50 protein-coding genes, 2 tRNA genes, 1 pseudogene and 1 riboswitch (1 of these 54 running past the window's edge) are annotated in these 56,104 nt (G+C 63.9%); of the genes and pseudogenes, 21 read left to right on the forward strand and 32 right to left on the reverse strand.

All coding sequences use genetic code 11. The features are described from left to right. The first annotated feature begins 68 nt into the window (after window positions 1-68). The 4 genes from IAE40_RS07965 (at window position 69) to IAE40_RS07980 (ending at window position 2,346) form a co-directional block, all read left to right on the forward strand. On the forward strand, window positions 69-506 hold the full coding sequence (locus IAE40_RS07965; protein ID WP_200602968.1) for a hypothetical protein: 438 nt from the start codon (window positions 69-71) through the stop codon (window positions 504-506). 158 nt (window positions 507-664) lie between these two features. Next, on the forward strand, window positions 665-1,273 hold the full coding sequence (locus IAE40_RS07970; RefSeq protein WP_200602969.1) for a hypothetical protein: 609 nt from the start codon (window positions 665-667) through the stop codon (window positions 1,271-1,273). Window positions 1,274-1,331: 58 nt separating this feature from the next. Further along, window positions 1,332-1,787: a hypothetical protein gene (locus tag IAE40_RS07975; RefSeq protein ID WP_200602970.1), complete on the forward strand. Its 456-nt coding sequence runs from the start codon at window positions 1,332-1,334 to the stop codon at window positions 1,785-1,787. Window positions 1,788-1,848: 61 nt separating this feature from the next. Then, window positions 1,849-2,346: an Imm42 family immunity protein gene (locus tag IAE40_RS07980; RefSeq protein WP_197890698.1), complete on the forward strand. Its 498-nt coding sequence runs from the start codon at window positions 1,849-1,851 to the stop codon at window positions 2,344-2,346. Between the two features lie 561 nt (window positions 2,347-2,907). On the opposite strand, the gene nirD is transcribed toward IAE40_RS07980, so the two are convergent. From nirD to IAE40_RS07995, 3 genes are all read right to left on the reverse strand, one after another. Further along, window positions 2,908-3,270: a nitrite reductase small subunit NirD gene (gene nirD, locus IAE40_RS07985; protein WP_200602971.1), complete on the reverse strand. Its 363-nt coding sequence runs from the start codon at window positions 3,268-3,270 to the stop codon at window positions 2,908-2,910. After that, window positions 3,270-5,822: a nitrite reductase large subunit NirB gene (nirB, locus tag IAE40_RS07990; RefSeq protein WP_197890694.1), complete on the reverse strand. Its 2,553-nt coding sequence runs from the start codon at window positions 5,820-5,822 to the stop codon at window positions 3,270-3,272. Before nirB ends, nirD begins: the two co-directional genes overlap by 1 nt. A 320-nt stretch (window positions 5,823-6,142) precedes the next feature. Further along, window positions 6,143-10,171 carry a bifunctional nitrate reductase/sulfite reductase flavoprotein subunit alpha gene (locus IAE40_RS07995; RefSeq protein ID WP_200602972.1) on the reverse strand — a complete coding sequence of 1,343 codons (4,029 nt, stop codon included), beginning with the start codon at window positions 10,169-10,171 and terminating at the stop codon, window positions 6,143-6,145. A gap of 335 nt (window positions 10,172-10,506) precedes the next feature. Here IAE40_RS07995 and IAE40_RS08000 point away from each other — a divergent pair, with 335 nt between their 5' ends. The 4 genes from IAE40_RS08000 to IAE40_RS08015 all read left to right on the forward strand — a co-directional run bounded on the left by IAE40_RS08000 (window position 10,507) and on the right by IAE40_RS08015 (window position 14,920). Beyond that, window positions 10,507-10,710, forward strand: a complete 204-nt coding sequence (locus IAE40_RS08000) for a ParD-like family protein (RefSeq protein ID WP_054890915.1) — start codon at window positions 10,507-10,509, stop codon at window positions 10,708-10,710. Then, a complete protein-coding gene (gene map / locus IAE40_RS08005) occupies window positions 10,707-11,483 on the forward strand; it encodes a type I methionyl aminopeptidase (protein ID WP_200602973.1) in 777 nt (258 codons plus the stop codon). Before IAE40_RS08000 ends, map begins: the two co-directional genes overlap by 4 nt. 69 nt (window positions 11,484-11,552) lie before the next feature. Continuing rightward, window positions 11,553-12,245 (forward strand): DUF1266 domain-containing protein, encoded by a 693-nt coding sequence (locus IAE40_RS08010; RefSeq protein ID WP_063545825.1) that lies wholly within the window; start codon window positions 11,553-11,555, stop codon window positions 12,243-12,245. Next, window positions 12,242-14,920, forward strand: coding sequence for a DUF805 domain-containing protein (locus IAE40_RS08015; RefSeq protein ID WP_200602974.1), 2,679 nt, complete (start codon window positions 12,242-12,244; stop codon window positions 14,918-14,920). Before IAE40_RS08010 ends, IAE40_RS08015 begins: the two co-directional genes overlap by 4 nt. On the opposite strand, the gene IAE40_RS08020 is transcribed toward IAE40_RS08015, so the two are convergent. Next, on the reverse strand, window positions 14,921-16,627 hold the full coding sequence (locus IAE40_RS08020) for a molecular chaperone HscC (protein WP_200602975.1): 1,707 nt from the start codon (window positions 16,625-16,627) through the stop codon (window positions 14,921-14,923). 266 nt (window positions 16,628-16,893) lie between these two features. Here IAE40_RS08020 and IAE40_RS08025 point away from each other — a divergent pair, with 266 nt between their 5' ends. Then, window positions 16,894-17,274, forward strand: coding sequence for a COG4315 family predicted lipoprotein (locus IAE40_RS08025; RefSeq protein WP_200602976.1), 381 nt, complete (start codon window positions 16,894-16,896; stop codon window positions 17,272-17,274). Window positions 17,275-17,406: 132 nt separating this feature from the next. On the opposite strand, the gene IAE40_RS08030 is transcribed toward IAE40_RS08025, so the two are convergent. Both IAE40_RS08030 and IAE40_RS08035 read right to left on the reverse strand, forming a co-directional pair. Next, window positions 17,407-17,483: transfer RNA gene (locus IAE40_RS08030), tRNA-Asp, on the reverse strand. Between the two features lie 13 nt (window positions 17,484-17,496). Then, a tRNA-Val gene (locus tag IAE40_RS08035) sits at window positions 17,497-17,572 on the reverse strand. Between the two features lie 185 nt (window positions 17,573-17,757). On the opposite strand from IAE40_RS08035, the gene rdgC reads away from it, so the two are divergent. The 3 genes from rdgC to sugE all read left to right on the forward strand — a co-directional run bounded on the left by rdgC (window position 17,758) and on the right by sugE (window position 20,328). Next, window positions 17,758-18,678 carry a recombination-associated protein RdgC gene (gene rdgC, locus IAE40_RS08040; RefSeq protein ID WP_054890921.1) on the forward strand — a complete coding sequence of 307 codons (921 nt, stop codon included), beginning with the start codon at window positions 17,758-17,760 and terminating at the stop codon, window positions 18,676-18,678. 138 nt (window positions 18,679-18,816) lie between these two features. After that, window positions 18,817-19,782 (forward strand): bile acid:sodium symporter family protein, encoded by a 966-nt coding sequence (locus IAE40_RS08045; protein WP_063545828.1) that lies wholly within the window; start codon window positions 18,817-18,819, stop codon window positions 19,780-19,782. 228 nt (window positions 19,783-20,010) lie between these two features. Continuing rightward, window positions 20,011-20,328, forward strand: a complete 318-nt coding sequence (sugE, locus tag IAE40_RS08050) for a quaternary ammonium compound efflux SMR transporter SugE (RefSeq protein WP_063545829.1) — start codon at window positions 20,011-20,013, stop codon at window positions 20,326-20,328. 15 nt (window positions 20,329-20,343) lie between these two features. On the opposite strand, the gene IAE40_RS08055 is transcribed toward sugE, so the two are convergent. Next, window positions 20,344-22,218, reverse strand: a complete 1,875-nt coding sequence (locus IAE40_RS08055) for an MFS transporter (protein ID WP_112898963.1) — start codon at window positions 22,216-22,218, stop codon at window positions 20,344-20,346. A gap of 268 nt (window positions 22,219-22,486) precedes the next feature. Between IAE40_RS08055 and IAE40_RS26035 the strand changes: the two are divergent. Together IAE40_RS26035 and IAE40_RS26040 are read left to right on the forward strand one after the other, a co-directional pair. Next, window positions 22,487-23,551: pseudogene (locus tag IAE40_RS26035) on the forward strand (methyl-accepting chemotaxis protein); the annotation flags it as partial. Further along, window positions 23,543-24,406, forward strand: coding sequence for a methyl-accepting chemotaxis protein (locus IAE40_RS26040; protein WP_370671074.1), 864 nt, complete (start codon window positions 23,543-23,545; stop codon window positions 24,404-24,406). The pseudogene IAE40_RS26035 and the gene IAE40_RS26040, both read left to right, overlap by 9 nt. A 257-nt stretch (window positions 24,407-24,663) precedes the next feature. On the opposite strand, the gene IAE40_RS08065 is transcribed toward IAE40_RS26040, so the two are convergent. From IAE40_RS08065 to IAE40_RS08080, 4 genes are all read right to left on the reverse strand, one after another. After that, the gene (locus tag IAE40_RS08065; protein ID WP_442797453.1) at window positions 24,664-25,506 is read right to left on the reverse strand and encodes an amidohydrolase family protein; all 843 of its coding nucleotides are present in this window, start codon (window positions 25,504-25,506) and stop codon (window positions 24,664-24,666) included. Window positions 25,507-25,522: 16 nt separating this feature from the next. Next, window positions 25,523-26,797: an MFS transporter gene (locus IAE40_RS08070; RefSeq protein WP_153772812.1), complete on the reverse strand. Its 1,275-nt coding sequence runs from the start codon at window positions 26,795-26,797 to the stop codon at window positions 25,523-25,525. 128 nt (window positions 26,798-26,925) lie between these two features. After that, window positions 26,926-27,657, reverse strand: coding sequence for a GntR family transcriptional regulator (locus IAE40_RS08075; RefSeq protein WP_200602979.1), 732 nt, complete (start codon window positions 27,655-27,657; stop codon window positions 26,926-26,928). Between the two features lie 209 nt (window positions 27,658-27,866). Further along, on the reverse strand, window positions 27,867-29,006 hold the full coding sequence (locus tag IAE40_RS08080) for a TDT family transporter (RefSeq protein ID WP_200602980.1): 1,140 nt from the start codon (window positions 29,004-29,006) through the stop codon (window positions 27,867-27,869). Window positions 29,007-29,169: 163 nt separating this feature from the next. Here IAE40_RS08080 and IAE40_RS08085 point away from each other — a divergent pair, with 163 nt between their 5' ends. Both IAE40_RS08085 and IAE40_RS08090 read left to right on the forward strand, forming a co-directional pair. Further along, complete coding sequence (locus IAE40_RS08085) at window positions 29,170-30,354, forward strand: MFS transporter (RefSeq protein ID WP_153772870.1); 1,185 nt, start codon at window positions 29,170-29,172, stop codon at window positions 30,352-30,354. A 113-nt stretch (window positions 30,355-30,467) separates the two neighbouring features. Continuing rightward, window positions 30,468-33,944, forward strand: a complete 3,477-nt coding sequence (locus IAE40_RS08090) for a hybrid sensor histidine kinase/response regulator (protein WP_153772809.1) — start codon at window positions 30,468-30,470, stop codon at window positions 33,942-33,944. On the opposite strand, the gene rmuC is transcribed toward IAE40_RS08090, so the two are convergent. Beyond that, window positions 33,916-35,289: a DNA recombination protein RmuC gene (rmuC, locus tag IAE40_RS08095; RefSeq protein WP_200603015.1), complete on the reverse strand. Its 1,374-nt coding sequence runs from the start codon at window positions 35,287-35,289 to the stop codon at window positions 33,916-33,918. The two genes, IAE40_RS08090 and rmuC, sit on opposite strands and share 29 nt — an antisense overlap. Before the next feature lie 168 nt (window positions 35,290-35,457). Continuing rightward, window positions 35,458-35,880: a tetratricopeptide repeat protein gene (locus IAE40_RS08100; RefSeq protein ID WP_153772807.1), complete on the reverse strand. Its 423-nt coding sequence runs from the start codon at window positions 35,878-35,880 to the stop codon at window positions 35,458-35,460. A gap of 955 nt (window positions 35,881-36,835) precedes the next feature. On the opposite strand from IAE40_RS08100, the gene IAE40_RS08105 reads away from it, so the two are divergent. The 3 genes from IAE40_RS08105 to IAE40_RS08115 all read left to right on the forward strand — a co-directional run bounded on the left by IAE40_RS08105 (window position 36,836) and on the right by IAE40_RS08115 (window position 39,197). Continuing rightward, on the forward strand, window positions 36,836-37,060 hold the full coding sequence (locus tag IAE40_RS08105) for a hypothetical protein (protein WP_054890933.1): 225 nt from the start codon (window positions 36,836-36,838) through the stop codon (window positions 37,058-37,060). Between the two features lie 246 nt (window positions 37,061-37,306). Continuing rightward, entirely contained in the window at window positions 37,307-37,789 is a 483-nt protein-coding gene (locus tag IAE40_RS08110) for a hypothetical protein (RefSeq protein ID WP_197890668.1), read from the forward strand. A 145-nt stretch (window positions 37,790-37,934) separates the two neighbouring features. Then, entirely contained in the window at window positions 37,935-39,197 is a 1,263-nt protein-coding gene (locus IAE40_RS08115) for an OmpP1/FadL family transporter (RefSeq protein ID WP_065862202.1), read from the forward strand. A 42-nt stretch (window positions 39,198-39,239) separates the two neighbouring features. Here IAE40_RS08115 and IAE40_RS08120 read toward each other — a convergent pair whose 3' ends face one another. Beyond that, window positions 39,240-40,169: a LysR family transcriptional regulator gene (locus tag IAE40_RS08120; protein WP_054890936.1), complete on the reverse strand. Its 930-nt coding sequence runs from the start codon at window positions 40,167-40,169 to the stop codon at window positions 39,240-39,242. A gap of 118 nt (window positions 40,170-40,287) precedes the next feature. Here IAE40_RS08120 and IAE40_RS08125 point away from each other — a divergent pair, with 118 nt between their 5' ends. After that, window positions 40,288-40,545, forward strand: a complete 258-nt coding sequence (locus IAE40_RS08125) for a DUF2798 domain-containing protein (protein ID WP_200602981.1) — start codon at window positions 40,288-40,290, stop codon at window positions 40,543-40,545. A gap of 24 nt (window positions 40,546-40,569) precedes the next feature. On the opposite strand, the gene IAE40_RS08130 is transcribed toward IAE40_RS08125, so the two are convergent. The 15 genes from IAE40_RS08130 to cobO all read right to left on the reverse strand — a co-directional run bounded on the left by IAE40_RS08130 (window position 40,570) and on the right by cobO (window position 53,060). After that, window positions 40,570-41,121, reverse strand: coding sequence for a glutathione peroxidase (locus IAE40_RS08130; RefSeq protein ID WP_153772804.1), 552 nt, complete (start codon window positions 41,119-41,121; stop codon window positions 40,570-40,572). Window positions 41,122-41,162: 41 nt separating this feature from the next. Further along, window positions 41,163-41,285 carry a hypothetical protein gene (locus IAE40_RS25830; RefSeq protein WP_256093865.1) on the reverse strand — a complete coding sequence of 41 codons (123 nt, stop codon included), beginning with the start codon at window positions 41,283-41,285 and terminating at the stop codon, window positions 41,163-41,165. Further along, window positions 41,282-42,484, reverse strand: coding sequence for an MFS transporter (locus IAE40_RS08135; RefSeq protein ID WP_151926334.1), 1,203 nt, complete (start codon window positions 42,482-42,484; stop codon window positions 41,282-41,284). Before IAE40_RS08135 ends, IAE40_RS25830 begins: the two co-directional genes overlap by 4 nt. A 63-nt stretch (window positions 42,485-42,547) precedes the next feature. Beyond that, window positions 42,548-42,952 (reverse strand): MarR family winged helix-turn-helix transcriptional regulator, encoded by a 405-nt coding sequence (locus IAE40_RS08140; RefSeq protein WP_200602982.1) that lies wholly within the window; start codon window positions 42,950-42,952, stop codon window positions 42,548-42,550. Window positions 42,953-43,005: 53 nt separating this feature from the next. Continuing rightward, on the reverse strand, window positions 43,006-44,184 hold the full coding sequence (locus IAE40_RS08145) for a glycoside hydrolase family 5 protein (protein ID WP_200602983.1): 1,179 nt from the start codon (window positions 44,182-44,184) through the stop codon (window positions 43,006-43,008). 106 nt (window positions 44,185-44,290) lie between these two features. Continuing rightward, window positions 44,291-45,025, reverse strand: coding sequence for an adenosylcobinamide-GDP ribazoletransferase (locus IAE40_RS08150; RefSeq protein ID WP_200602984.1), 735 nt, complete (start codon window positions 45,023-45,025; stop codon window positions 44,291-44,293). After that, window positions 45,025-45,594 carry an alpha-ribazole phosphatase family protein gene (cobC, locus tag IAE40_RS08155; protein WP_112898973.1) on the reverse strand — a complete coding sequence of 190 codons (570 nt, stop codon included), beginning with the start codon at window positions 45,592-45,594 and terminating at the stop codon, window positions 45,025-45,027. Before cobC ends, IAE40_RS08150 begins: the two co-directional genes overlap by 1 nt. Then, window positions 45,591-46,646 carry a nicotinate-nucleotide--dimethylbenzimidazole phosphoribosyltransferase gene (gene cobT / locus IAE40_RS08160; protein ID WP_200602985.1) on the reverse strand — a complete coding sequence of 352 codons (1,056 nt, stop codon included), beginning with the start codon at window positions 46,644-46,646 and terminating at the stop codon, window positions 45,591-45,593. Before cobT ends, cobC begins: the two co-directional genes overlap by 4 nt. Further along, a complete protein-coding gene (gene cobU / locus IAE40_RS08165; protein WP_197890652.1) occupies window positions 46,643-47,164 on the reverse strand; it encodes a bifunctional adenosylcobinamide kinase/adenosylcobinamide-phosphate guanylyltransferase in 522 nt (173 codons plus the stop codon). Before cobU ends, cobT begins: the two co-directional genes overlap by 4 nt. Before the next feature lies 1 nt (window position 47,165). Next, on the reverse strand, window positions 47,166-48,620 hold the full coding sequence (locus IAE40_RS08170) for a cobyric acid synthase (RefSeq protein WP_200602986.1): 1,455 nt from the start codon (window positions 48,618-48,620) through the stop codon (window positions 47,166-47,168). Then, window positions 48,617-49,609, reverse strand: a complete 993-nt coding sequence (gene cobD, locus IAE40_RS08175) for a threonine-phosphate decarboxylase CobD (protein WP_200602987.1) — start codon at window positions 49,607-49,609, stop codon at window positions 48,617-48,619. The genes IAE40_RS08170 and cobD overlap by 4 nt, the downstream gene beginning before the upstream one ends. Further along, window positions 49,602-50,510 (reverse strand): adenosylcobinamide-phosphate synthase CbiB, encoded by a 909-nt coding sequence (cbiB, locus tag IAE40_RS08180; protein ID WP_151925055.1) that lies wholly within the window; start codon window positions 50,508-50,510, stop codon window positions 49,602-49,604. The genes cobD and cbiB overlap by 8 nt, the downstream gene beginning before the upstream one ends. After that, window positions 50,507-51,157, reverse strand: a complete 651-nt coding sequence (bluB, locus tag IAE40_RS08185; protein WP_200602988.1) for a 5,6-dimethylbenzimidazole synthase — start codon at window positions 51,155-51,157, stop codon at window positions 50,507-50,509. Before bluB ends, cbiB begins: the two co-directional genes overlap by 4 nt. Then, window positions 51,154-52,452, reverse strand: a complete 1,299-nt coding sequence (locus tag IAE40_RS08190) for a cobyrinate a,c-diamide synthase (RefSeq protein WP_200602989.1) — start codon at window positions 52,450-52,452, stop codon at window positions 51,154-51,156. Before IAE40_RS08190 ends, bluB begins: the two co-directional genes overlap by 4 nt. Beyond that, window positions 52,449-53,060, reverse strand: a complete 612-nt coding sequence (cobO, locus tag IAE40_RS08195) for a cob(I)yrinic acid a,c-diamide adenosyltransferase (RefSeq protein ID WP_125931596.1) — start codon at window positions 53,058-53,060, stop codon at window positions 52,449-52,451. The genes IAE40_RS08190 and cobO overlap by 4 nt, the downstream gene beginning before the upstream one ends. A gap of 145 nt (window positions 53,061-53,205) precedes the next feature. Continuing rightward, window positions 53,206-53,425, reverse strand: a riboswitch (cobalamin riboswitch). Window positions 53,426-53,561: 136 nt separating this feature from the next. On the opposite strand from cobO, the gene IAE40_RS08200 reads away from it, so the two are divergent. Continuing rightward, window positions 53,562-54,140, forward strand: a complete 579-nt coding sequence (locus IAE40_RS08200; RefSeq protein ID WP_063545852.1) for a hypothetical protein — start codon at window positions 53,562-53,564, stop codon at window positions 54,138-54,140. Window positions 54,141-54,175: 35 nt separating this feature from the next. Here IAE40_RS08200 and IAE40_RS08205 read toward each other — a convergent pair whose 3' ends face one another. From IAE40_RS08205 to hda, 3 genes are all read right to left on the reverse strand, one after another. Continuing rightward, complete coding sequence (locus tag IAE40_RS08205) at window positions 54,176-54,712, reverse strand: C40 family peptidase (protein ID WP_063545853.1); 537 nt, start codon at window positions 54,710-54,712, stop codon at window positions 54,176-54,178. Window positions 54,713-54,847: 135 nt separating this feature from the next. Further along, window positions 54,848-55,489, reverse strand: coding sequence for a C40 family peptidase (locus tag IAE40_RS08210; RefSeq protein ID WP_054890952.1), 642 nt, complete (start codon window positions 55,487-55,489; stop codon window positions 54,848-54,850). A 125-nt stretch (window positions 55,490-55,614) separates the two neighbouring features. Continuing rightward, window positions 55,615-56,104, reverse strand: the 3' portion of a protein-coding gene (gene hda, locus IAE40_RS08215; RefSeq protein WP_054890953.1) for a DnaA regulatory inactivator Hda. It continues 215 nt past the right edge of the window; 490 of the gene's 705 nt are visible here — the last part of the coding sequence; its start codon lies off the right edge, out of view; its stop codon occupies window positions 55,615-55,617.

A 56,104-nucleotide genomic window follows, 5' to 3' on the forward strand; every position in this document is an offset into this window, starting at 1 on the left:
CAAAAAATACTTCGGAGCTTAGGGCGATCCTCATCATTGAGTCTCTTAGACTTTTTTGGACGTGATCGATGATAAAGCTCGCCCCTCAGAAAATTGATTTTGTCATCAACACCACACAGTTCAACGCAAATTACGACGAAACAGGTGCCGTATCGATTCAGGTTGAGGCTCAGCGACTCGAACACATCGAGAAGAATACCTACGCCATGGCGACGCTTGTTTTTGAACGCGTCGCTGAACTGCGCTGTATAACACTCAATTTTTTCGAGCATGAGTATCAAAACTACGAAATCTTGGGCAGTCAAGACGATGAAGTAAAAACCTGGCGTGAGACCGGGCTTCATCCTGACCCAAAATTCTATGAGGTCGTCGATTCAGCGCTGTTGGCGGAAAAGAATTCGCTTTATGACCCCGCCAACTTTCTTTCATTGAAGCATTACATCGTCGCGGGGTACGACAGCTACGTCGAGATCATCGCCGGCAGCTATCAATACGCTCTTGAGTAATTTTCCATGCAGAAAGACATCGCAGCGGAAGCGGATTTGTCAGAGATAAGTGCATGGCGTATGCCTTTAAAGCCGCACCTGCGCAAGGTAGGCGGTGCAATTGTAGGTGGACGGCCATTCACGCCAGGCGCCAGAGGCTTTAAAGGAGGGTGTTCATTGTGAAAGATATCAGCAGAGATGCTCAGGAAACACTCCTATCACTGTACCGTGAGCGCGAAGCTGTCAACAACCTCTGGCACGACAAGCAATTCTTTTCAGAAATCCTGACCTTTGCACTTTCGGCCCAAGCCAACCGACCGGCGGGCACCGAAGTCAACGCCTGCGCTAACTACTTCATCAATCACACACTTGTCTTTCTTATCGACTCATCTGAAACTCTAATTACATTATTGAAATCAATAGCACAAAAACCATTGCGCGCCACGCTGATCAGTCAATGGATTTCGAATGAGCTTGTAGCACTCTCACGAATTTCAGATTTCGCGCAGTACGAATACATGAGTGCTCTAGCAAAAATCTCAGACACCGATACTGAGATAATTGCCAAACTCAGTGCACGCCACCTGATAAGACAGGCCGAGCCCAACAGCTTATCACTTTCAAACCTCACGCCCGCACATTTAAACTTGAGCAGGCACCTGCAGGAATATCTAATCTCTTGGGCATACGAAGAAGAAAAACTTGACGAATGCTCCGTGAGCACCTTTGAGCGCGAACACCCTAAGAAGTACAGCATGCTAAAGAAAATAAAAACGCAAAATCCTTGAGCCACCAAAAAAAACACAACAAACACCTGCAACCAATCAAGAACGCCCGCACATAAAAATGGATCGCATCCTGAGTAACAAACAGCTGACCCTCAGAGCACAAAAATATGCTTCACACCTTCTTGGGATTCAGTCTTATAAACTTAAACATTTGCGACCAGACGATTTCTCTTGGCATAGAGAAACGATCAATTCCATGCACACTCTCGCTGAGAAGGCAGATGGACGCTTACTGCCTCACCCAACGAAAGCAAATGAAGTCATATCGGCCATAACTGATGCCTCGAACATATACAAAGAATTTGAATGCTGGATGTTCTTCGAAAACAGAATAGGCCTAAATTTTTACGGGTACGATTTTGGTGCATTCCTAGGAAGTTTATTCAGACTCGACAAAAGCTACGACGCTCAATTGGCCTTCACTGATCCGGATTTCATCATATCGCTGCGCGACGATGAGCACGCCATCGAAATGCACATCGTCAGGTCGGCTCTGCCATCAAAAGGTATTTGAATCGTGGCGATGGTTCGCACTCTGCTCTGTCCACTCATCGATGCGAAGAAAGGCCGGCAGCATGAGCTACTATAACGCGGGCAACATGGAGTTGTTTTCAGTCTGTTGCTCGACTTGCGCGCCAAACTTCAAGTCGGGTTGGATGGCCGTGAACCTATCTTTAGACAATCATCTCATTGGTGCAACTGAAGAGATCACGCAGATCGATACCTTTCTGAACATGATCAATGTCAAATTCGATAATTATGATCTCGATTACGCTGACTCCCTAAGAAATCTGGACAAATCAGCCGTGATTTCCCAGATCGAGCAAGGGTACGAGCACTCTCAAGACTGGATTGATTCCAGCAAAATTGGTGCGCTGTTCCTGTCGCTGAACCTGACGCCCTGCCTTGATGGCGATGTCGTGGTTCTGCTCATGCTTGAAACAACGGACCGGGTCATTTGGAGAGCTCATGACGATGACGTGGTGCGAGAAATTTTCCTGCCTCCTGGATACGTAAAAAACACACTGAACGATGTGATAAATTTTTTCAGCCCGCCCAAAAACCATGATTGATTCTTTCGAAACCACATTGCTCGAGGTGCTCGGGCTCGTCGCAGATTTCGACTCAGAGTATGCACAATGGAGTTGCAAGCTCGGCACAGGCCCCCTCCGATTGGAGTTGGTCTACTCACTGGACGGTACTGTTTCGACATCGCTGTATCTTGACGATAGGCTTCTGGCGTTCAATTACGCCAGCGGGCTGCATTGCCTTTCGATTGACGAGGACGAGATCTCATGCGACATCATGTCCGGATCACTTAGGCGAACACTCACCATCAATATCAATTCGCTAAGCGTGAGGTGGCAGGACTTATGATTCAGGACAGCCGTTGAAACCAACGCTCCCGCGAGTGCCCCTCAAGCCAAATGTGCGCGCAGCGGTAGTTGAAAGCCGTGGAGCCACGTTTATCCAAGGACCTGCAAAAGTGAGCCAGACCCGAGGTCTACGCGGTACCTGTGGGAGCGGGTTTACCCGCGAAGCAAACACTGCGGTAGATGGCACCGGCTTTGCCGGTGTTCGCGGGCAAGCCCGCTCCCACAGGTACTGCACAGGCCGGGCAGGAGCCATACCTGCTAGAAACAGCGAATCTCGACCTGCCCCCGTTCCATCCTCACCGGCCACACCCGCAACCGCTGCCCCGCATCCTCCAGGCAACGCCCATCACGCAAGCTGAAATGCTGCTTGTACAACGGCGCCGCCACCACCAGCTCGCCTTGCAGGCTGCCAATCAATCCCCGCCCGATAACATTGGCGCCTGAACGCGGGTCGCGGTTGTCCACGGCATACAGTGTCTGCTCCTGCCCGGGCAGGTAGAACAGCGCGACCTGCTCGCCGTCGAGCCAGACCACCACCCCCGAGTCGGCAATCAGATCATCGACCCGGCACACCGACTGCCAGATATCCTGTGGTGCAACGACAGCATTGGACAGGTTCATCAAACGAGCTCCTCGACAGTAGGGATCAACTCCAGCGGCGTAGCCGGTCGACGCTGTTCGCGCTCACGCACGAAATGCACATCCGGGTCGGGCCGCTGGTCGTTGACGAAGGTGCGGAAGCGCTTGAGCTTCTCCGGGTCTTTCAGGGCGTTGGCCCATTCGCATTCGTAGCGGTCGACCACATGCTGCATCTGCGCTTCCAGCTCGTCGGCAAGGCCCAGGCTATCGTCAAGGATCACCGCCTTGAGATAGTCCAGCCCGCCGTCCAGCCCTTCGCGCCACACCGAGGTGCGCTGCAGTTTGTCGGCGGTGCGGATGTAGAACATCAGCACGCGGTCGATCAGGCGGATCAGGGTGTCGTCGTCCAGATCGGTCGCGAACAGTTCGGCATGGCGCGGGCGCATGCCACCGTTGCCACAAACGTACAGGTTCCAACCCTTGTCGGTGGCGATCACACCGATATCCTTGCTCTGCGCCTCGGCGCATTCACGGGTGCAGCCGGACACCGCGAACTTGAGCTTGTGCGGCGAGCGCAGGCCCTTGTAGCGGTCCTCGATGCGCAGGGCCATGGCGACGCTGTCCTGCACGCCGTAGCGGCACCAGGTGCTGCCCACGCACGATTTCACCGTGCGGGTCGACTTGCCGTAGGCATGGCCGGTCTCGAAGCCCGCCTCGATCAGCTCGCCCCAGATCAGCGGCAATTCGTGCAACTGCGCGCCGAACAGGTCGATGCGCTGGCCGCCGGTGATCTTGGTGTATAGGTCGTATTTCTTCGCCACCTGGCCGATCACGATCAACTTGTCGGGGGTGATTTCACCCCCCGGAATGCGCGGCACCACCGAGTAAGTGCCATTCTTCTGCATGTTGGCCATGAAGGTGTCGTTGGTGTCCTGCAGCGGTACCAGCGAGGGATCCATGATCGGCTGGTTCCAGCACGAGGCGAGGATCGAGCCCACGGTCGGCTTGCAGATGTCGCAACCGACATGCCCCTTGCCGTGGCGCTCAAGCAGCTCGTTGAAGGTACGAATTCCCTCGACCCGCACCAGCGCATACAGCTCCTGGCGGGTGTAGGCAAAGTGCTCGCACAGGCTCTTGTCGACGGTCACACCGCGCGCGGTCAGTTCGTGCTCGAACACCTGCTTGAGCAGCCCCGCACAACCACCACAGCCGCTGGCCGCCTTGGTGCAGCCCTTGACCGCCGCCAGGTCCGCGCAGCCACTGTCGATGGCCGCGCAGATCGCACCCTTGCTGACGTTGTGGCACGAGCAGATGGTCGCGCTGTCGGGCAGGGCATCGGCACCGAGCGTGGGCGCGCCGCCACTCTGCGGCAGGATCAGCGCCGCCGGATCCTGCGGCAGGGCGATGCCGTTCTGTACGTACTGCAGCAGGGTGTCGTAATAGCTGTTGTCGCCGACCAGTACCGCGCCGATCACCCGCTTGCCGCTGGCGTCGACCACCAGGCGGCGGTAGCTGGCGTTGGCCTCGTCGATATAGCGGTAGCTGCGCGCGCCTGGAGTGGCGCCGTGGGCGTCACCGATGGAGCCGACATCGACCCCCAGCAGCTTGAGCTTGGTCGACATGTCGGCACCGGTGAACTCGGCACTGGCCTCGCCGACCAGCAGCGCAGCAAGGTTGCGGGCCATGCTGTAGCCTGGAGCAACCAGGCCGAACACGCTGCCGTTCCACGACGCGCACTCGCCGATGGCAAAGATCCGTGGATCGCTGGAGCGGCAGTTGCCGTCGATGACCACACCGCCGCGCGGCGCGATCTCCAGCTCGCAGGCACGCCCCAGGGCGTCACGCGGACGGATACCGGCAGAGAACACGATCAGGTCGGTTTCCAGGTACTCGCCACCATCGAAATTCATGCGGTGGCGATACTCTTCGCCCGGGTCGATCGACTGGGTGGCGCGAGACAGATGCACGCCGACCCCCAACGCTTCGATCTGCGCACGCAAGGCCGCGCCCCCTTCATGATCGAGCTGCACCGGCATCAGCCGTGGCGCGAACTCCACGACATGAGCCTCCAGCCCCAGCGACTTGAGCGCATTGGCGGCCTCGAGGCCCAGCAACCCGCCACCGACCACCACGCCACGCCGGGCGCCGGCGGCCGAGGCGCGGATGTCGTCAAGATCGTCGAGGGTGCGGTAGACCAGGCAGGCGGTACCGGTGGAGCCTTCGATCGGCGGTACGAACGGGTAGGAGCCGGTGGCGAGGATCAGTCGGTCGTAACCGTAGCGGCCCTGGGCAGTGACCACTTCGCCCAGCGTGCGGTCGATCTCCAGCACCGCTTCGTGCAAGTGCAGATGCACGCCGTGCTGACCGTAGAATTCGGGCTCGCACATCGCCAGTGCCTCGGCGCTGCTGCCGGCGAAGTATTCCGACAGGTGCACACGGTCGTAGGCGCGCTGGCGCTCCTCGCCGAACACGCGCAGCTCGAAGCGCGCCAGGGCGCCGCGCTCGATCAGTTGCTCGACCAGGTGATGACCGACCATGCCGTTGCCGACAATGACCAGTCGCTCTCGTTGTCCGCCGTTCGCTGTTGCCTTCATAGCCGATCCTCGATCACGGTGTGCGGGGCTTGCCCGACGCAAAGACAAAAAAAGGCGCCTGGAGCCGAAGCTCCAGGCGCCTTTGCCTGTACTCATCAGTGTGAGGCCCCTGTTGATCGCCGTTGATCAGTGGGGCTGTGTTGTAAATCGTTAAAAGCAGGGAGCGTGCCAAGGTGCAATCGGTGCTGGCGCTATGGCGGGACAAGCCCGCGCCAACAGGGGATGCAGCGTTGCGCGACCTGCAGGAGCGGGCCTGCCGCGCGAGAGCGCCGCACGCTGCACCGCCTCAAGCCGGTGCACCGCTCCCCATCCCGGTGCACTCAATACACATCGCGTCGATAACGCTTGCTCTTGCTCAAACCCTCGACATAAACCGCCGCCGCCTCGGCGCTCATCCGCCCGTGCTCGGCCACGACCTGGCGCAGCGCGGCATCGACATCCTTGGCCATGCGCTGGGCATCGCCGCAGATATAGAAGTAAGCCCCCGCCTCCAGCCACTGCCACAGCTCGGCACCCTGTTCGAGCATGCGCTGCTGCACGTACAGCTTCTCGGCCTGGTCACGCGAGAACGCCGTGCTCAGGCGCAGATGACCGCTGGCCTCCCAGGCCTGCAACTGCTCGCGGTAATAGAAATCGAAGGCAGCATGCTGCTCACCGAAGAACAGCCAGTTGCCGCCGGTCGCACCGCGGGCTTCGCGTTCTTCGAGAAAGGCACGAAACGGCGCGATACCGGTGCCAGGGCCAACCATGATGAGCGGCGTGGCATCGTCGTCCGGCAGTCGGAAATGCCGCGCGACCTGCGGGAAGATCGCCACCTCCAGCGCTTCGGCGCGGTCGGCGAGAAAGCTCGAGCTCACGCCCTTTCGCTGGCCATAGCGCACGGTTGAAACAGTCAGGTGCACCTGCTGTGGATGGGCCTTGGGGCTGGAGCTGATCGAGTACATGCGTGGCTGCAAGGGCTTGAGCAGGGTCAGCCAGTGCTCCAGTGACAGTTGCGGCGCGAAGGCAGCGAGCACATCGGCCAACTGCCGCCCCCACAGCCAGTCCGTGAGTTCGGCCTTGTGCTCGGGCAGCAGCAACCGACGCAGTTCACCGGCCTGCGGCGCCTGGCTGAAGGCTGCAAGCTGTTGCGAAGTGACCCGGGCGATCTCCAGGTGCCGCTCCATCGCCTCGGCCAACGGCATCGCCGGCAAGTCGGGCAGTTGCACGCACGTCTGGCCATCGAGCCCCATCAGCTCGAGCAGCTCCTGGACCAGCGCCGGGCAGTTGCGCGGCCAGACACCCAGCGCATCGCCTGCCTCGTAGACCAGCCCGGTGCCTTGCAGGTCGAACACCACCTGGCGCGTTTCCTTGGTCGCTCCGGGCGCATTGAGCACACGGTTCTCGATGATGGGAGCCAGGCAGGGCTGCTGCCTGCCGAACACTGGCGCCGGCTTGGCTGTGACCTGCGCAGCGGCCGTCGGCCCCAGCAGCGGCAACAACGCCTGCAGCCATGTGACGAACGATGGATCGAAATCCGGTTCGCAATCGACCCGATCGAGCAGACGTCGGCCGCCCAGTTCAGCCAGACGCTGGTCGAGCTTGCGGCCAAAACCGCAGAACTGGTCGTAGCTGGAATCACCCAACGCCAGCACGGCGAAGGGCAGTGCCGCACACTGTGCCCCCTCCTCGCCCTGCAACGCCTGCCAGAACGCCGAAGCGCAGTCAGGCGCATCGCCGTCACCAAAGGTACTGGTGATCAGCAGCACGCTGGCGGCGCCACGCAACTGGCTGGGGCTGACTGCATCCATGCAGCTCAGCTCGACGGCCAGGCCCGCTTCGCGCAGATGCGCCGCACAGCGCTCGGCCAGCGCCTCGCCATTGCCGGTCTGCGAGGCCCACAGCACCCGATGCCTGGCAACCTCGGCCATGGCGACCGGCGCCACCACCGGCTGGGCGAACAGGCCGGCGATCAAGCCATCGACGAACAAACGACTGGCGGGTGCGAGCGGCGCACCGGGCGGCAGGCTGGGCACCCCCGGTGCGCGCGCCTGCCCAAGGCCGAGCAGAAAGCCCTGCAGGTAGAGACGCTCCTCGTCCGCCAGGACGGGGGCCGGCAGGCTGTCCAGGCCCAGCAGGCGAGACAGGGTGTCGGTGGGCATGAGGGCAGACTCCGTAGGGATCGCGCTGGGCAGCTCGAGTGCCTCGATGCGTTCGCCTGCAACCCGCTCCAGGGTCACGGCGCAATGCTTGAAGGCCGGTTGCAGGGAGGTTGGATCGACGGCATCGCAGGTCACGGCGTTGATCGCCAGTTGCTCGCCATACAGGTCGTTCCAGTGAAAAGGGGCAAAGCAGTTGCCGACCAGCACCCGCTCGCTGATGCGTGCCGGCAGCACGGCCTGGCCGCGGCGCGAGCGGATCGCCACCTGATCCTTGTCGGCGATGCCCAGGCGTCGGGCGTCCTCGGGATTGATCTCGACGAAGGGGCCGGGCTCGAGCTTGTTCAGGCTCGGCACCTTGCCGGTCTTGGTCAGGGTGTGCCACTGGTGCTGCACGCGGCCGGTGTTGAGCACCAGCGGAAAGTCGGCATCCGGCAGCTCGGCCGGCGCCAGCCAGGGCCGAGCGAAGAACCGCGCCTTGCCACTGGGCGTGGGAAAGGCCAGTGCGGGGCGCTCGCCCTGGGTATCGTGCAGCAGCGCCTGGCTGCTGCCGTCGTTGAGATAGCGCAGCGGGCTGCGGTCGTCCACGCGCCCGGGCGCACTTGGCCACTGTCGCGGTTTGTCGCGTAGCTCGGCATAGCCGATGCCACGCAGGTCATAGCCGGTGGCGGGGTTCCAGAAACGGCGGATCTCGTCGTACACCGCTTCGGCATCGGCATAGCTGAACGCCTCGGCATAGCCCATGGCACAGGCGATGCGGGCGATGATGCGCCAATCCTCAAGGCTTTCGCCGGGCGCTGCGACCGCACGCGGCATCAGGGTGAGGTTGCGCTCGCTGTTGATCATCACACCCTCGCCCTCGGCCCACAACGCGGCCGGCAGCAGGATGTCGGCATGGCGGTTGGTCTCGGTGTCGAGGAAGGCGTCCTGGGCGATCACCAACTGCGCCTCGTGCAGGCCGTCGATCACCTGCTGGCGGTTGGCGACACTGGCCACCGGGTTGCTGCAGATGATCCAGCAGGCCTTCACTTGCCCGGCCTTCATCTGCTCGAACAGCGCCACCGTGCCTTCACCGCCTTCGCTGCGCAGCGCGCCCGGCGCCAGGCCCCACTGCCGCTCGACGAAATCGCGGTCACCCGCCACCTGCGCCGAACGTTGGCCCGGCAGGCCCGGGCCCATGTAGCCCATCTCACGGCCGCCCATGGCGTTGGGCTGGCCGGTCAGCGAGAACGGTCCGCTGCCAGGTCGGCAAATCGCGCCGGTGGCCAGGTGCAGGTTGCACAGCGCGTTGCTGTGCCAGGTGCCATGGATGCTCTGGTTGAGGCCCATGGTCCAGCAGCTCATCCACTCCGACGCCCCGCCGATCCAGGCAGCCGCCTGACGGATATCGGCCTCGGCAAGGCCGGTCAGGGCCGCGACCCGTTCGGGGGGGTAGTCGGCGAGAAACGCAGGCATCTCGTCCCAGCCCTCGGTGTGGCGGGCGATGAAGTCGATGTCTGTATGGCCGTTCTCGTGCAACAGGTAGAGCAAGCCGTTGAGCAGAGCCAGATCGCTGCCCGGGCGCACTTGCAGGAACAGGTCGGCCTTGTCGGCGGTGGCACTGCGACGCGGGTCGACGACGATCAGCCGAGCCCCGGCCTTCACTCGGTCGAGCAGGCGCAGGAACAGGATCGGATGACAGTCGGCCATGTTGGCGCCAATGACGAAGAACACCTCGGCACGCTCGAAATCCTGGTAGCTGCCCGGTGGACCGTCGGCGCCCAGCGACTGCTTGTAGCCGCTGCCGGCACTGGCCATGCACAGCCGCGAGTTGGATTCGATATGGCGGGTGCGGATAAAGCCTTTGGCCAGTTTGTTGGCCAGGTACTGAGCCTCCAGCGACATCTGCCCGGACACATAGAGCGCCACGGCATCCGGCCCATGATCGTCGATGATCGCGCGCAGGCGCGCGGCCGATTGCGCAATGGCGTCGTCCATGCCGGTGCGCACCGGCTGCTGGCTGCGCTGCTGGCGCACGAAGGCGTGCTCCATGCGTCCGGCAGCGGACAGTGGCAGGTGTGCGGTGAGGCCTTTGGTGCACAGGCGTCCGAAGTTGCTCGGATGCTGTTTGTCACCGCTGATCTTGACCACCTTGCCCTCGGCCACGGTCATGACAATGCCGCACCCGACCCCGCAATACGGGCAAACGCTGCGCACCTCGCTGCTGCTCATGGGCGGTCTCCCTGAAAACGCAAAAGGCGCCGGCTACCCGGCCTGCAGGGCAAGCGGGGTAACACGGCGCCTTTGTCGTGAAGATGTAGGGCCCCTCGGCGTTGAGGGGTCCGGATGCTGCTGAATCAGCAATTTGCGGGCCAGTTGCGCAATGGCGGTGGCCTTGGCGCGGGCAACCCGCACCCGCAGGCCTGCGCAGCCCAGAGGGCGGGTCGCCCCGCGAAAACATCGACGCGATATCCGCCCCGTCTTGATACCCCCGCGCACCAGAAGATGACACGACGCCCAACCGACTATATGATCCGTATACGTTTCATATACCAGGAAGATTCCCCATGGGCATCGTCAAGATCTGCGACGACCTCCACGAAGACCTGCGCATCGCCAGCGCCGCGATGTCGCGCTCGATCAACGCCCAGGCCGAACACTGGATCCGCATCGGCATGCTCGCCGAACTGCACCCCCAGGCCACCTACCAGGAACTGCTGCGTCAACTGCTGCGCCAGGAACAAGCGAATCTCAAGGAGCTGCTGCAATGAGCGAGGTGATACTCAAGAACCCCGAGCAACTGGCACTGATGCGCAGGGCCGGGCAGTTGCTGGCACAGGTGTTCGCCGACCTTGACGGTTTCATCCGCACCGGGGTGACCACGATGCAGATCAATGACCGCGCCGAAGCCTTCATCGTCGAGACGCTCAAGGCGCGCCCGGCGAGCAAGGGCCAGTACGGGTTCCCCTATTCGCTGAACACCTCGGTGGACCAGGTCGTCTGCCACGGCATGCCCAAGGTTGACGAGGTGCTGCAGGAAGGCTCGATCATCAACGTCGACATCACCCTGGAACAGGGCGGCTATATCGCCGACTCGTCGAAGATGTACCGCATCGGCGCAATCAGCGAGGAGGCCCGGCGCCTGGTCGACACCACCTACGAGGCGCTGTGGAAAGGCATCGAACAGGTGCGCCCCGGCGCCACCCTGGGCGATATCGGCCACGCCATCCAGCAGTTCGCCGAGGCGGCGGGCTACAGCGTGGTACGCGAGTACTGCGGCCACGGCATCGGCCGGCAGATGCACGAAGCGCCGCAGGTGCTGCACTACGGCCAGCGCGGCATGGGCCTGAAACTCAAGCCCGGGATGGTGTTCACCATCGAGCCGATGATCAACCAGGACGCCCGCGGCACGCGCACGCTGAAAGATGGCTGGACGGTGATCACCCGCGATGGCGGGCTGTCGGCGCAGTGGGAGCACACCGTCGCGGTGACCGAGCAGGGCTATGAAGTGCTGACGCTGCGAGCGGAAGAAGGCCGGCGTTGAGGCCTGCGTAGACGGCCCCCTTGCTGCCTCTCTACAATCGCGCCACACCCCTCGCCCCGGACACTCTTCATGGACGAATCCGCACAGCATTGGCTGCATGCCCTCTCCGCCCCGATGGCCGCACTCAACGGTGCCAGCTACACCGCCGCCGAATACTTCGAAGGCGAAGACCAGACCGACCTGGAAAGCGGCTGGGGCATCAGCACCCGTGCCCAGTTGCTCGACGTGCTCGGCATGGCCGACAACGGCCACGCCAGCGAGATGAGCAACGCCTACTGGCAGTTCCAGCGCTGCCTGCCAAGCCAGTGGCAGGCACTGCTCGCTACGCTGACACCACGGGACCAGGTCAAGTACAACTACGCCGCCCGCACCTTTCCCGACTGCGGCCCGGGCGGAACCCGCGCCTGGGACATCGGACGCATGAGCTTTCTGCTGCGCGCCGGGGTGAAAAAGGGCCATATCAGCCGCGACGAAAGCCTCTACCTGCACTATCGCCTGGCCTTGCGCGCTCGCCATTACTACAACCGCTGGGACAGCTACATCGCCGGGTACCTGTTCGGCAAGGCGCTGTGGAATGTCTCCGACAGCAGCGACGAAACGTTCGCCGCCAACCTGGAGCGTCAGGGCAACGAACACTGGAATCGCTGCATTGCCCTGAACCTGAGGATCGGCGCCAACGCGCTGCTCGCCGACCTGCCCTGGGAGCTGCCGTTGCCTGAGCCGGAACGCCCGGCATCACTGGAAGAGGACTGCTGGTCATGAGTTGCTGGATTCGCCTGGGCATCGAGCCGACCCAGGACCTCGACACCATCCGCCAGGCCTACCGCGGCCGCCTGCCGACGCACCATCCGGAAACCGATCCCGAAGGCTTCCAGGCCCTGCGCGCCGCCTACGAGGAAGCACAGCGCCTGGCCCGCGAACACGCCGAAACCGGCGCGGCGCCCGAGCAGCAAGCAGCCGAAGGGCAGACCGAAGCGTCCACCAGCGAAGCCTTCGAGGCGTTCCATGCACTGCTCGAAGACTCCACTCGCCGTTACGAACCTCAAGCCTGGCAGGACTACATCGCCCAACTCGACGAACTGCCCCTGGAGCAACTGGAAGACCTCAGCTGGCGACTGCTGCACAACCTGCGCAACTGCGGACCGATCTCGTACCAGTGCGCACGCCTGCTGGCCCAGCGCATGGGCTGGGCCGAGCAGTTGCTGCGCCTGGCGCCGGAAGATGCCCAGGAGATAGAGGCCTTCCTGCAGCGCATCGAGGAACCCGATCCCTTCGACACCCGCCTGATGCAAAGCTGGTCCCCCGCCGCGCAACTGGAAACCCTTTGGTACTTCCGCAGCCTCGGCTACTACCATCAGGAGCGCCCGCTGTTCGAGTACGCACAGTTCGCCGGGTGCCACACCTGCGTGGCGTTCCCCGACGACGAGCATCTGGTTCAGCGTCTGACCGAACAGTTCAGCCAGGTGGGCATCGGCAGCCTCACCCTGCATGCACGCCTGCAGCTCCAGCACCAGCAGGCGCCGGACGATGTCGACCTGCTGTTCTTGCTGGCCCGCCAGGCCGACGCCCTGGGCGCCGAGCAGCAAGCCCTGGACTGCTGGCTACGGCTGTGGCGCGAACACCGCCACCCGCAGGCCGAACGCTGGCTGCTCGACCTCTGCGCGCGCTACCAGCCGCAACGCCTGCCACTGCTGATCCAGGCCCTCGACCAGCAGAGCACGCCCGACACCTGGCCCGCCGACCTGGCCGATCCGGCACAGGTCCTGGGCAGCCCGGCACAGTCGCCGCAGACACTGGCGCGCTGGTCCGAAGCCTCGCGCCTGGGCCTTGAGGGCATCGCCGCCACCTACATCGACTGGCGCCTGGACGGCGACGACGAACTGCCGCTGCTCGCCTGGCTGCTGCCCAACCAGGACGATCGCGAATTGCACCGCCGCTACTGGCAGGCCTGGGCCCTGCAACGCGGTGAAGCCGGCTTGCTGCGCACCATTGTCGATGAGCGCCTGGGCAACGACCCGCTCGATGCCTTGATCCTCGAAGGCTTCCAGCGCCAGGCGGCGCAGCAACTGCATTGGCTCGAACACTCACCGGTGGCGCGTGCACTGGTGGAGTATTGCGCACATGACGAGGGGCCGGTGGAACTGCCAGAGGCGCTCAAGGCCGATGCACTGCACCCGGCCTGCCGCGAGTGGCTGCGGCGCATGCGGGTTTATTCGCCGCGAGCGCTGGGCGAGCTGAACGAGCATTTCGACATGCGCCGCATGTTCACCGTGCCATTCGGCCTGGTGCTGATGGAAGAACTGGCACTGAACGGCATCGAGCTGCCGCCGATGGTCGAGGGCGAAGCACTGTGGAACTGGCATCGCCAGCAGTTGTTCATGCTGGCCACGGCGCAACAGCCGCAACGCTGGCTGGACCTGGCGCCACCGCAACTGGCCGCCCAGCTCACCTACCCGAGCGACCATCCGTTCGCCCCCCTGCACAAGGTGCTGATCGCCCGTCAGGCTCAGTTCAACGAACACAATGCCCTGCTCGGCTGGATGGACGACCGCGACCCGCTGCAGGCCCTGGTCGCCAGCCGCCTGCACACACTGGGTTACGTGTTCGGCAGCACTCGCCTGCCCAGCGCGGTACGTCTGCTCGAATGCCTGGAAGAAGACGTCGGTACCCTCGACGGCCACCCACTGGGCTACATGCTGCTATGCGCAGTGCTGTACCACGACCCAGAGCTCGATGCTCAACAGCGCGCCCGCTTGCGCGATCGCCTCGAGGCGATGAACAACGACAGCCCCTGGTTCGCCCCGCTGCGCGATGGCCTGATCGCCGGCAAGGTCAAACGTCCGCCGCGCCAAGCGGTAGAGCAGGAAGAGAAGGTCGACGGCAAGCTGCTCAACGAGATCCTCGATGCCTTCAATCACCTGGTCAAATCCGCATCCCCGCCAGGCACCCGCAGCCTGATGCGCCTGCAGAAAGCCAAGGATGACCCGGACCAGGACACCGGCCTGCGCTGCGCCAGCATGGCGATACTGGCTCGCGCCGAACGCTTGCTGATGGCCCGTGTCAGCCAGACCCCGGTACCCTCCTGGGCATTCTGGCGCCTGGACAGCCGCCTCAATCGCAGCGACCTCATCGCCCACGTGATCGTGATGCTGCTGGCGGGCACGGCGCTGACCACCGCGACCAAGAGCCCGATGCTCTGGACCCTTGTCGTGTTGCTGCTGTTGACATCCTTCCTGCGGCGCTTGCGCGACTTGGGCCAGGGCGTCTGGGCACTGGTGGGGTTGCTGGCCGTCAGCCGCCTGCTGCCATTCGCACCGCTGCTTCTGGTGGGGCTACCCGGCGACAAGCTGGCCAACCGCTATGGCCCTTCACCGGACGACCCCGACCAGTTGCAACTGGGCCTGCAAGTGGCCCTGCGGCGCCTGAATCATCCCTGATCAGTAGCGCAGCTCGTCCAGCGCCTGGCTCAACTGCTGGCGCTGGCGACTGATCTCGGTGGCCTGCTGGCCAGCGAGCACGGCATTGAAGGCGTCCAGCCAACTGCCGATGAGGTCGCGCTCATCTCCCAGGCTCTGCATCCAGGCGCGCTCCAGGCGGGCCAGCAGGGTGCGATTGGGCAAGGCGTCGCGCGGGTGGATCTTCAATCTCGCCAGACGCTCGTGGCTGGCCTGGCGGGCGTCGCTGTCCAGCCCGGTCGGGCTGCGGTCGATGCTGTGGCTGTGCTTGTGTCCGGTTTCGAGGAACGTCACGTCCACTTCGAGCAGGCCATTGATGTCGTAGCTGAAGCGCACATCCAGCGACTGCACCTGGCCGGTCGGCTGCAACGGAATCTCGAAACTGTCGACCAGAATGTTGTCGCGCACCCAGGGCCGCTCGCCCTGGTACACGGCGATGCGCACCACTTTCTGCTCCGGATGGCTGCTGTAGAAGCGCTGCACACGCGAGGTGGGTATCACCGTGTTGCGCTCGATGATCGGGGTAAAGGCCCCGGACACGTCCTCGCCACGGGACGAGGCGACCCCCAGGGTGTAAGGACAGACATCGGTCAGGATCAACTCGTCGATCGCCGAATCCCGCGCCTTGCAGGCTGCCTGGCTGGCGGCGCCAAGAGCGACGATGGTGTCCGGATCGAGGTGGCGGTACGGCAGGCGGCCGAACAGCTTGGCCACCAGTTGCTGGATCTGCGGCATGCGCGTGGCCCCGCCGACCAGCACCAGGCTGTCCAGTTCGCGCGGGCTCAGGCGCGCATCACGCAGGGCCTGCTCGATGGGGGTCCGTACCCGTGCCAGCAACGGCGCCCAGATCGACTGCAGCCGGGCCTGGTCAAGCACCCATTCGCGGGCCTGGCCATCGCCGCTCCAGTGCAGGGTGCGACTGCCCTCGCCCACCTCGCGTTTCAGCTGCTCGATCGCATCATGCAGGCTCGACAGCGCCTGGGGCTCAAGGGTTTCGGCACTGAGGTTCCAGTCACGCAGGCAGGCATTGAGCAAGGCCTCGGTGAAGTCTTCGCCCCCCAGATAGTTGTCACCGGTTGAGGCATGCACCTCGATCAGCGGCAAGGCGTATTCCAGCACAGTGACATCGAAGGTCCCGCCGCCCAGGTCGAACACCAGGGTGCGCTCGAACTTCTGCTCGTGCAGCCCGTAGGCCATGGCGGCCGCGGTCGGCTCGTTGATCAGGCGCTGCACCTTCAGCCCCGCCAGCTCCGCAGCGAAGACCGTGCGCTTGCGCTGCTCGTCGCTGAAATAGGCCGGCACCGAAATCACCGCTTCACTGACCGCACACCCCAGATACGCCTCGGCATCCTGCTTCAACGCACCCAGCACCAGAGCCGAGAGCTCTTCCGGGGTGAAGCGGTGCTCGCCGAGCTCGAAGCGCTTGTCACTGCCCATGAAGCGCTTGAAGGCCGCAGCGGTGCGATGGGGGTGGGTGGTCAGGCGGGCGCGGGCGGCGCTGCCCACCAGGATGCTGCCGTCGTCGTCGACGCTGACCACCGACGGCGTCAGCACCTCGCCCACGGCATTGGCGATCAACTGCGCCTTGCCGTCCTGCCAGACCGCGATAAGGCTGTTGGTGGTCCCCAGGTCGATACCCAGCAGTGGGGTCGACGGCGTGGGCGTTGGAGAGGTGCTGGCATCCTGCATGGTCGGTCTCTGCTTGCAAGGTAGAGCCGGCGCGCGGCCTGCTGGCTGCATCCGGCGTGTAGGGGGATTCTGACGCAATGAGCCAGCGAGTTGAAGGCGTAGATGCGAACCCGGCGTGCCTGCTGACCCAGGGCGGCACCAGGGACGGAAAAATATTCATCGAACACGGGAATAGAAGCCGACACCGGGGCGTTGTCCCTGCATGGCCGATGCATAAGGCCATCATTCCCCCGAACGGATTCGGATAACCGCCAGAGGTATCTCTCATGTTGAAGAAAAGCGCACTCGTTCTTTCATTGGCTCTGACCTGCGTGTCTGGCCTGGTCTTGGCTGATGCCCCCGCGAAGGTCGGCGACAGCGCCCTGGGCAAGGTCCTGGTCGACAGCAGAGGCCTGACCCTCTACACCTTCACCAAGGACAGCGCTGGCAAGTCGGCGTGCAACGGTCAATGTGCGCAGAACTGGCCGCCGCTGGCCGCCGGCCCCTACGCCAAGGCCGCCGATGGCTACAGCGTGATTACCCGCGACGATGGCAGCAAGCAGTGGGCTTACAAAGACCAGCCGCTGTACGGCTGGGTCAAGGACCAGAAACCGGGCGATACCACCGGCGAAGGCGTCGGCCAGGTCTGGCACGTGGCCAAACCCTGAAGCTGAAACACCACGGGGGCTGTCGATGGACAGCCCCCGTGGTGTTTGTGCAAGACAGAAACAAAAAAAGCGACCCTAAGGTCGCTTTCTTTGTGGCTTCCGGGTGTTCAGTGGGCCCTGGAAGCTGGAATATGGCGCAGCGGACGGGACTCGAACCCGCGACCCCCGGCGTGACAGGCCGGTATTCTAACCGACTGAACTACCGCTGCGCTATACATCGAGTGGTGGGTGATGACGGGATCGAACCGCCGACCCTCTGCTTGTAAGGCAGATGCTCTCCCGGCTGAGCTAATCACCCTTCGTCTCGGTGTGGCGCGCATTCTACGGAGGAGCCTGTACCCTGGCAAGCACTTTTTTCAAATTTTTTATCTGATCTTTCAAAGACCTATGAATAAGTCACTGCTGGCCCTCTGACAGGGTTGGCCTGCAACCACTGCTCGGAGAATAATGCCCGCCTTATGCATTAAGGAGAGATTCCCCCTCATGTGGTTCAAGAACCTGCTGACCTACCGCCTGACCCAGGATGTCCCGTTCGAGCCTGAAGCGCTGGAGACCGCCTTGGCCAGCAAGCCGGCCCGCCCCTGCGCCAGCCAGGAGCTGACCACTTACGGCTTTGTCGCTCCGTTCGGCAAGGGCGAAGACGCTCCCCTGGTACACGTCAGCGGTGAATTCCTGTTGATTGCCGCACGCAAGGAAGAACGCATCCTGCCCAGCAGCGTGGTCAACGACGCGGTCAAGGAGAAGGTCGAAGAGATCGAGACCGAGCAGATGCGCAAGGTCTACAAGAAGGAACGCGACCAGATCAAGGACGAGATCATCCAGGCCTTCCTGCCGCGTGCTTTCATCCGCCGTTCGATGATCTTCGCTGCCATCGCTCCGCGCCAGGGCCTGATCCTGGTCAACTCGGCCAGCGCCAAGCGCGCCGAAGACCTGCTCTCCACGCTACGTGAAGTCATGGGTTCGCTGCCGGTGCGCCCGGCCACCGTGAAGATCGCCCCGACCGCGACCATGACCGACTGGGTCAAGTCGCAGCAGCCTGCCGAAGGCTTCTATCCACTGGATGAATGCGAGCTGCGCGACACCGCCGAAGACGGTGGCATCGTGCGCTGCAAGCGCCAGGACCTGGCCAGCGAGGAAATCCAGTTGCACCTGAGCACCGGCAAGCTGGTCACGCAACTGGCCCTGGCCTGGCAAGACAAACTGTCGTTCGTGCTCGACGACAAGATGGTGATCAAGCGCCTGAAGTTCGAGGAATTGCTGCAGGAGCAGGCCGAGCAGGATGGTGGCGACGAAGCCGCGCAACAGTTCGACGCAAGCTTCCTGTTGATGATGATGACCCTCAACGAATTCCTGCCGGTGCTGTTCGAAGCCCTGGGTGGGGAAGAGATTCCGCAGGGGGTCTGATTCAGGTTGAAAGGCCGGTGCTGGGTGGTTGTGTGGTCGCCAGCACCGACCTCTTCGCGGGACAAGTCGGGGCGCCGAACCGCCGCTCCCACAGGGCCAGTGAATTTCACAAAGCTATAAATAGAAAAGGAATCCCCCATGCGCGCCCTCGCCGCCTTCAGCCGTTTCGTCGGTAACACCTTCGCCCTCTGGGTGCTGGTGTTCGCCTGCCTGGCCTTCCTGCAACCGCAATGGTTCATCGCCCTGAAGGTAGCCATCGTGCCACTGCTGGGGTTGGTGATGTTCGGCATGGGCCTTACGCTCAAGCTCGACGACTTCGCCGCCCTCGCCCGTCAACCCTGGCGCGTGGCGCTGGGAGTGGTGGCGCATTTCGTGATCATGCCGGGCGTTGCGTGGCTGCTATGCCAACTGTTTCACCTGCCACCGGAAATCGCCGTGGGCGTGATCCTGGTCGGCTGCTGCCCGAGCGGCACCGCCTCGAACGTGATGGTCTGGCTGTCGAAGGGCGACCTGGCACTGGCCGTGGCCATCGCCGCAGTCACCACCCTGCTCGCGCCCTTGCTGACCCCGGCGCTGATCTGGTTCCTGGCCTCGGCCTGGCTGCCGGTCTCGTTCATGGACATGTTCTGGTCGATCCTGCAATTGGTGATGCTGCCGATCGTGCTCGGCGTGCTGGCGCAGAAGCTGCTCGGTGCGCGGGTGCAACTGGCGGTGCAGGTGCTGCCACTGGTGTCGGTGGTGAGCATCGTGATGATCGTCTGCGCGGTGGTCGCGGCCAGCCAGGCGAAGATCGCCGAGTCCGGCCTGCTGATCATGGCGGTGGTGATCCTGCACAACAGCTTCGGCTTCCTGCTGGGCTATCTGACCGGCAAGCTGTGCAAGCTGCCCCTGGCCCAGCGCAAGTCGCTGGCGCTGGAGGTGGGAATGCAGAACTCAGGCTTGGGCGCGGCCCTGGCAGCGGCACATTTCTCACCGCTGGCGGCGGTGCCCAGCGCGCTATTCAGCGTCTGGCACAACATCTCCGGGGCCTTGCTCTCGACCTGGTTCAGGCGCATGGAAGAGCCCCGCGGTGCCGGGGAGGAACAGGCGCAGGTCGGGCACTGAGCGGGCGGGCCTCTTCACGGGCAAGCCTGCTCCCACAAGGTATACAGCTGTCTTGGGTTTGGGAGCGGCGGTTCGCCGCCGCGACTTGCCCGCGAAGAGGCCCGGACAGGCGCCACTTGCTTGTCACCCGGCAGATGTGCAATATAGTGCGCACTGTGAGGACGGCCTCACGACGCAAGGCGTGACCAATCCGGGGACGGCCCCATCTTTCAACGATGGAGAATCATCATGTCCTGGATCATCCTGTTCTTCGCCGGCCTGTTCGAAGTCGGCTGGGCTATCGGCCTCAAATACACCGATGGCTTCACTCGCCCACTCCCAACCGCACTGACCGTCGCCGCCATGGCCGTGAGCCTGGGCCTGCTGGGCCTGGCCATGAAGGAATTGCCGCTGGGCACTGCCTACGCCATCTGGACCGGCGTCGGCGCAGTCGGCACGGTAATCGCCGGCATCATCCTGTTCGGCGAATCCATGGCATTGGTGCGCCTGATCAGCGTTGCGCTGATCGTCGCCGGCCTGATCGGCCTGAAGGTCAGCGCCAGCTGACCTTCCACCCTCCCCTCAACGCAAGTCGCCGCGCAAGGCACTGACTTCCTCGCGCAGCGCTTCAGGCTGGGCCGCCTCCACCGGGATGGCGGCACCCGCCACCAGGGTCACCCGCGACCACAGTCGACGCAGGAAGCCCTTGGCCGGATCACGGCTGAAGAAACTCCCCCACAACCCCTGCAACGCCAGCGGAATCACCGGCACCGGCGTCTCCTGGAGAATCCGGCTTACGCCACCCTTGAACACATCGATCTCACCATCGGCGGTCAGCTTGCCTTCCGGGAAGATGCACACCACCTCACCGGCCTGCAGGTACTCGGCAATGCGCGCAAAGGCCCGCTCGTACGTCGCCTCGTCCTCGCTGCGCCCGGCAATCGGGATGGCCCCGGCAGTGCGGAACACGAAGTTGAGCACCGGCAGGTTGTAGATCTTGTAGTACATGACGAAACGGATCGGTCGACGGATCGCACCGCCGATCAGCAGCGCATCGACGAACGACACATGGTTGCACACCAACAGCGCCGCCCCCTCGTCAGGGATACGATCGAGATCGCGATGCTCGACGCGGTACATCGAATGGCTGAGCAACCAGATCAGGAAGCGCATGGTGAATTCAGGAACAATGCGGAAGATGTAGGCGTTGACCGCAATGTTGAGCAGCGACACCACCAGGAACAGCTGCGGGATGCTGAGGTCGGCCAGGCTCAAGAGGACGATGGTGACGATCGCCGAGACCACCATGAACAGGGCATTGAGGATGTTGTTCGCGGCGATCACCCGGGCGCGCTGGTCTTCAGGCGTACGCGCCTGGATCAGGGCGTAGAGCGGCACGATGTAGAAACCGCCGAACACACCAAGCCCGACGATCGAGACCATGATCCACCAGGCCTGGCTCATGCCCAACAGGCTCAGCCAATCGTGCGGCGCAGCAGCGGCCGGCACGTCACCCGAATGCCACCACCAGAGCAGACCGAACAGGGTCAGGCCGAACGACCCGAACGGTACCAGGCCGATTTCCACCTTGCGCCCGCTCAGGCGTTCGCACAGCAGCGAACCAACGGCAATGCCCACCGAGAACAGCGTCAGCACCAGCGTGACCACGGTCTCGTCGCCGTGCAGCCAGTCCTTGGCATAGGCCGGGATCTGCGTGAGGTAGATCGCCCCGACGAACCAGAACCACGAGTTGCCGACGATCGAGCGCGACACCGCCGGGGTTTGCCCCAGGCCCAGGCGCAGGGTGGCCCAGGACTGCTTGAAGATATTCCAATCCAGCTTCATCTGCGGCGCCACCGCCGCCGCCCGCGGGATCCAGCGGCTGGCCAGGTAGCCGAGCACCGCAGTGCCGACGATGCCTCCGGCCACCACCGTGGCGTAGTTGCCCGAGGACATCATCACCCCGGCACCGATGGTGCCGGCCAGGATCGCCAGGAAGGTGCCCATTTCCACCAGCCCGTTGCCGCCGACCAGTTCGTCCTCGCGCAAGGCCTGGGGCAGGATCGAGTACTTCACCGGCCCGAACAGCGCCGAATGAGTGCCCATGGCGAACAATGTCAGCAGCATCAGCTCCAGGTGATCACTGAGAAAGCCCACCGCGCCGATCAACATGATCACCACTTCAGCCAGCTTGATCGCACGGATCAACGCATCCTTGGCGAACTTCTCGCCAAACTGCCCGGCCAGCGCCGAAAACAGGAAGAACGGCAGGATGAACAGCAGCGCGCAAAGGTTGACCCAGATCGAACGGTCGCCCTCCAGGCTGAGCTTGTAGAGGATCGCCAGGATCAGTGACTGCTTGAACAGGTTGTCGTTGAAGGCACCCAGCGACTGGGTGATGAAGAACGGCAGGAAGCGCCGCTTGCCGAGCAAGGTGAATTGCGAGGAATGACTCATCGTCCTTGTTCCTGAGAGGGCGTTGTCAATTGGAGGTCCGCTCATCGCGAGAAGCCACAAATCTGCACGCGATTGCCCACCTCTGGCAACAGGCCTGCGAAGCGCATCACGCCGACGAACCAATTAATGGCTATATGCCATTATTTTTTCTGCAACCCCTTTTCAGAATGTTGCAAGGCTGCCGATAATTCATATAGATGACTACATCCGGTAACAGGATCAGCCTTCGGCTCTCCTCCAACGCACAAGAAAAGGAGCACAGCAGCAGATGTTCACCTGGTTCGGCGATCTGAAGATCGCACACAAACTCGGGCTCGGTTTTGGCCTGGTCCTCGTGCTGACCCTGGCCCAGTCGCTGATCGGCTGGGACGCTTTGGGCAGCCTGGTGCGGCGCAGCGAAGTGGTCAGCGACGTCTCCGCACTCAACGATGCCCTGGGCGATCTGCGCGAGGCGCGCTTGCGCCACGCCATGTCCAATGGTGACGAAGAACAAGGCAAGGCGTTGCAGCAGACACTGGCGGCCTTCCAGGCACCCCTGGCGAAACTCCACGGCATCCTGCGCAACGCGACCAACCTGCAGACCCTCGACAAGGCCGAGCAGGCCCTGCAGGCCTATGCCCGCAACCAGGAACAGAGCCTGCAGTCGTACCGCACCATGCGCGCGGCGCAAAAGGAGATGGGTGGGCTTGCCACCCAGTCGTTCGCCACGATCGACAGCATCCGCAAGCAGGTCCGCGCGTTGCCCGATGCCGAACAGCGCTACGTGCGCAGCGAAGCGATCAACCAGATTCGCGAGAACCTGATCCTGCTGCGCTACCAGGTGCGTGGCTACACCGGCAACACCAACACCGACACCGAGCAGGCGATGAATGCGCAGATCGCCACCACGGTGAACGACTTGCCAGCCCTGACCGCGGCATTCAATGGCCAGTTCGCCGAGCAATTCCGCCAACTGAACGAACAGGTGCGCGCCTACGCCGCCGCCGTCGAGGCCTTCCGCGGCGAAACCCGCAAACTGATGGACTACCGCGCCAACATGGGCAATGACGTCGCGACCCTCAACACCCTGATCGGGCAATTGCTCGACAGTCAGGCAGTGGCCGTGGTCAATGACAGTCAGTTCGCCAAGACGCTGCAGTTCGCCACCACCGCCCTCGCCCTGCTGCTCGGTGCCCTGCTGGCGATACTGATCGCCCGGCAGATCAGCCAGCCGCTGCAAAGGGTGCTGCGCGCCATGGAGCAGGTGGCCGACGGCAACCTGGGCGAACAACCCAGCAGCAATCGCCGCGATGAACTCGGCCAGTTGCAGAACAGCCTGCATGGCATGACTGCCAAGCTGCGCCAGCTGATCGGCGGCGTGCGCGACGGCATCTCGCAGATTGCCAGTGCCACCGAAGAGCTCTCGGCGATCACCGCGCAGACCAGCGCCGGCGCCAGCAGCCAGCGCCAGGAGACCGACCAGGTCGCCACTGCGATGCAGGAAATGGCCGCCACCGTGCAGGAAGTGGCGCGCAATGCCGGCGAAGCCTCGGTGGCCGCCAGCGCCACCGATCTCGAGGCCCGCGAAGGCGACAGTGTGGTCACCCGCGCCGTGACCCAGATCGGCCGCCTGGCCAGCCAGGTCGACGCCACCAATGAGGCGATGGACGCCCTGCGCAACGAAAGCCAACGCATCGGCAAGGTGATGGACGTGATCAAGGCCGTGGCCGAGCAGACCAACCTGCTGGCGCTCAACGCCGCCATCGAGGCCGCCCGCGCTGGCGAGGCCGGTCGTGGCTTTGCCGTGGTCGCCGACGAGGTACGCAGCCTGGCCCAGCGCACCCAGGCCTCGACCGAAGAAATCGAATCGGCGATCAGCAGCCTGGAGCAAGGCACGCGCTCGGTCAGCGACCTGATGGAAGAAAGCCAGAGCCTGACCGAAAGCAGCGTGGCACTGGTACGCGAGGCCGGCGTTGCGCTGGAGGGCATCACTCAGCGGGTGTCGGGCATCCAGTTGATGAACCAGCAGATCGCCGCCGCCTCCGAGCAGCAGAGCGCCGTGGCCGAGGAGATCAGCCGCAGCGTGGTGACGGTGAGGGACATTTCCGAACAGACCGCCGAGGCCAGTGAGCAGACCTCGGTGTCCAGCGTCGAACTGGCACGGCTGGGTGGGCATTTGCAGCAGATGATCAGCCGGTTCCAACTCTGACAGCCCGAGCTCCCCTTGTAGGAGCGGGCTTGCCCGCGAAAAGCACACCGCGGTGCATGGGTATTCGCGAGCAAATCGCAGCGCCCCCGCTCCTACCCGACACCGCGCGCTACTTGCAGGAGCAACTGTCCTGCTCAAAATCGAGAGACCAGCCCAATCCCTGTAGGAGCGGGCTGGTCCCGCGAACACCGGCGTAGCCGGTGCCATGCATCGCGGTGTTCCTTTCGCGGGCAAGTCGGAGCGGCGAACCTGCGCCCCTACGCGAACCCGAACAACCCCCGCGCCGTGTCCACCAATAGCGCCCGACGCAACGACGCCGAGCAGCCCAGAGCATCGAACTGCTCGACCACCGCGGTAAAGCTCATCACCGATTCATGCTGGGTATGCGGCCAGTCGCTGCCCCACATCAACCGGTCCGCGCCATAGTGCGCCTCCAGAGCGCACAGGGCCTGGCGGGCGAAATCCAGGTTCTGCCCAGGCGAGCCGCCCAATCGATAGATCCCCGATACCTTCACCCATACCTTGCCCTGCCCGCCGAGGGTCAGCAGCTCGGCAAATCCCGGCTGCCCCAACCCCAGGCGCGCATCCGGCCTGCCGAAGTGATCGATCACGATATCCACACCATAGGGCTGCAAGGCACGCACCAGTGCCGGTATATCGGCCACCTGTCGATGCAGCTCGACATGCCAGCCCAGATCGCCGATCAGCTCCAGCAGTGGCCGCCAACCGGCGTCGCGCAGATCAGGCAGGGCCTGCCCCATCAGATTCAGGCGCACGCCGCGTACACCGAGGCGCGCCATCTGCTCAAGGGTGTCGCGCGCAACGCCAGGCTCGAGCATCACCACGCCGCGCAATTGCCTGGGCGCGGTTTGCAACGCCGCCAGCAGGTAGCTGTTGTCGGTGCCGAGAAAGCTCGGCTGCACCAGTACGCCATGGCTGAAACCGTGCCCGGCCAGCTGGGCCAGGTAGTCGCCCAGCGGCGCATCGTAGGTGGGTGCGTAACGGCGCTCCGCTGCCAGGTTCAGCCCACGGCTGAACACGTGGGCGTGGCTGTCGATCGCGGTGAACGGGGATACAGGGGTTTGCGGCATGATGCTCATTCGGGACGATTGAAGGTTACTTGGCGACCGCAACCGCAACCTGCGGCGAGACCGGGGCCTCGAGGTTGCGACCGCGGGTTTCCGGCAGACACAGTGCAGCGATCACCGCCACGCCGTAGGCGATGCCGGCATCGATGCCGATGGCGGCCCCCAACGACATGGATTCGCTCATGTGACCGACCAGGAACGGGAACACGGCCGACAGCACCCGGCCGAAGTTGTAGCAGAAGCCCACCCCGGCACCGCGCACATCGGCCGGGTACAGCTCGTTGAAGAACGCCCCCAGGCTCGCGGGAATGCCGGCGGCGAAGAAGCCCAGCGGGAAGCCGAGGAACAGCATCTGCGTGTTGCTCAGCGGGAAGAACACATAGGCCTGTACCGTCAGCACGCAGCACAGGGCGAACAACAGGATGTTCTTGCGCCGGCCAATACGATCGATGAGCAGGCCACTGACCACGCAACCACACCAGAAGGCGAAGATGATCACCGCCAGGTAGCCGCCGGAGTTGAGCACCGAGAGGTTGCGCTCGGTCTTGAGGAAGGTCGGCAGCCAGGTCATCACCGCGTGGTAACCACCATGGGCACCCAAACCCAGCAGCCCGCCCAGCAGGGTCACGCGCAGCAGTTCAGGACGGAAGATGCCGGCCATGGACTTGGTGAAGCTGACGGGAATGGCCTTTTCCTTCTGCAGGCGCTGGAAGCTGTCCGGCTCGGGTACGTTGCGCCGCACCCAGATGATCAGCAGCGACGGCAGCAGGCCGACGAAGAACATCACCCGCCAGGCGAACTCCTGCGGCACCAGCGAATAGATCAGCGCAAACAGGCCCACCGCCAGGCCCCAGCCCACGGCCCAGGCGCTCTGCACCGTACCCATGACCTTGCCGCGGTATTTCGGGTTGATGGTCTCGGCCATCAGCACCGCGCCTGCGGCCCACTCGCCACCAATGCCGAAGCCTTGCATGGCCTTGACGAACAGCAGCGGGTAGAAACCGGTGACGAACGCCGACAGGAAGGTGAAGAAGGAGAACCAGAGGATCATCCACTGCAGGGTACGCACCCGGCCGTAACGGTCGGACAACGTACCGCCAAGCCAGCCACCGATCGCCGAGGTGACCAGCGTCAGGCCACTGATCAGCCCGGCATCGCCCTTGGTCAGGGAAAACGCGGCGATCAGCGCCGGGATGGCCAGGCCGAACATCTGCACCTCAAGGGCGTCGAGCGACCAGCCACCAAAGCAGGCCCAGAACGTCTTGCGTTCGCGCGAGGTGATTTCGCGATACCAACTGAACATGATTTCTTATCCTTCTATGTCGTGTGTGCGAGGTCAGGGGCAGCCGGACGCACGCCGGCCAGGCAGGCAGAGCCACGGCACCGTGCTGGCACGGCGCCGGAAGTCACAACGGGGCGTGAAACGCCCGGTCAGCGAATATCGATGCGGTAGCGGAAGTGCTCGGCATGGCCGCGCGAACGGCGCCATTCCAACGGTTTGCCGGCGTAGTCACGGGCCAGACGCTCGATCACCACCACCGGGCTGCCCTCCGGCATCTGCAGCAGGCGCGCGTGAACGGCATCGACCGACTCGGCCGTGAGGGTCTCCTCGGCATAGGCCACCACCTGACCGCACAGCTCTTCGTAGATCGGGTAGAGCAGCGGGCCCTTGCGGTCCAGCTCGACCTCAAGCAATGGCTGGAACGTCTGCCGTGGCAGCCAGATTTCCTCGGCCAACACCGGCTGGGCACCGAGCAGACGCAGGCGCACGATGTGAATGACGTCGGCTTCCGGCGCCAAGCCCAGGGCACTGGCAACCGCCGAGGGCGCCGGGACTGGCTCGATGGACAGGATGCGGCTCTCGGGCACGGCACGTTCGCCGTTGGCCGACTCGAAGCGGAAGAAGCGGAACAGCGAGGAATGGAACTGCGGCCGGCGAATGAAGGTGCCGCGGCCTTGCTGGCGCTCCAGCACGCCCTCGGTCACCAGCACATCGACGGCCTTGCGTACGGTGCCGACCGACATGTCGAACTCGCTGGCCAGGGCCGCTTCGGTGGGAATGGCCTCACCGGGGCGCCAGCGGTTGTTGGCGATCTGCTCGACCATATGGTCGCGCAGCTGTTGGTAGCGGGGCAGACGCGCATCACCGGGCAGTGTGTTCATGGGGCCTGTCTCTCGTCTTGTTATATAAACATATATATGAATTTTTCCGAGAGTATTCCTGCTGCCCTGAACGCTGTCAATCCTCCGCCTATCGGCTTGAAAGCCACGGTGGCTTCTTCGCGGGTAAACCCGCTCCCACAGGTGCACAGCGTTCTTGAGCACTGCCAGGTAACCGGGGAGCGCGACCACCCACTAAAAGGTCAGCACATTCAACGATTTGCGATACAGGGCGAGGTGAACAGCTCACCACGCCAGGCGCCCTTGAGCGTGCGGCTCGCCACCACCAGCCAGAGCAGCGCCAGCATCACCACCAGCACCTGCCCGAATACCGTGAAGAAACCCAGGCCCAGCCAGGCCGCCAGCTTCAAGGTGGCGAGGCTGTACACCCCCAGCGGGAAGGTAAAACCCCACCAGCCCAGGTTGAATGGCATGCCCTGGCGCATGTAGCGCAGGGTGATCAGTACCGCGGTCAGCAGCCACCACAGGCCGGCTCCCCACAACACCATCCCGGCCACCAGCCCCAACCCGCGTGCCACTTCACCCAGGTTTCCCAGGCCATTGGCCGCGAACACTGTGGGCGCATCGCCGCCCAGCAGCAGCATGCCCAGCGCCCCGGTGCCGATCGGGCCCAGCGCCAGCCAGCTGGATGCGGCCATGTTGGCCGGCGGCAGCTTGTGCAGCGCCATGCGCAGCATGAGGATGGTCAGGATACTGAACGCCACCGGCAGCGAAACCGCCCACAGCACGTAGCTGGTCACCACCACCAGGAACTGCGCATGGACATCCGCCAGGTGCGGCGCCAGCAGGCCACCACTGGCCGCCGCCACCTCGGCCGCCACCACCGGCAGCAACCACACTGCAGTCATCTGGTCGATGCTGTGCTCCTGGCGGGTGAACATCAGATAAGGGATTGCCACGCCACACAGCAATGCCAGTGCCACGTCAACCCACCAGAGCGCCTCGACCCAAGGCACCACGCCGTCGCCCCAGCGCTCGAGGCCAAACACCAGCGCGCCATTGAGGATGGTCGCCAGGCCCATGGGGATGGTGCCGAAGAACATCGAGACCGTGGAGTGGGCGAAGATCCGCCGTGCCTCGTCGAAGAACAGCAGCCAGCGCGCGCCGTACAGGGCGCAGAACAAGATGAACAGGCCGATGGTCAGCCACCACAAACCCTCTGCCGCACCGTGCAGAGCCGGAATCTCCAATTGTCGCAAGGCCAGGGCCAGAACGCCGGTGCCCATGGTCGCGGCAAACCAGTTCGGAGTGAACTGACGGATCACTTCCAGCGGGCGGGCCAACTGGTGGAAGGGCCGCAAGGACGCAGCGCGAGTCTGTGGGCAGGTCATGGCAAAGATTCCTCGTGTAAGGTGGAATCATCTTATGCCTGCAAAGAATATCCATATAACGGTTATTTTCTCTATCTGTTATCTATTTTGCAGATATAGCGCAAGCCAGAGCCGGTGGCTTATGCTTGCTGCCTGCGACAACTCCAACAACAAGGACGTGGCAATGCTCGCCGCACTCAAACGCTACCCTTCCGCTGTCCGCCTGCTGCTGCTCACCACCTTCGTGCTGACCCTGGCGCGCGCGATCACCCTGCCCTATCTGGTCGTCTATCTGTCGGACAGCTTCCAGCTGTCGGTCAGCCATATCGGCCTGCTGATCGGCGGGGCACTGATCGTCGCCTCGTTGTTGAGCCTGTATGGCGGTCATCTGGTCGACACGCTGCGCAACCATACGGTGATCATCGTCGCAACCCTGGTGTTCACGCTGTCGTTCGCCGTCGCCATGTTCAGCCCCTCGGTGGCGCTGTTCTTCCTGTGCCTGGTGCTGATCAACCTCGCCCTGGCGGTGGTCGACATCGCCAGCAAGGCCGGATTCTGCGCCCTGCTGCCGGTGGAGGAGCGCGCCGAGGTGTTCGCCATCAAGTACACCCTCAGCAACATCGGCTATGCCGTCGGCCCGTTGCTGGGGGTGGCGCTGATCGAGCTCGATGGCCATCTGCCCTTCCTGGTCTCGGCGCTGATCGGCCTGCTCATGTGCCTGGTCTACCAGCGTCTGGGCGATCGGCAGTTACGCCCCAGCGAGCCGCAACTGCCCGGCGTCGGCTTCATGCAAGTGGCTATCGGGCTGGCGCGGGACCGGCGCCTGGTGTGCTTCACCCTGGGCGGCGCCCTCAGTGCAGTGGTGTTCGGCCAGTTCACCGCCTACCTGTCGCAATACCTGGTGGTGACGGCCCACGCCAGCGAAGCGGCGCGGTTGGTCGGGGTGCTGGTGACGACCAACGCCGTGACGGTGATCGCCCTGCAATACCTGATCGGCAGACGCATCAGCCGTCAGTACCTGATGCCCTGGCTGATGGCCGGGATGGCGCTGTTCGTCGCCGGGCTGCTGGGCTTCTCGCTGGCAGGCTCGGTGCTGGGCTGGTGCCTGGCAATGCTGGTGTTCACCCTCGGCGAGATCATCGTGATCCCGGCGGAGTACATGTTCATCGACCTGATCGCACCGGAGCATCTGCGCGGCGTCTACTATGGCGCGCAGAACCTCTCCAACCTCGGCGCGGCACTGGGGCCGGTACTGGTCGGGTTTGCCCTGGGGTATGTAGTGCCGGTGGCGGTGTTCTACCTGCTGGTGCTGTCGGTGCTGCTGGCGGCACTCTTCTATTACCTGGGGACGCGAGGGGCGAAGGTCTAGAGCGCCCCCTGCGACCACCTGCCACTGCGACCATCGTCTGCGCTGACGAACCCGCGCCCGCGTGCCAGACTGATTGATCGGGACCGCGTTTTCATTTTTGCTCCGGAGTTTGCATGTCGTTGTCCAGCGGGCTGATCGCCGTGGTCGCCCTGGCCTATATGGCCGTCATGTTCGCCATCGCCTTCTACGGCGACCGTCGCAGCACGCCGTTGCCGCCGCGCCTGCGCGCCTGGGTGTACAGCCTGTCGCTGGCGGTGTACTGCACCAGTTGGACCTTCTTCGGCGCCGTCGGCCAGGCGGCCGAGCAACTCTGGGCGTTCCTGCCGATCTACCTGGGCCCGGTGCTGCTGCTGATCTTCGCACCCTGGGTGCTGCAGAAGATGGTGCTGATCAGCAAGCAGCAGAACATCACCTCGATCGCCGACTTCATTGCCGCCCGCTACGGCAAGTCGCAGACGCTCGCGGTGGTGGTTGCACTGATCTGTCTGGTCGGCGTGCTGCCTTACATCGCCCTGCAGCTCAAGGGCATCGTGCTCGGCGTCAACTTGCTGATCGGGGCCACTCCCGACGCTACCGGCACCCGGGTGCAGGACACGGCGCTGGTGGTGTCGCTGGTGCTGGCGCTGTTCGCCATCGTCTTCGGCACGCGCAGCCTGGATGTCACCGAGCACCATCGCGGCATGGTGCTGGCCATCGCCTTCGAGTCCCTGATCAAGCTGCTGGCGTTTCTTGCCGTGGGCGCCTTCGTGGTGTTCAACCTGTATGACGGCTTCGACGACCTGTTCAGCCAGGCGCGCCAGTCGATCCACCTGGAAAGCTACTGGCAGGAGACGATCAACTGGCCATCGATGGTGGTGCAGACCGCCGTGGCGATGATGGCGATCATCTGTCTGCCGCGGCAGTTCCACGTCACCGTGGTCGAGAACATCGAGCCTCAGGACATGCGCCTGGCCCGCTGGGTGTTCCCGCTATACCTGGTGCTGGCGGCACTGTTCGTGGTGCCGATCGCCCTGGCCGGGCAGATGATGCTGCCAGGCACGGTGATCTCCGACTCCTTCGTCATCAGCCTGCCGCTGGCCGAAGCCCACCCGAGCCTGGCCCTGCTGGCCTTCATCGGCGGCGCCTCGGCCGCTACCGGCATGGTGATCGTCGAGGCGGTGGCGCTGTCGACCATGGTCTCCAACGACATGCTGCTGCCCTGGCTGCTGCGACGCACCAACGCCGAGCGCCCGTTCGAGGCGTTCCGCCACTGGATGCTCTCGGTGCGCCGGGTGGCCATCGTGGTCATCCTGCTGCTGGCCTACGTCAGCTATCGCCTGCTCGGCTCCACCGCCAGCCTTGCGACCATCGGCCAGATCGCCTTCGCCGCAGTCACCCAGCTGACCCCGGCGATGCTCGGCGCCCTGTACTGGAAGCAGGCCAACCGCCGCGGCGTGTTCGCCGGCCTCGCTGCGGGCATCTTCCTGTGGTTCTACACCCTGGTGCTGCCGATCGCCGCCCATAGCCTGGGCTGGTCGCTGCAGTTGTTCCCCGGCCTTGCCTGGCTGCACGGCAACCCACTGGACCTGCCGATCACCCCGCTGACACAAGGGGTGGTGCTGTCGCTGGCGGGCAACTTCATGCTCTTTGCCTGGGTCTCGATTCTGTCGCGCACCCGGGTTTCCGAGCACTGGCAGGCCGGGCGCTTCATCGGCCAGCAAACCAGCGCCCGCCCCAGCAGCCGCCCTCTGCTGGCCGTGCAGATCGACGATCTGCTCAACCTTGCCGCGCGTTTCGTCGGCGAGGAACGCGCGCGGCAGAGCTTCATCCGCTTCGCCTACCGCCAGGGCAAGGGCTTCAACCCCAACCAGAACGCCGACGGCGACTGGATCGAACACACCGAGCGCCTGCTCGCTGGCGTGCTCGGCACCTCCTCCACCCGTGCGGTGGTCAAGGCCGCCATCGAAGGCCGCGACATGCAGCTCGAAGACGTGGTGCGCATCGCCGACGAAGCCAGCGAGGTTTTGCAATTCAACCGCGCCCTGCTGCAAGGCGCCATCGAGAACATCAACCAGGGCATCAGTGTGGTCGACCAGAACCTGCACCTGGTGGCCTGGAACCGTCGATATCTCGAACTGTTCAACTACCCCGACGGGCTGATCAGTGTCGGCCGACCGATCGCCGACATCATCCGCTACAACGCCGAGCGCGGCCTGTGCGGCCCGGGCGAGGCGCAGGTGCACGTGGCGAGGCGCCTGCACTGGATGCGCCAGGGCCGGGCGCACACCTCGGAACGGTTGTTCCCCAACGGGCGGGTGATCGAACTGATCGGCAATCCCATGCCCGGCGGTGGCTTCGTCATGAGCTTTACCGACATCACCCCGTTCCGCGAAGCCGAACAGGCGCTCAAGGACGCCAACGAGGGCCTGGAGCAGCGCGTGGCCGAGCGCACACACGAGCTGTCGCAGTTGAACCAGGCGTTGTCGGAGGCCAAGAGCCATGCCGAGGCGGTCAGCCAGTCCAAGACCCGCTTCCTCGCTGCCGTCAGCCACGACCTGATGCAACCGCTGAATGCCGCGCGGCTGTTCTCCGCCGCCCTGTCGCAACAGGCCGAGGGCCTGAGTGAAGAGGCCCAGCAACTGGTGCAGCACATGGACAGCTCGCTGCGCTCGGCAGAGGAATTGATCAGCGACCTGCTGGACATCTCGCGCCTGGAGAATGGCAAGGTCACCCCCGACATCAAGCCCTTCGCGCTCAACGAACTGTTCGACACCCTGGGCGCCGAGTTCAAGGTACTGGCGGCCGAGAAAGGCTTGGAATTCCGCCTGCGCGGCAGCCGGCTGCAAGTCGCCAGCGACATGAAACTGTTGCGCCGGGTGCTGCAGAACTTCCTCACCAACGCCCTGCGTTACGGCAAGAGCCCGATCCTGCTGGGCGCTCGACGCGAAGGCGAGCACCTTTGGCTGGAAGTCTGGGATCGCGGTCCGGGCATTGCCGACGACAAACTGCAGGTGATCTTCCAGGAGTTCAAACGCCTGGACAGCCATCAGACCCGCGCCGAAAAAGGCCTGGGCCTGGGCCTGGCAATCGCCGATGGCCTGTGCCGGGTGCTCGGGCATCGCCTGGAAGTGCGCTCATGGCCAGGCAAGGGCAGCGTTTTCCGGGTCAGCGTGCCGATCGCCAGGCATCCGGTGGCAGCGCCCGCAGCGCCCGTGGAACCGGGCGGGCAACCGCTCGCCGGGCTGCAGGTGCTGTGCGTGGACAACGAAGACAGCATCCTGATCGGCATGAACAGCCTGCTCGGGCGCTGGGGCTGCCAGGTCTGGACCGCACGCAACCAGGCCGAGTGCGAGGCGCTGCTATTGAAGGGCATGCGCCCGCACCTGGCGCTGGTGGACTACCACCTGGACGACGGCGAAACCGGTACTGGCCTGATGGCCTGGCTACGCACGCGCCTGGGTGAACCCGTTCCAGGCGTGGTGATCAGTGCCGACGGGCGCAACGAAACCATCGCCCAGGTGCATGCTGCAGGGCTGGACTACCTGGCCAAGCCGGTCAAGCCCGCCGCCCTGCGTGCGTTGCTCAATCGGCATCTGAGCCTGGTTCAGTAAGCGTCGCATCGGCCAGCGCCTCATCCGACAGCGCACGCTCCAGCAGGTCGGCAGGCAAGCTCTTGCTGGCGCGCGCGCCCAGCAGCTTGAGCTGCTCGCTGCGGCTGATGAGGTTGCCGCGCCCTTCGCACAGTTTGTTGCGCGCTGCGGCGTAGGCCTTGTCGACCTGCTGCAGGCGCGCACCGAGCTCGTCCAGGTCCTGGATGAACAGCACGAACTTGTCGTACAGCCAACCCGCACGCTCGGCGATCTCGCGGGCGTTCTGGCCCTGACGCTCCTGCTTCCACAGGCTGTCGATGACCCTCAGGGTCGCGAGCAAGGTGGTGGGGCTGACAATGACGATCTGTCGGTCGAAGGCTTCCTGGAACAGGCCCGGCTCCGCTTGCAGCGCTGCCGAGAAGGCCGCTTCGATGGGTACGAACAGCAATACGAAATCCAGGCTGTGCAAGCCATCCAGCCGGCTGTAATCCTTGCTGGAGAGGCCTTTGACGTGACTGCGCAAGGACTGCACGTGCTGTTTGAGCGCCGCCTCGTCATTGCCGGAGACGAACTGTTGGTAGGCGGTGAGGCTGACCTTGGCATCGACCACCACCTGCTTGTCCCCCGGCAGCATGATCAGCACATCGGGCTGGAAACGCTCGCCATCGGCGCTCTTCAGGCTGACCTGGGTCTGGTACTCGCGGCCTTTCTCAAGGCCCGCATGCTCCAGTACCCGCTCGAGAATCAACTCGCCCCAGTTGCCCTGGGTCTTCTGGCCCTTGAGCGCCTGGGTGAGATTGGTGGCCTCATCAGACAGACGCAGGTTGAGTTGCTGCAGGCGCTCAAGCTCCTTGCCCAGCGAGAAGCGCTCGCGGGCCTCCTGCTGGTAGCTCTCTTCGACACGCTTTTCGAAGGCCTGGATGCGCTCCTTGAGCGGATCGAGCAATTGTCCCAGGTGCTGCTGACTGGTCTGGGCGAAGCGCTGCTCGCGCTCGTCAAAAATCTTGGTGGCCATCTCGGCGAACTGGGCACGTAGCGTATCGCGGGCTTCCTGCAAGTCGTCCAGGCGCTGGGCGTGGCTTTCCTGCTGCTCGCGCAGTTCGGCGTCCAGCCGCGCAGCCTGAGCCTCCAGGCGACGCAGTTCGGCTTCGCGGGTAGCGCGCTCCAGGTTCCAGGCATGGGCGGCATCGCGCGCGTTGTCGCGCTCGTTCTGCAACAGTTCCAGCTCGCGATTCTGCGCAGCAAGCGTCGCCTGTTTGTGGCTGTTGGCTTCGCTGAGGTCGCTGATCTCGTCGCGGCAGGCTTCGAGCTGCGCCTGCAGGCCAGCCTGGGCCAACTGCGCGGCACTCAGGCGTTCCTGCATCAGGCCGGTTTCGGTTTGGCGGGCGGCGAGCCGACGCTGGACCTGCAACACCCACCCCAGGCACGGCACCGCGGCAGCCACGATGCCCAATAGAATACTGGCCAGGTCCACTGCCATGCTTGCTCCGGTCAACGCTTAGATTGTGCGCAGCTTACAGGTTTTTTGCCGGTGCTATTGCACCGAAGGCAGCAGGCCAAGCAGCCGCCGCGCCTCCTGCGAACCCTGTCCCGCCGCCAGCTCCAGCCAGTACCGCGCTTGCTCGGGATCCTGCGCCTGGCACAACCGGCCATATTCGAGCTGAGCCCGACTGTCACCGGCGCGGGCGGCCTGGCGCAGCAGCTCATGGCCGATACGCCGATCCCGCGCAGTGCCACAGTCACGGCAGAGCATCTGCCCCAGGCGACTCTGCGCTACCACCACGCCCTGCCGGGCGGGTTGCTTGAGCATGCGCCCAGCGAGGTGCTTGACGCTGGGCTTGTCAGCCAGGCGCGGGTTGTCGAGCAGCCACAGGGCCACTTTCAGGGAAAAGCGCTTGGGAGAAACCAACGGCGCAATGGCGGGGGAACCGGCGGGGGATTTACCACGAAACTTCATGACAACAGCGATGGTGATTCGAGAGGCGCGCCACTCTACTCGATTTTTTCGACAAAGGCCCGGGGCAACATTGGGGCGTCGGAAAAAAAAATTTCATGGTTCTTTTCTTGACGTTTTCACCCCAGAGAAAGGCGGTAAGTATTTTCCATGGCTAGGTGTCGGACCCTTCCGAAAACAGCTGGCACGCCCGTCCTAGAGCAAGCCCTAGGGACAATCCACAGAACCTGTGGATAACTCGGTGGACAACCCCCCCTTGGCGCCCGCAAACCCCTGTGGAATGGGGCTTACAGTCAAACTGACGATTTTTTCACCAGCCTAAATAAGTGTTTTTTTTCATTGACTTAAGGGCTCAGTCAAGTCATTGGCGGCGTCCGGGGAAGACGTTGCAGAACAGTTACAAGTCATGCTCCAAGTGTGCACAAGTGCGCCAACAAAGTGCGCAGGCTCGCACCACGGCGGGAAAACAGCATCGTGTTACCGCAACCCATCCCTTCACAGATGCACCACGAACAGAGATAATGCTCGGCTTCGCTGAAGAAAATCAAAAAACGCTTGCCATGCCGCAAACCTTCCAGTAGTGTGGCCGCCGTTAGTACCAAGCTGAACGTCAATTCTGGCCGCAACGTCCTTGCGAATGGCCACCCTCCCCGGGTAGCACCGCTGAAACCAGGACCGGCCCACTCGATGATTCCCTCGACGGCAACAGCCGCTCCAGCACGAATCACCTAATGACAGATTGATCGGGATCTTCACCCAGTGGCCTCGAACCTGGTCCGTGGGATGCTGCCCGCCTTCCGAAGTACCTACCAGTCAGCCCGGCGCCTTACTTGTGCTTGCGCTACCTCTGGCTGCTCTGTTCCGGTCAGGTTTTTCGCCTCCCTTAATAAAGGCGTCACCGGAACGTTTCTATTGTGCACGGATCGAAACCCGTGTCTTGAGCAGGAAATCTAAAAAAATGACTAATCACCATCAGATCCAGCGCGCCTTCGGCACGCTTTCTCAGGCCTTCGCCCCACTGAAGTGCCTCATCGTTGCCCCTCGCAAGGGCAGCTTCAGCTTCACCCTGGTCGACGAACACGGCGTGGCCTGCCACACCGAGCGCCTGTATCCAGAGCAATACACCCACGCAGAGCCGCTGCAGGCGGTGATCGATCGCACCCGCCAGTCGTTGGTCGCATGAATGAATGGGTGAGGATTCACCCCATGAATGACCGCCCCTGATTGCTGCCCGAAACGCTCTTTGCTTAATTGCCACAAGGCATATGGCAGAGGCGCTGCGGCAGCAATCGATTTAAAAACAGCCCTTTACACCATGATTATCACACTACACTTCAACTCGAGCGGTGCGAGCCGCTTCCGGCGGGCCTGATCATCCATTAGCTGCCAAGCTCCAGCGCCCGTCGGCCCCTGACAGTTCGAGGGCATCATGGGTATCGCTGCGAACGAGTTGAGTCAATATGTGATCCGCCCCACGCTGATCTACCTGGATCGCCATAGCGCGAGCGCCGAAGCCTTGCTGCTGGGCGTCGCAGCTAGCGAGTCCAGCCTTGGAGCAGCCCTGCATGACCGTCGCGGTCACGGCTTGTACAGGATCGGCGAGACGCGCCATCAAACCCTCTGGGACGATTACCTGGCCCGCGATCCCGAGCTGGCAAGCCTGGTCCGCGGGCTTGCCAGTCAGCATGCCTTCCTTGGTGGCCCGCACCTGGAGCTGACGGTCAACCTGCGCTATGCCACCGCCATCGCCTGGATGCTCATCGAAGAACAGGCCACGCCTCTACCCGCCCCCGACGATCTTCTAGGGCTCGCACGAATCTGGCGACAGACCTTCCACCCCCAGGGACGCCTGCGCGACTTCACGCAGGCCTGGCACTGCTGGGTAAATCCGATAATGTCCCAGGCATCTTAAGAACCGTCCTACAAGCAAACCGGAAAAAAGGGAATTTTGGTCGGATTGTCCTACAAAACCGCTCTATCTCCGCCGATACAGGCTATGGCGTAGTGCGTGATTTGTTGGTAGCTTTTCGCCCCGGAGATCCCAAGGAGTTCTAATAATGAAAACAGTCATGCTCAAAACCTCTCTCGGCGTCGCTATCGCGCTCGCTTCCAGCCAACTGTTCGCCAGCGGCTTCGCCCTCAACGAACAGAGCGTCAGTGGCATGGGGACAGGTTTTGCGGGTCGTTCTTCCTCTGCCGACGATGCCAGCACCATTTACGGAAACCCTGCCGGCATGTCGCGCCTCAAGCGCGAACAGATCACCGTAGGCGGCGCAGCCGTCATCGCCAAGACCGACATTTCCGGCCGCGGCAGCAACCTGGGCGGGAAAATGGACGGTGACATGGTGCCGTTCGTAGGCGTGCCCATGGGCTACTACGTCAAGCCAATCGACGACCACTGGAGCCTGGGCTTCGGCGTCTACGTGCCCTTCGGCCTGGTCACTGACTACGGCAGCAACCACGCGGCACGCTACTGGGGCAAGAAGAGCCACGTCGAAGTGGTCACCTTCCAGCCGACCGTCAGCTACGCCTTCAACGACAAGGTGTCGATCGGTTTCGGCCCGACCATCAACCGTATCGAGGGCGAACTGGGTTCGAGCACCATCAACCCGCGCTCCCCTGGCCGCAACGATGGCGAAGTGAAGATCAAGGGTGATGACACCGCCGTTGGCTACAACATCGGTATCCTGGTCCAGGCCACCGACCGCACCCGCCTCGGCCTGACCTATCACTCGATGGTCGACTACAAGCTCGAAGGCAAGACCAAGATCAACAACGCGTTGATCGGCCCGTTCAGCGGCAGCAAATTCGACGCCGACCTGAAGATCAAGACGCCCGAGTCGGTGGACTTCTCGGTCACCCACGAACTCGACGACCAGTGGACCCTGTACGCAGGCAGCACCTGGACCCGTTGGAGCCGTCTGAAGGACATCACCGTCACCAACGACGTCCCTGCACCGCTGGCCGGCCAGTTCGGCACCATCAGCGAAGAGCAGAACTGGCACGACACCTGGGCTCACGCCATCGGTGCCTCGTACAAGGTGAACAAGGAGTGGACCCTGCGCACCGGCTTCACCGTCGACCAGTCGCCGACCAATAACCACGACCGCTCTCCGCGCATCCCTACTGGCGATCGCAAGATCTTCAGCCTGGGTGCCGGCTATAGCCCGACCGACGACGTGACCATCGACGTGGCCTACTCCTACCTGTGGGAAGAGGACACCAAGGTGAACCTGGCCAGCGCCACCAAAGGCACCTACCAGGCCAAGTACGAGAACAGCGCTCACGGCATCGGAGCGTCGCTCACCTACCGCTTCTGAGTGGGTTCAAGCTGCAAGAAAAACCGCCTTCGTGGCGGTTTTTCATGCCTGCACGCGCCAATGCTCCCCAAGGCTCGCCTGCAGGTACTCCATGAATACCCGAACTTTGGTGGTCATGGCAAAGCGATCGGCCACGCACAGGAACACATCCATCGGTTCGGTCTGCGCATAGGCCTCGCCGGGTTGGGCAGAGTCGAACAACGGCACCAACTGACCGCTGTCCAGGTGCGGACGCACAAGGAACTCGGCCAGGCGCGTCACCCCACCATCGTTGAGCGCCATTTCCGCCAAGGCCTCGATGTCGTCGCTGATCAATACATTGTCGAACTCCGCCTCGAAGCGCATGCCATCACGCACAAAGCCCCAGCGCAGCAGGCGACCATCGACCGGATAACGCAACACCAGGCAGCGATGATCACGCAGCGCCTCGGGCGTGGTGGGTCGGCCAGCCCTGGCCAGATATCCCGGCGAGGCGCAACAGATGAACGGAATCCGGGCGATATGTCGCGCCAGCAGATGATCTTCCAGCTGCGGCGTAATACGCAGACTGACATCGACATCTTCGCGGGCATGACTGACCCGGCGATCACTCGCAACCATTTCTATCGAAAGCAGCGGATAGCGCGCACTGAAGGCAGGAATCAGGGGCGCCAGGATGCGGCGCCCGAACGCCGATGAGGCGGCAATGCACAAGCGCCCCTGCGGCTCGGTATCGGGGGTGGTGACCTCCTGTTCGGCCAGGATCAGGTCACGTTCTACATGCTTGACCCGGCTGTAATACTGGCTGCCAGCAGGCGTGAGCGCCATGCTGCGCGTGCTGCGCGACAGCAGACGGACCTGCAGGTGCGCCTCCAGGCGCGCCAGGTTCTGGCTGACCGCTGCCGCACTCAGGCCCAGTGTGCGCGCTGCACCGGCAATGCTGCCAGCCTCGACGACCTTGATGAAACTGCGGATGGCATTGAGCAGATCCATGGCTGCGCTCTTGGGATTCGTAAGAATCTCTTTATAAAGAACTCAACCCGGCTGGTCTACAGCGCACAACTGACCATTGTTAACCTGCGCTTCTCATGTCCAACCGAGAGGCGCCCTCATGACTCCTTTGTCCCAACCCCGCCGTCGCAAGCTGCGCGCCAGTGCCACACCCTATGTCTTCGCCTTCTACATGTCGGCGATCATGGCGATGCTGATGTGCTTCGTGATCACCGCTGCCACGGCCGGCATCGACCAAGGCTACTTGCGCAAGGTGCTCCAGGCCTACCAACTGGCGATGCCGGTGGCGTTCGTCTGCGTGCTCATGGTGCGGCCCGTGGTGATGCGCCTGGTGGCCATCACCGTGCATCCGCACTGACCGCCCGCATGAGACAGCACCGCATCAGGGCTGCGAAGCTATGGCCTTCTCGATAGCCGCCCGGAACGCCGGATCATCCGGCTTGGTCAGGCTGGAAAAATTGCCGATCACCTTGCCTCGCCGGTCCACCACGTACTTGTAGAAATTCCACTTGGGTGCACTGCTCTGCTTTGCCAGCTCGACGAACAGCGGGATCGCATCCTTGCCGCGCACCGGCTGAGTCTTGGTCATGGTGAAGGTGACACCGTAGTTGGCGTAGCAGACCTTGGCAGTCTTCTCGCTGTCGGCATCTTCCTGCTTGAAGTCGTTGGAGGGCACGCCGAGCATTTCCAGCCCCTGCTCGTGGTACTCCTTGTAGGCAGCCTCCAGCCCCTCGAACTGCGGCGCGAAGCCGCAGTAGCTGGCGGTATTGATCACCACCAGCGGCTTGCCAGCGTACCGCTGGCACAGATCGACCTGGCCCTTGCCGCGTAGCTCCGGCAGGCTGCCTTGCAGCAGCGCCGGACAATCGGCGGCCCAGCTGGAGGAAGTGGCCGCCAAAGCGAGCAAGGGTACTGCGAGCCAACGCGTAAGCATGTTCCCAATCTCCTACAAGACAATTCCTTGCAGGGTAGCGCTTAACAAACGCCCATGCCCAGCTGCATCAATGCCAATCCGCCCTGATGCCAGCCCCACCAGGCGAGCGCCAGCACCAGCAGCGCACCCGCTACCAGCAGCCCGCGCAGCAAGGAGCGGTTCATGCCGCCTTGGCCTGCAGGCGCGCAACCGGGCGTTCGCGCACCGGCCAATTGAGGGCCGCCGCCAGCAGGCTGAGCAGAATGGAGATCTGCCAGACCAAGTCATAGCTACCCGTGCGGTCATACACCACCCCGCCCAGCCAGCCACCGAGGAAGGCGCCGAGCTGGTGGAACAGGAACACGATGCCCCCCAGCATCGACAGGTTACGCACCCCGAACAGGGTCGCCACCGTGCCGTTGGTCAGCGGCACCGTCGACAACCACAACAGGCCCATGGCGATGCCGAACAGGTAGGCGCTGAATTCGGTCACCGGTGCCCACAGGAACAGCACGATCACCACCGCCCGCAGCAGATACAGGCTGGTCAGCAGACGCGGCTTGGACATGCGCCCGCCCAGCCAGCCGGCGGTGTAGGTGCCGACAATGTTGAACAACCCGACCAGTGCCAGCACCGTGGTACCGATGGTCGCCGGCAAGTGCTGGTCGACCAGATAGGCCGGCAGGTGCACACCGATGAACACCACCTGGAAGCCACAGACGAAAAAGCCCAGGGCCAGCAACCAGAAACCGGAGTGCGAGCACGCCTCGCGCAGTGCCTGGCCCAGCGTCTGCTCGCCGCCTTGACTGGGTAGCGGCCGATCACGCAGCAGCCCGACGAAAGGCACGATCAGCGCCACCATCAAACCCAACACCAGCAACGCTGCCGACCAGCCCAGCCACTGGATCAGCCCAAGCGTACCCGGCAGCATGGCGAACTGGCCGAACGATCCCGCCGCGCTGGCAATACCCATGGCCATGCTGCGTTTCTCCGGCGGCACCGCACGGCCAACCACACCGAGGATTACCGAGAACGAGGTACCGGAAAGCCCGATGCCGATCAGCAAGCCAGCACTCAGCGACAACGACCAGATCGAATCGGCCATGCCCATCAGTACCAGGCCGGCAGCGTAGAGAATGCCGCCAATGATCACCACCCGCGCCGCGCCCAGGCGATCGGCCAGCGCGCCGGCGAACGGCTGGGCCAATCCCCAGATCAGGTTCTGCAGGGCAATGGCGAAGGCGAAGACTTCGCGCCCCCAGCCAAAATCCGCGCTCATGGGGGCCAGGAACAGGCCAAAGCCATGTCGCACACCCAGCGACAGCGCCAGGATCAGCGCCGCCCCGAGCAGCACCCAGCCACTGGTTCGCCAAACAGAAGTCATTGTTGTTGTCTCCTAGCCATCGCAAGGTTTGTGCGGGTATATACCCGCTTTATAGGGCACATTTCAGGCCAAACGCTCCAGCAAGCGAACCAGTTCATCGCGCTGACTCTCGCCCAGATGCTCGACCAACTGTAGCTGAGCCTGCTCCCAGGCAGGATGTGCGGCAGCCAGGCACGCCTTGCCTGCTTCGGTCAGGCACACCAGGCGATTGCGCTGGTCGCTGCCTTCGCCGAGCGACACCAGCCCGTCAGCTTCCAGCACCCGCAGGTTGCGGCCCAGGGTACTGCGATCCAGGCCCATGGCCTCAGCCAGGCTGGTAATGCTCGGCTGATCAAGCCGTTGCAGATGACGCAACAGGGAAAACTGCGCGACATTTATCCCGAAATCCGCCAAGGCTTCGTCGTAATGTCGGCTCACCCCACGGGCGGCACGACGTAGATGGGTGCAGATGCATTCACTGGTCAACATAAATGCGTGTATATACCCGCACCTTGGATGTTGCAAGAAGTTTCTGCGCCTGCTCAGGGCTGCAAGCGACGACGGATTGGCTCGAATGCCTCGCTGGCATGACGTACCAGCGGATCGGGCGCTCCCTCATCGATGGCTTTCCAGTAGCGCCATGGCACCTTATCGGTACCCAGCTCGTAGTCCATGCCATCCCAGCTGTCCTCGCGAAAACTGTAGAAAGCCCAGTGCAGGCGCTCACGCACGAGCACTTCCAGAACGTCCTCCAGGTAGCGATGACAGCCCGGCAGGCGGCGCATGCAGCCGAACTCACCGACCACCAGGCGTGAACGCGGGACCCGCATGGCCTCGGCCCATTGCAGCGGAAGTTGCAGGTACTGTGCTACCCGCGCCGCATCCCAGTGCTCGTCGCGCCCCGCGAAAGGCACCCTGCCCGGGTATTCGAACGGCCGCTTGCGCGCCATGTTCGGCGCACTGGTGGCAGCGTAGGGTTCGTACATATGCACGCTGTACAGCACACGCGCATCTGCCAGCGGCCTTGGCCAATAGCCGAAAGCATCGGCTGCGGCATACCAGCCGGCATCGACCATCACCGGGGTCTTGTCGTCCACCGCCCGGATCGCTGCCAGCAGCTTGGCCGACAGTGCCGGCAGGTCACGCAACCCGCCCTGCTGTCGCGCATACCAGGCCTTCATCTGGTCTTGCGAGGCATGCTCCGGCAGGCCACCCTGCTTTTCCGGGGCCGGCTCATTGACCAGGTTGTAGGCTGCGACTGCGGGATGATCCTTCAGCGCCCCTGCCAGATCGCGCCAGAAGGTAGCGGATTGCTGCCAGTAAAGCTTGTCCTGCCACAACCTATCGTCGAACTGGCCATGGTTATTCTGCGACCAGCGCATGCCAGGCAGCGAAAGCGGTGCAATGACCACCTTGAGCCCGGCCTGCTGGGCGCGGTCCAGCACCTGTTTCAACTCAGCGAGGTCGGCGGCGACAAGACCGTCGTAGTGGTCGGCATCTCCTAGAAGGAAGTCCCTGCCGGCAGGCCTCCACTTGTCGTAGGAAAGCCGCACCCAGGTGGCACCGTAGGCTTTCAGGGCATCGAAATAGGCCTGATCCGGCGGCAGGCGGTTGAAGCTGTTACCGCCATGGCGGGGGGTGTTCCAGAAGTCGATCAGGTCGGCTGCCAGGGCCGGCAGCGGTGCCAGCGCCAGCAGGCCAGCGAATATCCAGTGACGCATCGGGGCGACTCCTGACAAGGCGAAGGGATAGCGAGCGTATCCCCGTCACCAACAAGACGTTTCGCCAATGAGTGAAGGATATTTCTGGATCGATCGTCCGCGATCATCAACCCAGCAGCGCCAACCCCAGCACCACGCCCAGTTCCAGCAACTCCAGCAGTGCACCCGCAGTGTCACCGGTGGTCCCGCCCAATCGGCGACACATCTGCCGCCGCAAGAACGCAAAGACCAGCGCTGCCACCAGCAGTAGCCATAGCGCCAGCCAGCCACCCAACACCAGACAGGCCAGCGCACTGCCCAGCAGTACCCAGCCCGCCGCACGCCTGGGCAGGTGTTCGGCCAGTGCCGAGCCCAGTCCCCCGGCACGCACATAAGGTGTACAGAGGAACAAACCGAGCATCGCAGCCCGCCCGACCACTGGCGCCAGAACCAGCCAGGCACCCGCGCCACGCTCGACCAGCACCCACAGGGCACAGAACTTCAGCAGCAGCACCAACACCAGGGTGACCACGGCAATCGGGCCACTGCGCGGGTCTTTCATGATCTGCAAGGTGCGCTCGCGATCGCCGAAGCCACCCAACCAGGCGTCGGCACTGTCGGCCAGGCCATCCAGGTGCAGGGCGCCGCTGAGCAGCACCCACAAGGCCAGCAGCAGTGCAGCCTGCAACGGTGCCGCAACGCCCTGCAGCAGCGCGCTGGCAGCCCACAACAGCAGGCCGAACAGCAACCCGACTGCCGGGTAGAACAGCAGCGAACGGCCCATCTGCCGCGGCTCCGGCATGCCCGGCAGGCTTACCGGCAGGCTGCTGAGAAACTGCAGGGCAATCCAGAACGGCAGCATCAAACCACCTCACGCAACTGGCCATCGGCCTGCAGCGCCAGACGCATCAGCGCAGCGTGCCGCACCTCGACCTGCAGCAACTGCTCGCGCGGCAATCCACGGGCGCGGGCCAGCAACAGGCGCATGACACCGCCGTGGGTTACCAGCAGAACGCGCTTGCCGGAGTGTTGCCGGGCCAGGGTTTCGACCGCTGTCAGCACACGCTCGGCGAAGTCGGCCACCGGCTCGCCTGCAGGCGGCGTGAAGGCGTAGGGGTCGGCCCAGAAACGCCCCAACGCGTCCGCTTCGGTCTGCATGATCTGCGCCGCGCTGCGTCCTTCCCACTCGCCAAAGTGCAGCTCGCGCACACCCGCTTCCAGTTGCACCGGCAGTTGGAGACTTGCGCCCAGTTCGTCGGCGAAACGTGCGCAACGCTGCAACGGCGAACTGACCAGCACATCCCAAGGCCCACCCACCGCGACAGCCGCGCGCATCTGCGCCCAGCCTTGCGCGGTCAGGGCGTCGTCCAGGCTGCCGCGCAAGCCGCCGCCCAGTTCGGTCTCACCATGACGCAGCAGATCGAGGATCATGCCGGACGATCCGCCACCGCCGCTTCGGCGAAGGTCGCCATCTGCCCGTGCAGGGCGCAGGCCAGGCGCATCAGCGGCACCGCCAGCGCAGCACCGCTGCCCTCGCCCAGGCGCAGCCCGAGGGCCAGCAACGGTTCGGCCTGCAGCGCCTCGAGCAAGGCGCGATGCCCAGGCTCGGCGCCCTGGTGGGCGAACAGCAGCCACTGGCGACACTGCGGATTGAGGCGTACGGCAACCAAGGCCGCCACGCTGCAGATGAAGCCGTCGACCAGCACCGCGACCCCACTCTGCGCGCAGGCCAGGTATGCACCCGCCAGCGCCGCGATCTCGAAACCACCGACGCAGGCCAATGCCCGCAGCGGGTCAGCGTTCTGCAGGCCATGCAGTGCCAGGGCTCGCTCGATCACCTCGGCCTTGTGCCGCACGCCGGCACTGTCGAGCCCAGTACCCGGGCCGCTCAGGGCATCGGCCGGGCACCCCAGCAATGCGCTGGCCAGGGCTGCCGCTGCCGTGGTGTTGCCAATCCCCATCTCGCCACCGATAAACAGCTGTGCGCCCTGGCCTGCGGCGCGCAAGGCACTGTCGCGCCCGGCCCCGAGCGCGGCGCGCAGTTGCGCGTCGGTCATCGCCGGCTGGCGGGCGAAGTTGGCAGTGCCGGCGCCCAGGCGCAGGTGATGCACGCCCGGCAGTTGCAGTTCCGGGTCGATGGTCCCCAGGTCGACCACGTCCAGCGTCGCCTCCAATTGACGCGCCAACACACTGATCGCCGCCCCACCGCCGACGAAATTGCGCAACATCTGGCCAGTCACAGCCTGGGGATAGGCGGAGATACCCTCCTCCACCACGCCATGGTCACCGGCAAACAAGCCGATCGCCACGCGCTCGAGGGTCGGACGCTCGCGACCTTGCAGGCCGGCCAGGGTAATCGCCAGCGCTTCCAGTTGGCCCAGCGATCCGGCGGGCTTGGTCAGTTGCTGCTGACGGGTGCGCGCCTGCTCCATGGCATCGTTGTCGAGGGGTTGGCAGGCATCGAGCCACCAGGAGGTGTTCATAGAGCAGGTCCTTTGAGCATGAGAGGAAGGCCGGCAACCGTGAGCACCACGCGCTCACAGCGTTCGGCCACCGCCTGGTGCAGCCAGCCGGCCAGGTCGACGTAACGGCGGGTCAGCTCGCCCATGGGCACCACGCCCAGGCCGGTTTCGTTGCTGACCAGGATCAGCGTGCCGGGCAGGCTGGCCAGGCAGTCGAGCAGCGTGTCACGCTCCTCGACCAGGCGCTGCGGGTCATCGAGCATCAGCAGATTGGTCAGCCACAGGGTCAGGCAATCCACCAGCAGGCAACGCCCTACGTCTGCTTCGGCGCGCAGCACGCGGGCCAGGGCCAGAGGCTCTTCGATCAGCCCCCAGTCAGAAGGCCGGCGCTCGCGGTGCAGGCGCACGCGTTCATTCATCTCGCCGTCCAGCGGCTCGCTGGTGGCGATATAGGTGACCGGCAAACCACTGGCCACGGCCAGTTGCTCGGCCAGGCGGCTCTTGCCCGAGCGGGCACCACCGAGGATCAGGTTGCGCATCTCAGGCTACTCCACACAAGGCGCGCAACCGCGCGGTGTCCAGGTGCTGCTCGATGAGGTCGGCCAGGCGTTCGATATCGCGTTCGCGCAGCGCCTCGTAATCGACCACCTCGACGTCATCCAGCCCGGCCCAGCGCAGCAGCGCGGCGCACGACTGGCTACCCTCGAACAAACCGTGCAGGTAGGTGGCGAGGATCTGCCCGTCAGCGCTGATCGCGCCATCGGCACGTCCATCTGCGAGCATCACCGCAGGCTGCTCCAGCGCAGGCCCCTGGGTGACGCCTGCATGAATTTCGTAGCCCGACACCGGTGCCTGCTCGAGGCTCAGCACGCCTTCGACATTGCGCAGCTGCTTTTCGGCTTCCAGCACGGTGGCGTAGTCGAACAGGCCCAGCCCAGCGCTCGAACCCGCCGGCCCTTCCAGCCCCAGCGGGTCGTGCACCTGGCGCCCCAGCATCTGCAGCCCGCCGCAGATGCCGATGAGCTTGCCGCCGTAACGCAGGTGACGGGCGATGGCGCTGTCCCAACCGCGCTCGCGCAACTGCGCCAGGTCACCGCGCACGCTCTTGGAGCCGGGCAGGATGATCAGGTCGGCAGGCGGAATCGGCTGGCCGGGGCCAATGAACTGCAAGTCCACCTGCGGGTGCAGGCGCAGCGGGTCGAAGTCGGTGTGGTTGCTGATGCGCGGCAATACCGGAACGATCACCACGAGCACACGATCGCCCTTGAGCGACTGGCGCCGGTCGATGCCGTCCTCGGCCTCCAGGTGCAGGTCGGTGATGTAGGGCAGCACACCCAGCACCGGTTTGCCGGTACGCTGCTCGAGCCAGTCCAGGCCCGGTTGCAGCAAGGCGATGTCTCCGCGAAAACGGTTGATGACAAACCCCTTCACCCGCGCCTGCTCACTGGGCGACAGCAGTTCGAGGGTGCCGACCAGGTGGGCGAACACACCGCCACGGTTGATGTCGGCAACCAGGATCACCGGGCAGTCCACCGCCTCGGCAAAGCCCATGTTGGCGATATCGCCGGCCCGCAGGTTGATCTCGGCAGGAGAGCCTGCGCCTTCGACCATCACCACCGGGTAGGCAGCGCTCAGGCGCTGGTGCGAGGCCAGGACCGCCTGCATGGCGATGGCCTTGTAGTCGTGATAGGCGACGGCGTTCATGCTGGTCACCGCGCGGCCATGGACGATGACCTGGGCGCCGGTGTCACTGTTGGGTTTGAGCAGTACCGGGTTCATGTCGGTATGCGGTGCCAGCAGGCAGGCCTGGGCCTGCACCGCCTGGGCGCGGCCAATCTCGCCACCGTCGGCGGTCACCGCGCTGTTGAGCGCCATGTTCTGCGGCTTGAACGGCACCACGCCGACACCCTGGCGCAACAGCCAACGGCACAGGGCGGTGACCAGCGTGCTCTTGCCGGCATCGGAGGTGGTGCCTTGCACCATGAGGGTGGTCATGCCGATTCCTTCTGGTAGTCCTGCAGCGCCTGGCGCAGGCGCTGTTCATCCGCCGCACTGGCAGGCAAGCCAAGACGCACGGCGGCAGGCGCCTCGAACAGGCGCACGAGAATGCCGCGGCGGGCGAGAAAGTCGTGAAGCTGGGCGGCGCGCGGATCGCGCAAGTACTGGAACAGGTCGCAGCCGCCAGTGGCGGGCAAGCCAGACTCGGCCAGCAGTGCTGCAAGGCGTGCGCTGGCTTCGGCGCAGCGCACGATCTGCGCACGCTGCGCCTGGCCATCGGCAAGGCACGACTGGCCGATGATCCGGGTCGGGCCGCTGACCGTCCACGGCCCCAGCATCTCGGCCAGGCGCTGCAGCAGTGGCGCCTCGGCCATGGCGAAGCCCAGGCGCACACCGGCCAAACCAAAGAACTTGCCGAACGAACGCAGCACGATCAATCCGCCACGCCCGCTCTGATCGGTGATGCTGTGTGCCGGGATGTTGTCCATGAACGCCTCGTCCACCACCAGCCAGCCGCCGCGTCGAGCCAGGCGTGCGTGCCAGTCGAGCAGGCGCTCGCGCGGCACGCAGCGCCCCGTGGGGTTGTTCGGGTTGACCAGCAGCAGCACATCGAGGCGGTCCAGGGCCGCTTCAACCTGGTCGTCATCGAGCTCGACAAGCTCATGCCCGGCGCGCTGCCAGGCATGCGGATGCTCGGCATAGCACGGCGACAACACGCCGACCCGCCCGCGCGTGCGCAAGTGCGGCAAGGCCTGGATCGCTGCCTGAGAGCCCGCCACCGCGAGCAGTTCATCGACACCGTAGTAGGCGCGCGCGGCCTGCTCCAGGCCATCCTCGACCTCAGGCAGGCGCGCCCATGCCTCCAGCGGAATCGATGGGATGGAGAAGGACCAGGGGGCGATACCGCTGGACAGGTCGAGCCAGTCTTCGCGTGCGATACCGTACTGGTGCACAGCGCGCAGCAGGCGGCCACCATGTTCAAGCATAGAGCCAGGCCCCCGTGCAGATCACCAGCAGCCACAGCCATACGCCGCGCTGTACCAGGCTCCAGCCGCGCTCGATGGCATCGGCGTCGGCCACCGGCCCCTCGCCCAGGCGCGCTCGTTCGTGCAGCTCACCGTGGTACACCGCCGGACCTCCCAGCTCCACGCCGAGGGCACCGGCCCCTGCGGCCATCACCGGGCCTGCGTTGGGGCTGTCCCACAGCGGCGCCTGGTTGCGCCAGCAACTGAGCGCCAGGCGAGTCTTGCCCAGCAATGCGTAGGTCAAGGCCACCAGCCTGGCCGGCAGGTAGTTGAGTACATCGTCGATACGCGCTGCGGCCCAGCCGAAGCGCTCGAAACGTTCGTTGCGATAACCCCACATGGCATCCAGGGTATTGCTCAGGCGGTACAGCACCACGCCCGGCGCACCGGCCACGACGAACCAGAACAGCGCGGCGAATACCGCATCGCTACCATTCTCCAGCACCGACTCGGTCGCGGCGCGGGCCACGGCAGGCTCGTCGAGCTCGCGGGTCTCGCGGCTGACCAGATAGCCCACCCGCCGCCGTGCTTCATCCAGATCCCCTTGGCGCAGGGCCTGGGCCACGGGCAATACATGCTCGCCCAGGCTGCGCATGCCCAGCGCGCAATACAGCGCCAGGGCGTCCACCAGCCAACCGATGTAGGGCAGCCACGACAGGATCAGCGCCACCAGGGTCAGGGGCACCACGGCCAGGAACCAGGCGCTGACCCCATGGCTACGCCAGCCGCGGCCACCGGCATTCAAGCGTTGCTCCAGACGCCCGGCGAAATTGCCGAAGGCCACCAGCGGATGACGCCGCTGCGGCTCGCCCAGCAGCGCATCCAGCGCCACACCGGCAACAGTCAGCAAGGCGATGCTCATGCCTGCTCTCCCCATTGGTTCTCGTAGAGCATCTCGCTCAGCGGCCGCTCACGCGCCCAGTCTTCCAGCACCAGCATGGGCGCCTCGTAGAATTTCGCCACCGGCCCCAGGCACAACACTGCCACAGGCTTGGCCCCGGCCGGCATGCCCAGCAACTCGCCCAGCGCCTGCGGGTCGAACAGCGACACCCAGCCCATCCCCAGGCCTTCGGCGCGTGCGGCCAGCCAGAGGTTCTGGATCGCGCAGGCCATAGACGCCAAATCCATTTCCGGCAGGGTCCGGCGGCCAAAGATGTGCGGCTCGCGCTTGTCCATCAAGGCGGCAACCAGCACCTCGGCGCACTCGCCGATGCCTTCGACCTTGAGCTGCATGAATGCGTCGGAGCGCTCGCCGAGGGCCTCGGCGGTGCGAATCCGCTCCTCCTCCACCAGCGCCTGGATGCGCCGGCGCAGGTCGCGCTGGCTGATACGAATGAAGCGCCAGGGCTGCATCAGCCCGACACTGGGCGCCTGGTGCGCGGCGGCCAGCAGCCTGGCGAGCAGCGCAGGCGCCACATCGCCGCCGATAAAGTGGCGCATGTCGCGACGCTCGCCGATCGCTCGGTAGACCGCAGCGCGCTCGGCCTCGCTGAAAGCGTGTTCGTTCATGGTCGCAACAGCGCCGCCGCCGCTTCGGGGTTGGAAGGGAAATAGAAGTGCACGTAGGACGCCGTCAAGCGTCCCAGACGATAGACCGCCTCGTTGCCACGTCCGCCATTGGGGCTCAGGCCACGGGCGATGGGCACAAGCTCGGTGGTGGTCAGCGAGTGGTGGTAGGTATGGCCACGCAGGGTGCCTTCAGGCAATTCGACGGCCTGCAGCGCCAACGCGGCGAGGCGCTTCTGCATCACGGCCTCGCCGGGCAACAGGCCCAGTAGCTCGGCGCGCTCGCCCGCAACGTCGGTCAAGGCCTCGAGCAGGTAGAGCATGCCGCCGCATTCGGCCAACAAGGGCTTGCCTTCGGCATGGTGGCCGCGGATCGCCTCGCGCATGGGCGCGTTGGCCGCCAGGGCGTGATGATGCAGTTCGGGGTAGCCGCCGGGCAAATACAGGCTCTCGACCGCCGGCAGGTGCCGGTCGTGCAACGGCGAGAAGAACACGAGCTCCGCGCCCTGATCGCGCAGCAGGTCGAGGTTGGCGCCATAGAGGAAGGCGAACGCCTCGTCGCGGGCCACACCGATGCGCACACCGGCAAGGCTTGCGGTCGAGGGGTCGGCGTGTGGTTCGACAAAGGCCACCGGCGGCGGCAAGGCAGCATCGCAGCTGGCGCCCAAGGCCTCGGCGGCAGCGTCCAGACGTGCATCCAGATCGTTCAGCTCACTGGCCTGGACCAGGCCGAGGTGACGGCTGGGCAACTCGATACCGCGCTCGCGAGACAACCCGCCATACCAGCGCAAACCTTCGGTCAGGCTACCTTCGAGCAGTTGCGCATGGCGCAGGCTGCCGACCCGGTTGGCCAGCACGCCAGCGAATGGCAGGTCAGGCTGGTAGCGCGCCAGGCCCAGGGCCAGGGCCCCGAAGGTCTGGGCCATGGCCGTGCCATCGATCACCGCCAGCACCGGCACGCCGAAATGCCGCGCCAGGTCGGCGCTCGACGGCGTACCGTCGAACAGCCCCATGACACCTTCGATGAGGATCAGGTCGGCGTCGGCGGCAGCGTCCCACAACAGACGGCGGCTCTCCTGTTCGCCAATCATCCACATGTCCAACTGGTACACCGGCGCGCCGCTGGCGCGCTCCAGGATCATCGGGTCGAGAAAATCCGGCCCGCACTTGAACACCCGCACCTTGCGCCCGAGGTTGCGGTGCAGGCGCGCCAAGGCGGCGGTGACGGTGGTCTTGCCCTGGCCGGAGGCTGGTGCGGCAATCAGCACCGCCGGGCAATGACGGGTGGCTCGACTCACAGTTCAACGCCCTTCTGTGCGCGGATACCGGCCTGGAAGGCGTGCTTGAGCATGCCCATCTCGGTCACGGTGTCGGCCAGCTCGATCATTTCCGGCTTGGCGGCGCGGCCAGTGACGATCACGTGTTGCATCGGAGGACGGGCCTGGATGTCCGAGAGCACCTGGTCCAGGTCGAGGTAGCCGTGCTTGAGGGCGATATTCAGCTCATCGAGCACTACAAACTGCACCGACGGGTCCTGCAGCAACTGGCGGGAGACGGCCCAGGCCGCCTCTGCTGCGGCGATGTCGCGCTGGCGGTCCTGGGTTTCCCAAGTGAAGCCCTCGCCCATCACGTGGTAGCGCACTTCGTTGGGAAAGCGGCGGAAGAACAGCTCCTCGCCAGTGCTGTTGCGGCCCTTGATGAACTGCACCACCCCGCACTGCATGCCATGCCCCAGCGCACGGGCAAGCATGCCGAAGGCCGAGCTGCTCTTGCCCTTGCCATTGCCAGTGAGCACCAGCAGCAGGCCGCACTCATTCGGGGAATTGGCGATACGTTCGTCGATGATCGCTTTTTTGCGCTGCATGCGTGCCAGGTGGCGTTCGTCGCGCTCGATGGATTCGCTCATCAGGGGTTCTCCGCAGGCTGTCGACGCGCCGGTCGGGCACTCGCGGGCGGGCACCAGGCAACGACAGATAAACAAGGCAGGCAGGCGAAGGGAGCGCGCAAAGGCCGTGGCGATACCACGGGGCAGCGCGCATCACCCTCCGTGATGCCGTTGACAGTGACAGGCCGGTCTCCGGGCTCGTGAGCCGGGCCTTGGCCCGAAACCGCGCGCCTTCCCGGGTGCGGACACCCAGTGGCCTTGCGCGGCCTTGACTCACCTACCGTTGCGGGGGCAGCGCCGGATTCGCGCCCTGCTGGCGCCCACCGGCTTCCCAGTTTCACCCTGCCGGAGCTGATCCGCAGAGCACCTGAAACACGCCGCGAAGGTTAGAGGGTTGCACAGGGAGCGTCAATTAAACGCGGACGATGAACGGTTGATCTGGGTGCTTGTCTCACTATTGAAGCAGTGATATCACATAGCCATCACCGGCTGTACGCGACCATAATAAAAGGAGAGCGCGGCATGCAAGGCTTGATCATCAACAACCCGCACCTGGAATTCCTGCGCCCGGCCCTGGAGCGCTGGATCGACTGCATCGACCGCTTCAACCAGATCCATGGCGATGGCGATGCGCCCTATTGGCACGGCGCCCAGGCCAATGCCGGTATCCTCGCCGCCGCTGCCTGGCAGGCCGAGCTGGTGGCGCTGCAGCACTATCAGAGCAAGAAGCAGCGTGACGAAGGCGAGCGCGAGGGGCGCTGCGATCTGTCGATTGCTGGCGCCGAACAATCCATTCATCTGCACACTGAGCAGCGCTGGCCGAAGATCGCCCGCCTGGACCTGGCGGGCGCCCTGCAGGAGGCGGCGACGTTGGCGCGGCTGGCAGCCTATCCCAGCCAGCTCAAGGCCGGGGCGCTGTTTGTCAGCCCGTGGAAGGCGGGGCAGCATGCAAGCCCCGAGGAACTACAGGATATGGTCGATGACTTGAACAAGCACACGGCCTGCGCGATTGCCTGGTACTTCCCGTATGCGTACCGCAAGCTGCATAACGAGTCAGGGCAATACCACCCGGGTGTGGCGTTGTTGCTCAAGCAGGCTTGAATGTACGCCGGGGCTGCTGCGCAGCCCCGACAATCTCAGGGATTCTGCGCCAGATGCCCCGGCGCCAACACCCGCTTGGCCTGCAAGTAGGCCTTGGACCAGTAGCTGTTCGACAGGTAGTCCAAGCGCACCGTACCGCCGGTGGACGGCGCATGCACGAAGCGCCCCTCCCCCACGTAGATCCCGGCATGGCTCACCTGCGAGCCACCGCCGGTGGCGAAGAACACCAAGTCACCGGATTGCAGCGAATTGATGTCCACGGTCGGTGCACGCATGACGATCATCTCGCGCGTCGAGCGTGGCAGGTTGATGTTCGCCGCGTCGCGGTACACATAACCGATCAGCCCACTGCAATCGAAACCCGAATCCGGCGTGTTGCCGCCCCAGCGGTACGGGGTGCCGACCAGACCGATCGCACGGATCAACACATCGTCAGCCACAGGCGACGAGGAAGGCTGGTCGATGAAGGTGATCTGCGGCTTGGCCACAGGTGCCGGTGCCGGAGCACGGCTGGAACAGGCGGCAAGCAGTGCCACCAGGGAAAGGAATGCGAAGCGCGTCATCATCGCCATGGGTCAGAACCTGTCTGAGACCAATCGGCCGCAGCCGAAAAAAGAGTTAAGGATTTAGATTAGACGCTATTCGTAAATGCGCACGGCGGCTAGCTTTTCAGCTACGCCGCCGTGCGAGGATACAGCATTTTGATATCAGTTGCGCGACAGGGTGGTGGTCGGCGCCATGGCCAAGGCACGCTTGGCTTCGATGAAGGTCTTGCTCCAGTAACGGTCACCGAGGTTGTCGATGCGCACACCACCGCTGCGGCGGCTGCTGGAGTGGATGAACTGGTTGTCACCCAGGTAGATGCCGGCATGGCTGACACGGCCACGGCCGTTGGTGCTGAAGAACAGCAGGTCACCCGGCTTGAGCTTGTTGCGTGCGACCTTGGGGGCGTCGACGTTGATCATCTCGCGGGTCGAGCGCGGCAGGTTCATGCCGGCCTCTTCACGGAACAGGTAGCCGATGAAGCCGCTGCAATCGAAGCCGGACTGCTCGGAGGTACCGCCGAAACGATAACGGGTGCCGATCAGCGACATGCCACGCTCCAGAATGCTGTCTGCAAGGACGGGCAGCTGGTAGGGCTTGCTATTGCTGGAGAAGGCTTGAAGGTCTTCATCGGTGGCGAGGTCTTCTTCATCGAATACCGACGAATGCGAAGCCTTGGCCTTGACCGCGGTTTGCGCGGTGACCGATGGGTGATCCTGGGGCTGGGAAATCGGGCCTTGGGCCGCGCAGCCAAAAAGCAGGGTCACGAGTGCGAGTGGCACGAGGGGTGCGAAGCGCTTGAGCATGGGCACGACCGTGTCTGTAATCCTTTAGAAGGGGGAAACTATGCCTTCTATCGGACCTATTTGCAAATTTTATCGAAAAAAATGTGACTTTTGCGTTTTGCCGCTCTGGCCCGGTGTTTTCAGGGTTACCAGCCGAGGGTTTCCTTGAGGAAGGGAATAGTCAACTTGCGCTGGGCTTGCAGCGAGGCCTGGTCGAGGCGTTCGAGCAGATCGAACAGTGCACTCATGCTGCGCGTTCCACGGGTGAGAATGAAGTGCCCGACCTCATCGGTCAGGTGCAGGCCACGGCGCGAGGCGCGCAATTGCAAGGCACGCAGCTTGTCTTCGTCGGACAGGCCACGCATCTGGAAAATCAGTGCCAGGGTGAGCCGTGACTTGAGGTCGGCGAGCTTGATCGGCAGCTCGCGCGGCGAACTCGAGGCCGCCAGCAGCAGGCGCCTGCCGCTGTCACGCAGGCGATTGAACAGATGGAACATCGCCTCTTCCCAGTCGGCCTTGCCGGCAATCACGTGCAGGTCGTCGATGCACACCAGCTCGTACTGCTCCAGATGGTCGAGCAACTCCACGCCTCGGTCGAGCAGCTGCGCCAACGGCAGGTAGACGGCGGGCTCGCCC

It is taken from the genome of Pseudomonas sp. S44, from assembly GCF_016624805.1.
GTDB classification, from domain to species: domain Bacteria; phylum Pseudomonadota; class Gammaproteobacteria; order Pseudomonadales; family Pseudomonadaceae; genus Aquipseudomonas; species Aquipseudomonas machongensis.

What these genes read in the sequence shown, in the direction of transcription:
- IAE40_RS08075 (WP_200602979.1), bottom strand. Translation starts at nt 27,657, where the DNA reads ATGAACACACTGCCCGGTGATGCGCGTCTGCCCCGCTACCAACAGCTG.
- IAE40_RS08080 (WP_200602980.1), bottom strand. Translation starts at nt 29,006, where the DNA reads ATGACCTGCCCACAGACTCGCGCTGCGTCCTTGCGGCCCTTCCACCAG.
- IAE40_RS08020 (WP_200602975.1), bottom strand. Translation starts at nt 16,627, where the DNA reads ATGCAGGATGCCAGCACCTCTCCAACGCCCACGCCGTCGACCCCACTG.
- IAE40_RS07980 (WP_197890698.1), top strand. Translation starts at nt 1,849, where the DNA reads ATGAGCTACTATAACGCGGGCAACATGGAGTTGTTTTCAGTCTGTTGC.
- IAE40_RS08085 (WP_153772870.1), top strand. Translation starts at nt 29,170, where the DNA reads ATGCTCGCCGCACTCAAACGCTACCCTTCCGCTGTCCGCCTGCTGCTG.
- IAE40_RS08120 (WP_054890936.1), bottom strand. Translation starts at nt 40,169, where the DNA reads ATGGATCTGCTCAATGCCATCCGCAGTTTCATCAAGGTCGTCGAGGCT.
- bluB (WP_200602988.1), bottom strand. Translation starts at nt 51,157, where the DNA reads ATGAACGAACACGCTTTCAGCGAGGCCGAGCGCGCTGCGGTCTACCGA.
- IAE40_RS08205 (WP_063545853.1), bottom strand. Translation starts at nt 54,712, where the DNA reads ATGGCGATGATGACGCGCTTCGCATTCCTTTCCCTGGTGGCACTGCTT.
- map (WP_200602973.1), top strand. Translation starts at nt 10,707, where the DNA reads ATGAGCGAGGTGATACTCAAGAACCCCGAGCAACTGGCACTGATGCGC.
- cobU (WP_197890652.1), bottom strand. Translation starts at nt 47,164, where the DNA reads ATGCGCAACCTGATCCTCGGTGGTGCCCGCTCGGGCAAGAGCCGCCTG.
- IAE40_RS08200 (WP_063545852.1), top strand. Translation starts at nt 53,562, where the DNA reads ATGCAAGGCTTGATCATCAACAACCCGCACCTGGAATTCCTGCGCCCG.
- IAE40_RS08105 (WP_054890933.1), top strand. Translation starts at nt 36,836, where the DNA reads ATGACTAATCACCATCAGATCCAGCGCGCCTTCGGCACGCTTTCTCAG.
- IAE40_RS07965 (WP_200602968.1), top strand. Translation starts at nt 69, where the DNA reads ATGATAAAGCTCGCCCCTCAGAAAATTGATTTTGTCATCAACACCACA.
- IAE40_RS08210 (WP_054890952.1), bottom strand. Translation starts at nt 55,489, where the DNA reads ATGCTCAAGCGCTTCGCACCCCTCGTGCCACTCGCACTCGTGACCCTG.
- IAE40_RS08000 (WP_054890915.1), top strand. Translation starts at nt 10,507, where the DNA reads ATGGGCATCGTCAAGATCTGCGACGACCTCCACGAAGACCTGCGCATC.
- IAE40_RS08145 (WP_200602983.1), bottom strand. Translation starts at nt 44,184, where the DNA reads ATGCGTCACTGGATATTCGCTGGCCTGCTGGCGCTGGCACCGCTGCCG.
- cobT (WP_200602985.1), bottom strand. Translation starts at nt 46,646, where the DNA reads ATGAACACCTCCTGGTGGCTCGATGCCTGCCAACCCCTCGACAACGAT.
- IAE40_RS08045 (WP_063545828.1), top strand. Translation starts at nt 18,817, where the DNA reads ATGCGCGCCCTCGCCGCCTTCAGCCGTTTCGTCGGTAACACCTTCGCC.
- IAE40_RS08025 (WP_200602976.1), top strand. Translation starts at nt 16,894, where the DNA reads ATGTTGAAGAAAAGCGCACTCGTTCTTTCATTGGCTCTGACCTGCGTG.
- IAE40_RS08140 (WP_200602982.1), bottom strand. Translation starts at nt 42,952, where the DNA reads ATGTTGACCAGTGAATGCATCTGCACCCATCTACGTCGTGCCGCCCGT.
- IAE40_RS07975 (WP_200602970.1), top strand. Translation starts at nt 1,332, where the DNA reads ATGGATCGCATCCTGAGTAACAAACAGCTGACCCTCAGAGCACAAAAA.
- IAE40_RS08100 (WP_153772807.1), bottom strand. Translation starts at nt 35,880, where the DNA reads ATGAAGTTTCGTGGTAAATCCCCCGCCGGTTCCCCCGCCATTGCGCCG.
- IAE40_RS08170 (WP_200602986.1), bottom strand. Translation starts at nt 48,620, where the DNA reads ATGACCACCCTCATGGTGCAAGGCACCACCTCCGATGCCGGCAAGAGC.
- cobO (WP_125931596.1), bottom strand. Translation starts at nt 53,060, where the DNA reads ATGAGCGAATCCATCGAGCGCGACGAACGCCACCTGGCACGCATGCAG.
- nirB (WP_197890694.1), bottom strand. Translation starts at nt 5,822, where the DNA reads ATGAAGGCAACAGCGAACGGCGGACAACGAGAGCGACTGGTCATTGTC.
- IAE40_RS08010 (WP_063545825.1), top strand. Translation starts at nt 11,553, where the DNA reads ATGGACGAATCCGCACAGCATTGGCTGCATGCCCTCTCCGCCCCGATG.
- IAE40_RS08125 (WP_200602981.1), top strand. Translation starts at nt 40,288, where the DNA reads ATGACTCCTTTGTCCCAACCCCGCCGTCGCAAGCTGCGCGCCAGTGCC.
- IAE40_RS26040 (WP_370671074.1), top strand. Translation starts at nt 23,543, where the DNA reads ATGACTGCCAAGCTGCGCCAGCTGATCGGCGGCGTGCGCGACGGCATC.
- IAE40_RS08070 (WP_153772812.1), bottom strand. Translation starts at nt 26,797, where the DNA reads ATGTTCAGTTGGTATCGCGAAATCACCTCGCGCGAACGCAAGACGTTC.
- IAE40_RS08065 (WP_442797453.1), bottom strand. Translation starts at nt 25,506, where the DNA reads ATGAGCATCATGCCGCAAACCCCTGTATCCCCGTTCACCGCGATCGAC.
- sugE (WP_063545829.1), top strand. Translation starts at nt 20,011, where the DNA reads ATGTCCTGGATCATCCTGTTCTTCGCCGGCCTGTTCGAAGTCGGCTGG.
- IAE40_RS08015 (WP_200602974.1), top strand. Translation starts at nt 12,242, where the DNA reads ATGAGTTGCTGGATTCGCCTGGGCATCGAGCCGACCCAGGACCTCGAC.
- cbiB (WP_151925055.1), bottom strand. Translation starts at nt 50,510, where the DNA reads ATGAGCATCGCCTTGCTGACTGTTGCCGGTGTGGCGCTGGATGCGCTG.
- IAE40_RS08090 (WP_153772809.1), top strand. Translation starts at nt 30,468, where the DNA reads ATGTCGTTGTCCAGCGGGCTGATCGCCGTGGTCGCCCTGGCCTATATG.
- cobC (WP_112898973.1), bottom strand. Translation starts at nt 45,594, where the DNA reads ATGATCCTCGATCTGCTGCGTCATGGTGAGACCGAACTGGGCGGCGGC.
- IAE40_RS08055 (WP_112898963.1), bottom strand. Translation starts at nt 22,218, where the DNA reads ATGAGTCATTCCTCGCAATTCACCTTGCTCGGCAAGCGGCGCTTCCTG.
- nirD (WP_200602971.1), bottom strand. Translation starts at nt 3,270, where the DNA reads ATGAACCTGTCCAATGCTGTCGTTGCACCACAGGATATCTGGCAGTCG.
- IAE40_RS08110 (WP_197890668.1), top strand. Translation starts at nt 37,307, where the DNA reads ATGGGTATCGCTGCGAACGAGTTGAGTCAATATGTGATCCGCCCCACG.
- rdgC (WP_054890921.1), top strand. Translation starts at nt 17,758, where the DNA reads ATGTGGTTCAAGAACCTGCTGACCTACCGCCTGACCCAGGATGTCCCG.
- IAE40_RS07995 (WP_200602972.1), bottom strand. Translation starts at nt 10,171, where the DNA reads ATGAGCAGCAGCGAGGTGCGCAGCGTTTGCCCGTATTGCGGGGTCGGG.
- IAE40_RS08135 (WP_151926334.1), bottom strand. Translation starts at nt 42,484, where the DNA reads ATGACTTCTGTTTGGCGAACCAGTGGCTGGGTGCTGCTCGGGGCGGCG.
- IAE40_RS08115 (WP_065862202.1), top strand. Translation starts at nt 37,935, where the DNA reads ATGAAAACAGTCATGCTCAAAACCTCTCTCGGCGTCGCTATCGCGCTC.
- IAE40_RS08150 (WP_200602984.1), bottom strand. Translation starts at nt 45,025, where the DNA reads ATGCTGCCGTTCTGGATTGCCCTGCAGTTTCTCAGCAGCCTGCCGGTA.
- IAE40_RS08130 (WP_153772804.1), bottom strand. Translation starts at nt 41,121, where the DNA reads ATGCTTACGCGTTGGCTCGCAGTACCCTTGCTCGCTTTGGCGGCCACT.
- cobD (WP_200602987.1), bottom strand. Translation starts at nt 49,609, where the DNA reads ATGCTTGAACATGGTGGCCGCCTGCTGCGCGCTGTGCACCAGTACGGT.
- IAE40_RS25830 (WP_256093865.1), bottom strand. Translation starts at nt 41,285, where the DNA reads ATGAACCGCTCCTTGCTGCGCGGGCTGCTGGTAGCGGGTGCGCTGCTG.